This is a genomic window from Cellvibrio sp. (genome assembly GCF_039207905.1).
Taxonomy (GTDB): Bacteria; Pseudomonadota; Gammaproteobacteria; order Pseudomonadales; family Cellvibrionaceae; genus Cellvibrio.
This window is the reverse complement of sequence record NZ_JBCECX010000009.1, coordinates 57,672-115,342: the sequence shown is the minus strand read 5'-3', so window position 1 is coordinate 115,342 and position 57,671 is coordinate 57,672. Positions and strand designations below refer to the sequence as shown.

41 protein-coding genes (2 of these 41 cut by a window edge) are annotated in these 57,671 nt (G+C 44.5%); 10 read left to right on the top strand and 31 right to left on the bottom strand.

The annotated features are described in order from the left end of the window. The 10 genes from AAGC78_RS07340 to AAGC78_RS07295 form a co-directional block, all read right to left on the bottom strand. On the bottom strand, window positions 1-455 hold the 5' portion of the coding sequence (locus tag AAGC78_RS07340; protein WP_435783410.1) for a cysteine hydrolase family protein. The gene continues 250 nt to the left of window position 1, outside the view; the window shows 455 of its 705 coding nt (coding positions 1-455); the start codon lies at window positions 453-455; the stop codon falls past the left edge of the window. Continuing rightward, on the bottom strand, window positions 452-1,510 hold the full coding sequence (locus AAGC78_RS07335) for a putative urea ABC transporter substrate-binding protein (RefSeq protein WP_435783409.1): 1,059 nt from the start codon (window positions 1,508-1,510) through the stop codon (window positions 452-454). The genes AAGC78_RS07340 and AAGC78_RS07335 overlap by 4 nt, the downstream gene beginning before the upstream one ends. A 103-nt stretch (window positions 1,511-1,613) precedes the next feature. Beyond that, window positions 1,614-2,525, bottom strand: coding sequence for a LysR family transcriptional regulator (locus AAGC78_RS07330; RefSeq protein ID WP_435783408.1), 912 nt, complete (start codon window positions 2,523-2,525; stop codon window positions 1,614-1,616). A 153-nt stretch (window positions 2,526-2,678) separates the two neighbouring features. Beyond that, entirely contained in the window at window positions 2,679-4,760 is a 2,082-nt protein-coding gene (locus tag AAGC78_RS07325; RefSeq protein ID WP_435783407.1) for a TonB-dependent siderophore receptor, read from the bottom strand. 194 nt (window positions 4,761-4,954) lie between these two features. Continuing rightward, window positions 4,955-5,860, bottom strand: a complete 906-nt coding sequence (locus AAGC78_RS07320; RefSeq protein WP_435783406.1) for an N-acetylglucosamine-6-phosphate deacetylase — start codon at window positions 5,858-5,860, stop codon at window positions 4,955-4,957. A gap of 50 nt (window positions 5,861-5,910) precedes the next feature. Further along, entirely contained in the window at window positions 5,911-7,560 is a 1,650-nt protein-coding gene (locus AAGC78_RS07315) for a family 20 glycosylhydrolase (RefSeq protein WP_435783405.1), read from the bottom strand. Between the two features lie 54 nt (window positions 7,561-7,614). After that, window positions 7,615-8,916 carry a TRAP transporter large permease gene (locus AAGC78_RS07310; RefSeq protein ID WP_435783404.1) on the bottom strand — a complete coding sequence of 434 codons (1,302 nt, stop codon included), beginning with the start codon at window positions 8,914-8,916 and terminating at the stop codon, window positions 7,615-7,617. Then, window positions 8,916-9,455 carry a TRAP transporter small permease gene (locus AAGC78_RS07305; protein ID WP_435783403.1) on the bottom strand — a complete coding sequence of 180 codons (540 nt, stop codon included), beginning with the start codon at window positions 9,453-9,455 and terminating at the stop codon, window positions 8,916-8,918. The genes AAGC78_RS07310 and AAGC78_RS07305 overlap by 1 nt, the downstream gene beginning before the upstream one ends. Further along, window positions 9,455-10,492 carry a TRAP transporter substrate-binding protein gene (locus tag AAGC78_RS07300; RefSeq protein ID WP_435783402.1) on the bottom strand — a complete coding sequence of 346 codons (1,038 nt, stop codon included), beginning with the start codon at window positions 10,490-10,492 and terminating at the stop codon, window positions 9,455-9,457. The genes AAGC78_RS07305 and AAGC78_RS07300 overlap by 1 nt, the downstream gene beginning before the upstream one ends. Before the next feature lie 46 nt (window positions 10,493-10,538). Beyond that, window positions 10,539-11,294: a glucosamine-6-phosphate deaminase gene (locus AAGC78_RS07295; RefSeq protein WP_435783401.1), complete on the bottom strand. Its 756-nt coding sequence runs from the start codon at window positions 11,292-11,294 to the stop codon at window positions 10,539-10,541. 348 nt (window positions 11,295-11,642) lie between these two features. Between AAGC78_RS07295 and AAGC78_RS07290 the strand changes: the two genes are divergently transcribed. Beyond that, window positions 11,643-12,602: a LacI family DNA-binding transcriptional regulator gene (locus AAGC78_RS07290; protein WP_435783400.1), complete on the top strand. Its 960-nt coding sequence runs from the start codon at window positions 11,643-11,645 to the stop codon at window positions 12,600-12,602. A 74-nt stretch (window positions 12,603-12,676) separates the two neighbouring features. Here AAGC78_RS07290 and AAGC78_RS07285 read toward each other — a convergent pair whose 3' ends face one another. The 7 genes from AAGC78_RS07285 to AAGC78_RS07255 form a co-directional block, all read right to left on the bottom strand. Further along, a complete protein-coding gene (locus AAGC78_RS07285) occupies window positions 12,677-13,759 on the bottom strand; it encodes an acyltransferase family protein (protein ID WP_435783399.1) in 1,083 nt (360 codons plus the stop codon). Further along, the gene (locus tag AAGC78_RS07280; RefSeq protein ID WP_435783398.1) at window positions 13,743-16,388 is read right to left on the bottom strand and encodes a family 20 glycosylhydrolase; all 2,646 of its coding nucleotides are present in this window, start codon (window positions 16,386-16,388) and stop codon (window positions 13,743-13,745) included. The genes AAGC78_RS07285 and AAGC78_RS07280 overlap by 17 nt, the downstream gene beginning before the upstream one ends. A gap of 96 nt (window positions 16,389-16,484) precedes the next feature. After that, on the bottom strand, window positions 16,485-19,523 hold the full coding sequence (locus AAGC78_RS07275) for a TonB-dependent receptor (protein ID WP_435783397.1): 3,039 nt from the start codon (window positions 19,521-19,523) through the stop codon (window positions 16,485-16,487). 107 nt (window positions 19,524-19,630) lie between these two features. Beyond that, window positions 19,631-21,349: a hypothetical protein gene (locus tag AAGC78_RS07270; RefSeq protein WP_435783396.1), complete on the bottom strand. Its 1,719-nt coding sequence runs from the start codon at window positions 21,347-21,349 to the stop codon at window positions 19,631-19,633. A gap of 484 nt (window positions 21,350-21,833) precedes the next feature. Further along, on the bottom strand, window positions 21,834-23,819 hold the full coding sequence (locus AAGC78_RS07265; protein WP_435783395.1) for a hybrid sensor histidine kinase/response regulator: 1,986 nt from the start codon (window positions 23,817-23,819) through the stop codon (window positions 21,834-21,836). A gap of 127 nt (window positions 23,820-23,946) precedes the next feature. Beyond that, window positions 23,947-24,219, bottom strand: coding sequence for a CGNR zinc finger domain-containing protein (locus AAGC78_RS07260; protein WP_435783394.1), 273 nt, complete (start codon window positions 24,217-24,219; stop codon window positions 23,947-23,949). Beyond that, complete coding sequence (locus AAGC78_RS07255) at window positions 24,203-24,544, bottom strand: ABATE domain-containing protein (protein WP_435783393.1); 342 nt, start codon at window positions 24,542-24,544, stop codon at window positions 24,203-24,205. The genes AAGC78_RS07260 and AAGC78_RS07255 overlap by 17 nt, the downstream gene beginning before the upstream one ends. Window positions 24,545-24,670: 126 nt before the next feature. Here AAGC78_RS07255 and AAGC78_RS07250 point away from each other — a divergent pair, with 126 nt between their 5' ends. Continuing rightward, a complete protein-coding gene (locus AAGC78_RS07250) occupies window positions 24,671-25,603 on the top strand; it encodes an alpha/beta fold hydrolase (RefSeq protein WP_435783392.1) in 933 nt (310 codons plus the stop codon). Between the two features lie 179 nt (window positions 25,604-25,782). Beyond that, window positions 25,783-27,837 (top strand): TonB-dependent siderophore receptor, encoded by a 2,055-nt coding sequence (locus tag AAGC78_RS07245; RefSeq protein WP_435783391.1) that lies wholly within the window; start codon window positions 25,783-25,785, stop codon window positions 27,835-27,837. Window positions 27,838-27,946: 109 nt separating this feature from the next. Here the strand turns inward: AAGC78_RS07245 and AAGC78_RS07240 are convergent, their stop codons facing one another. Together AAGC78_RS07240 and AAGC78_RS07235 are read right to left on the bottom strand one after the other, a co-directional pair. Further along, window positions 27,947-28,246 carry a hypothetical protein gene (locus AAGC78_RS07240; protein ID WP_435783390.1) on the bottom strand — a complete coding sequence of 100 codons (300 nt, stop codon included), beginning with the start codon at window positions 28,244-28,246 and terminating at the stop codon, window positions 27,947-27,949. A 38-nt stretch (window positions 28,247-28,284) separates the two neighbouring features. Then, window positions 28,285-29,037, bottom strand: coding sequence for an SDR family NAD(P)-dependent oxidoreductase (locus tag AAGC78_RS07235; protein WP_435783389.1), 753 nt, complete (start codon window positions 29,035-29,037; stop codon window positions 28,285-28,287). 86 nt (window positions 29,038-29,123) lie between these two features. Between AAGC78_RS07235 and AAGC78_RS07230 the strand changes: the two genes are divergently transcribed. Continuing rightward, the gene (locus AAGC78_RS07230; protein ID WP_435783388.1) at window positions 29,124-30,089 is read left to right on the top strand and encodes an AraC family transcriptional regulator N-terminal domain-containing protein; all 966 of its coding nucleotides are present in this window, start codon (window positions 29,124-29,126) and stop codon (window positions 30,087-30,089) included. Window positions 30,090-30,110: 21 nt separating this feature from the next. Here AAGC78_RS07230 and AAGC78_RS07225 read toward each other — a convergent pair whose 3' ends face one another. The 5 genes from AAGC78_RS07225 to AAGC78_RS07205 form a co-directional block, all read right to left on the bottom strand. Then, on the bottom strand, window positions 30,111-31,310 hold the full coding sequence (locus AAGC78_RS07225) for an acyltransferase family protein (RefSeq protein WP_435783387.1): 1,200 nt from the start codon (window positions 31,308-31,310) through the stop codon (window positions 30,111-30,113). Window positions 31,311-31,370: 60 nt separating this feature from the next. Beyond that, a complete protein-coding gene (locus AAGC78_RS07220) occupies window positions 31,371-32,027 on the bottom strand; it encodes an ABC-2 transporter permease (protein ID WP_435783386.1) in 657 nt (218 codons plus the stop codon). 74 nt (window positions 32,028-32,101) lie between these two features. Then, a complete protein-coding gene (locus tag AAGC78_RS07215; protein WP_435783385.1) occupies window positions 32,102-32,983 on the bottom strand; it encodes an ATP-binding cassette domain-containing protein in 882 nt (293 codons plus the stop codon). An 11-nt stretch (window positions 32,984-32,994) separates the two neighbouring features. Then, complete coding sequence (locus AAGC78_RS07210; protein WP_435783384.1) at window positions 32,995-33,480, bottom strand: hypothetical protein; 486 nt, start codon at window positions 33,478-33,480, stop codon at window positions 32,995-32,997. Between the two features lie 48 nt (window positions 33,481-33,528). Further along, on the bottom strand, window positions 33,529-33,906 hold the full coding sequence (locus AAGC78_RS07205) for a GntR family transcriptional regulator (RefSeq protein ID WP_435783383.1): 378 nt from the start codon (window positions 33,904-33,906) through the stop codon (window positions 33,529-33,531). A gap of 161 nt (window positions 33,907-34,067) precedes the next feature. On the opposite strand from AAGC78_RS07205, the gene AAGC78_RS07200 reads away from it, so the two are divergent. Then, window positions 34,068-34,862: a PEP-CTERM sorting domain-containing protein gene (locus AAGC78_RS07200; RefSeq protein WP_435783382.1), complete on the top strand. Its 795-nt coding sequence runs from the start codon at window positions 34,068-34,070 to the stop codon at window positions 34,860-34,862. Between the two features lie 70 nt (window positions 34,863-34,932). Then, window positions 34,933-35,142 carry a DUF2934 domain-containing protein gene (locus tag AAGC78_RS07195; protein ID WP_435783381.1) on the top strand — a complete coding sequence of 70 codons (210 nt, stop codon included), beginning with the start codon at window positions 34,933-34,935 and terminating at the stop codon, window positions 35,140-35,142. Between the two features lie 99 nt (window positions 35,143-35,241). Here the strand turns inward: AAGC78_RS07195 and AAGC78_RS07190 are convergent, their stop codons facing one another. Together AAGC78_RS07190 and AAGC78_RS07185 are read right to left on the bottom strand one after the other, a co-directional pair. Further along, entirely contained in the window at window positions 35,242-37,191 is a 1,950-nt protein-coding gene (locus tag AAGC78_RS07190; RefSeq protein WP_435783380.1) for a cellulase family glycosylhydrolase, read from the bottom strand. A gap of 135 nt (window positions 37,192-37,326) precedes the next feature. Further along, window positions 37,327-39,426 (bottom strand): glycosyl hydrolase, encoded by a 2,100-nt coding sequence (locus tag AAGC78_RS07185; protein WP_435783379.1) that lies wholly within the window; start codon window positions 39,424-39,426, stop codon window positions 37,327-37,329. Window positions 39,427-39,814: 388 nt separating this feature from the next. Between AAGC78_RS07185 and AAGC78_RS07180 the strand changes: the two genes are divergently transcribed. The 3 genes from AAGC78_RS07180 (at window position 39,815) to pelA (ending at window position 45,644) form a co-directional block, all read left to right on the top strand. After that, window positions 39,815-41,314 (top strand): alpha/beta hydrolase, encoded by a 1,500-nt coding sequence (locus AAGC78_RS07180; RefSeq protein WP_435783378.1) that lies wholly within the window; start codon window positions 39,815-39,817, stop codon window positions 41,312-41,314. A gap of 437 nt (window positions 41,315-41,751) precedes the next feature. Continuing rightward, window positions 41,752-43,617: a pectinesterase family protein gene (locus AAGC78_RS07175; protein ID WP_435783377.1), complete on the top strand. Its 1,866-nt coding sequence runs from the start codon at window positions 41,752-41,754 to the stop codon at window positions 43,615-43,617. Window positions 43,618-43,667: 50 nt separating this feature from the next. After that, a complete protein-coding gene (gene pelA / locus AAGC78_RS07170; protein ID WP_435783376.1) occupies window positions 43,668-45,644 on the top strand; it encodes a pectate lyase in 1,977 nt (658 codons plus the stop codon). Between the two features lie 72 nt (window positions 45,645-45,716). Here pelA and AAGC78_RS07165 read toward each other — a convergent pair whose 3' ends face one another. The 5 genes from AAGC78_RS07165 to AAGC78_RS07145 all read right to left on the bottom strand — a co-directional run bounded on the left by AAGC78_RS07165 (window position 45,717) and on the right by AAGC78_RS07145 (window position 54,641). After that, window positions 45,717-46,718, bottom strand: a complete 1,002-nt coding sequence (locus AAGC78_RS07165; RefSeq protein WP_435783375.1) for a DUF4380 domain-containing protein — start codon at window positions 46,716-46,718, stop codon at window positions 45,717-45,719. A gap of 128 nt (window positions 46,719-46,846) precedes the next feature. Next, entirely contained in the window at window positions 46,847-47,092 is a 246-nt protein-coding gene (locus AAGC78_RS07160) for a TIGR02647 family protein (protein ID WP_435783374.1), read from the bottom strand. A 156-nt stretch (window positions 47,093-47,248) separates the two neighbouring features. Further along, window positions 47,249-50,167, bottom strand: a complete 2,919-nt coding sequence (locus AAGC78_RS07155) for a DUF6055 domain-containing protein (protein WP_435783373.1) — start codon at window positions 50,165-50,167, stop codon at window positions 47,249-47,251. 187 nt (window positions 50,168-50,354) lie between these two features. Next, a complete protein-coding gene (locus AAGC78_RS07150) occupies window positions 50,355-52,241 on the bottom strand; it encodes an endo-1,4-beta-xylanase (RefSeq protein WP_435783372.1) in 1,887 nt (628 codons plus the stop codon). 327 nt (window positions 52,242-52,568) lie between these two features. After that, entirely contained in the window at window positions 52,569-54,641 is a 2,073-nt protein-coding gene (locus AAGC78_RS07145; RefSeq protein WP_435783371.1) for a glycoside hydrolase family 6 protein, read from the bottom strand. Between the two features lie 1,241 nt (window positions 54,642-55,882). Here AAGC78_RS07145 and AAGC78_RS07140 point away from each other — a divergent pair. Continuing rightward, window positions 55,883-57,671, top strand: the 5' portion of a protein-coding gene (locus AAGC78_RS07140; RefSeq protein WP_435783370.1) for a cellulose binding domain-containing protein. It continues 1,256 nt past the right edge of the window; the window shows 1,789 of its 3,045 coding nt (coding positions 1-1,789); it begins with the start codon at window positions 55,883-55,885; the stop codon falls past the right edge of the window.

The following is a 57,671-nucleotide window of genomic DNA, read 5'->3' as shown; positions in this document are numbered from 1 at the left end:
ATATGTTCGAGATCAGTTGCATAAAATGCGCTGTTTCCGGGCTTATCGACAACAATTTCACCTTTGGCCGGTGCGAATCCTTCAAAAAAATCGCACCCGGCTTCACCGCGAACCAATAACCGCCCCAAAGGCCCTTGGGAACCTACAGGTGATTGTTGGCGCTCGGCTTTTAAACGTTTGTTATCGTGCAGATCAACCAGTTCAGGACGATGGCTTTCACGGGTGTGGATAATCAATACATCGTGCTGCCTGATATTCGCCAGAAATTTTTTCGCAGGTTCAATGGCATTCACCAAGTGACTGGTACTCTCGCCCAGCGCGCCGAAATAACCTTGCGGATCAAGAAAATCCCGCTGCATATCGATAACAATTACGGCGGTACTTTCCAGTTGCCAATGACCTTGTAGCGGCCAAGCATAGGGTTTGGATTGCGCTAATGAATTGATAAAACTCATTGCGCAACTCCTTTTAGCCATTCTTGCGGAAAACGTAAATTTACATTTTTGCTATTTCCAATCACTGCACCATCACCCGCTTGAATACCAATATATTCAGCACTGGGTGCACTTTCGCCTAACAATCCGTGAGAAAAAGCAAACTCACTGATTTGCTGCATCTTGGTTTTAAATGCAGCAGATGTAATGTACTCAACGCCGGTTGTTGGTGTGAAAAATTCAATCGTCGATAACTGGGATTTGAGATCAGCATCCGTAGTATTCAGCTGCTCAGCCATGTATTCAATAAATTGTTTATGGTTAGCATGAGTCGGAGAAAGCATAGCAACAGTTTCAAACCAGGCTCCTGCTATTGCCTTACCAAGATTGGGTTCTTTTTTTAAAGTTGCGGTTTTTACAATTAAACCGTCAACAATTTCACCGCGAATATTGGAGGAATCAAATACTAATGAAGTATCAGGATATTGCTTGAGTATCTCACTCAATTGCGGTTTCCAAGTGGCGACGACTTGCGCCGATTTATCACTGAAGATCGCACCAATATCACTATCGGATGTGTTCACAACTTTTACATCTTTTTCGCTTAGCCCGGCAGTTTCAAGCGCGCGCACTAACATGTAATGGGAACCCGATAATTCCACCAGATTGATGGATTTACCTTTCAGGTCTGCAACTGTTTTACCTTTGCCGCGAATGATAATGCCATCGCTGCCAACCGATGTACTGAGCGGAATAACAACACTGGTATCAATACCTGAACTCGCCGGGATAGTCAGAGCATCAAGGGTAATCGCAACGGTTCCGGCAAACTGGCCTGCTGAAAATTGCGTTTGCGCCTCCATGTAATCATTCAGTTGCACGGCTTCCAGATTGATCCCGTATTTGTCGCCCCATTTTTTTAATATCCCATGATCCTGCGCGTAACCTAATGGCATGGTACCCGCGTAAATAGTCCAGGCGATTTTATAAGTTTCTTTTGCAGTGCTCTGGCCGGAATAGATCACACATGCCAGAAATAACGAAACAAGACGGGCACCTTTGGAAAATCTGAGCATATCGATACCTTCGGAAGATGGGTTTGATGAAGACTCAGCATAAGCAAGGGAAGCCATGGGAAAAATGACTATTTGAGCAAGCTCACGTGCAAAAAATGCATGTTTAAATAGCCTTGATGATCTTCAATGCGGTAGAAATAATTTTCCGGGAATTTTCTTCACCCTGTCGATGCGCAAGTTCGATAGTTGAAGCACGGCTGATTGAATCAGCCAGTATCGGCACAAGCCGACCGGAATCGACATAGCGCTGCGCGTAATGTGCGGGCAGAAAACCAACAAACTGCCCCGACAACAACATAAAAGCGATTGCCTCAAGGTTGGAGGTAAAACTTAATTCACCCAACACCTGGAAACCAGCATCCTGTATATCGGTCTCATTGAAGAAAGTTCTTGCAGCAAACTTTTGTGATTTGAGGGAATTTACTATGTCCGCCTGCGGCGCCCCCGCAGTAACTAGTTGGCCGACGGGGTTGTCGGGCGAACAATACAGAAAATCGCGCTCCTGATACAAGGAGGTGTAGAAAATGGAATCGTGCCGGTTTTCAAAGATGCCGAGAGCAATATCAATACGTTTATCCAGCAGATACTTTTCCAGATCGTAGGGATTTTTCACTATTACATCGATGTGAATCTGGCCGTGAAAATGATTGGAAATCTGGCCAATCGCGCGATCCAACGAGCAGTTAGTGTCCGTAATCAGATTATCAATAATACCGATAACCAAGCGCCCCACTCCTTTTCCGCCCATACGCTCAATGCGATGTTCAAACGTGCGGAAAGATGAAAATAATTTGATCGTTTCATCGACCAATACTTCGCCTTCCTGGGTCAAACGAAACCCTTGTCGCCCTCGCTCGCACAGCTTTAATCCGAGCCGGGTTTCCAGCGAACCAATCGCGCGGCTAATCGTCGATGCGTCTTTATTCAGTATTGCCTGGGCATTGGCAATACCGTTGGCGTCGACAACAGCGAGGAAGATTTGCAGATCTTTGATGTATGCGGCATCGAGATTCATAGGGAAATTGGCCAACCCTTAACTGTTTGATAGTAGAACTATGGTTTTGATAATAGAACCATCTTACAGAAAGTTAAGACCTGGTAAATAAAAACAAGGCACTGCAGGTTTTCCTGTCAGTGCCTTATTTATTGCGAATCAACTATCGATTAATTAATAACGCCAGGTAATCGAACCGGTGACATTGCGAGGAGCACCGTAATTGGCTTGACCCCATTGCGGGCTCAACAGATATTTCTCATCGCCAATATTATTCAGGTTCAGCGCCAGCGTCAGGTTGTTCGTCAATTCATAACGGGCGAAGAGGTCTACCAGTGCAAAACTCCCTTGCACACGGGTATCGCCGAAATAAAGTTCACTCTGCCAATTAACACCTGCGCCAACACGCAGGCCAGGCACTGATGACAGTGCATATGCACTGGCCAGCTTTAATTGGTGCTTTGGAATAAAACGACGGGTATCGTTGCCGTTATCATCTTCAACATCAACTTGAGTGTAACCAGCACTGAGATTAAGGCCGGTAAATACTTCACCTGCGAGTTCAACCTCAAAACCTTTACTGTCAAATCCAACACCGCGATAAATATTCAAACCGGATTCAGTATCGCGCGTCACCCACTCACCAAAATTTTCCTGACTGGATTCAAACGCCGACAGGGTGAGAACAGCCTTACCGGCAAAAACTTCCTGCTTAATCCCCACCTCTGAACTCTCACCGCGCACAGCGCCCAATGGCAATAAGTCGGCATCAACCCACGTCTGGGCGCTGAACACTTCGCTATAACTGGTATAGAGCACTGTGCCCGGAAGAACTTCATAGGTGATGCCGGCATAGGGAACGGTTTCTTTGTCTGATGCAGCCTGCGGTGCACCGTAACTGATACCGTCTTGTTCGATATCCACTGTGCGTGCGCCCAGCAAAAGCGAAAGTTCATCGGTGAGCTTCAAACGGGTTGATAAATAAAAAGAGTCTTGCTTCTGGTCTATGTCGGTTGACTGGGTCGCAGCATCGTAAACATCAAATTCCGGCAGCGGTGTTTTTCCATCTGCCCAAGCTGCACCGATAGGATTGTAGTTCCATTCATCGGTATAAATGGAGCGGCCGGTCAGCTTGATATCGGCGGTATTAAAACCGGCGACCAACTCATGCTCCTGTCCCCATAAGGAAAAAGATCCGCTGATAAACAAGTCAACAATGTCCTCCTGATCATCCGCTTGATAGAGACTCGCGTGCGCCCCCAACCCTTCTTCGGTAATTGGATCAGGTGCGCCCGCCAGATACAGCGAAGTCCACTCACTTTCCAAATCGTTGCGCGTGAAAATGGCTTTTGCCATCCAGTGTTCACCCAAATCCTGTTCCAATTCAACGAAGGTGCGAGTTTGCTTCACATCTTGATAAGCCCAGCCAGGTGCAGTGTTGGTAGACACATCGTAATCAGTCAATGAACCATCGCTATAAAACAACGGTAAAGCACCGGATGAATTCCCATCGCTATGGCTGTCGTTGATGCTGTGCCCCAAGGTTGCACGCGTAGAGTCGGTAATCTCGGCACTGACAATGCCGTAGAAAACAGTCAATTCCTTGCCATAACGATCCAGATAAGAATCACCATCTTGTTTAGCAACAACCAAACGCCCGCTGAGTTTGTCGGCAATAATCGGCCCGGAAATATCGCCATCCACCCGATATTGATTCCAACTACCAGCCGACGCTGCAGCTGATGCTTGCAATTCTTCGGTGGGGCGTTTGCGCAAATAGTTGATAGTCGCCGATGGATTGGCGAGACCGGTGATCAAACCGGTCGCACCTTTTACCACTTCTACTTGTTCGTAAATTGCAGTGTCGTCATGGCCTTGGGTTAAACCGTAAGAAAATGGCGCACCCACACCATCGTATTGAAAGTTCACAATATCGAAGCCGCGTGCGGTGTAATAAGTGCGGCCAGTTTCCACCTGCTCCACCGTAACGCCGGGAACATAAGCCAACAGTGAATTTATTTCCCGCAGGGAAAAATCTTCGATCTGGTCACGGGAAACCACTGACACTACCTGCGGTGTTTCCAATAATGTCAGGTTCAACTTGGTTGCGGTTTTGGTTTCATTCACCTCGCCATAAACGTAAACCGTTTCAACTTCGCTTTTACCTGTTCCAGCGGAATTTTGAGCAAAGGCATTAGTGCCAGAAATAACAGCTGCAATCGACAAAGCCAACGCACTGCGAGCTAGAGAACGCATAAAAACTCCCAAATAGTCCTTTTCCAGATCGGGATGACCCGGAAATAGAGGTGAACATCTAATTGGGCGCAATCTTAAATAATTAACAAATGGGAATCAATATCATATAAATGATCGAAGTAAGGTAGAGAAAGTTAAGCGCAGGTCATGAGGCAATATTGCAGGAGCCAGTTAAAAGTTAACCGTAAGTTCGATCAGGCATTCAAAGCTTTAAGCGGATTCGCACAAAGTATCTGATACAACTGGGACGGAGTTAAACCAAGCTCTATAGCTAAATTCATTTCACTTGATTTCATATCAATAGCAGATCCAGCAAAGTTCGGCTTCCCGGGTTCACGCACAACACGGTCTTCGGATACCTCCAATTGAATTTCACCGAGCGTATACACGCCCTCCTTCGCACCTGCCGCCGCCATTGCATCAGTGGTGATGATGACCTTCTCGGTTCCCACCAGAGCGATATAGTTTTTTAATGCCCAAAACGGGATGTGGTGACCATCGGCAATAAAACAAAGCCATAAGTCATCTTTCAAACTCAATACCCGTTGGATGATATTGTCGTGGCGATGCATCTGTTGAGGGCAACCATTACCAAGGTGCGTGAACATTGATAGGCCTGCTTTTATCGCGGCATTTAATTGCTCAAGTGATGGATTACAATGACCAGCTGAAATAACAACCTTATTATCATGCAAGTATTTTATAACTTTACATTCACTATCATTCTCCGGCGCCAAGGTAACTATTTTCAATAGCCCTTCACATGCCTCCAGCAGAAGACACATTTTTCTTAGGCTGGCTTTTAAAACGTGTTTTTTGGGGTGTGCTCCGCGGTAGCCATCTTCCGCACTAATAAAAGGTCCCTCCAAATGAATTCCTTTTACCATTTCAGCAACTATTTGGCTTTCATTTCTAAAATGAACAATATTCCTAATCCTGATAAGCATATCCGCAAAATCTGCGGTAATTAAGGTGGCTAATATTCCAGATACACCATCTGCCTTCAGCTTTTCACAAGCAAAAGCAAAATCCTCCAGACTCAAGGTGTTTTGGTTAAAATCGATTCCAGCATAACCATTAACTTGAATATCAAAATACATATTTTCACTTCTAGAATACAAATATTTTAAGCTGCCTCATCCCCCGGGACTCATTTTTCACGAGTTAGCTGCTCATACAAAATAACAACTTGTTTCGACCTTATTTTATTAAGGTTCTCTATTTCGGATTTATAAAGCTTTCCTGTAAACAACTTTTCAAAACGTTTATCAAGCTTGCGGGAATCCTTGAGTAAAGCTTCCAATTGCTTGACGACAGAAATACGATCGGCCTCACTGAAGCTTGTAGACTCAACCAAATCCTGAATTACTCGAAACCGCAAATAAAATTCACGTATATCAACCTGCATAACAAAATGGGAAAACTCTTGGACATTTTGCTTAGGACGGATGCTAGCCAGTTTTCTTTTTAGCTGAACAACCTCAGTCAAATACTGTGAAGCTTTACGCTTTTCGGAAGGTAACCCGGGCACGCCTGAAAGTGGTACAGAACCAATATCAGCCTTCAAGCCTAAAGATGCTGACTTCAAAATATTCCACAATGATTGGGATTCATCAACTGTTAAACCAAAGCGCTTTTGTGCATATTGCTGAGCAAAACTATCGGGAAGCAATTTATTACTTTGGCTAATTGCTTCAATAAATGCACTGGTATTCATCCTGAATGCATCATTAGGATAAGCATGCGGATATACCTGACGCATCGGAAAAATATCCACTACTTCGGCATGAGCAATCCATTCATAAGTATATTCCCCTGATGTAGACCACGAGGTTAACACCATACCATCAAAACCCGCTTTTTTTGCATAGGTCACATAGTCGGCCTGATTATTCATGTGCGCGGCCCAATTGGTAACGTAATAATCGTCAGGCCATGACCGGATTGCAGATGCCCCCCAAAAGGTTAGCCCATACTTTTTAATGAGTGTTGATGGTTCTTCACCAAAATGATTAAACGCCCATCCGTAATTCCAGTCGATATAAATAACATTCTTGGGCATTTGGGCAATCGCATCTGGATACGCCAAAATCATGTCCGCCCACATGATGGGGGTTTTGCCTTGTGCAGTTACAATCTCCGCAATCATTTTCATATATTCTACATAAAGCTTGGACTTGCCTATTTTTTCTCCATCTTTTCCCCAAGCTTCCTGACAGCGTTTACAGTTGAGAATACGGGTTTCATCACCACCAATATGTACGTATTTGGATTTATGGGTGGATAAAATATCGCCGAATAATTCAGTAAATAATGCTTTGGCTTCTTTCAATCGTGTGGGATCAATCTGGGAGAGATCTTTTTTATCTGCTCTTAAGTAAGCATACCGCTCGTAGCGCAAAAGATATTCAAGATGACCAAGAGTTTGTTGCAGCGGAATAACATCCAACCCAAGACTTTCAGAATATTTCACAAACTCAGCAATTTCTTCACGGCTGTATGCATAGCGATTGGGGATAAGGCGGTGCTGCTCATAAGGATAAGTTGCTTCCCATTCCATGATGAGCGTATTGAACCCGTGAGATGCAATTTCCTTCGCCATCAATTTTAAAGCCTTGATGGGCATCACTTGTACCCGCAAGTCCACATGGTAAGCAACAACATTAAACTTTTTATGTTCGTCAGTGCTGACTGCTTCGGCAACACAGACCAGTGACCATAGATTCAGGAAAAAAAACAAGAATAAAAATCTAAAATATGAGTAACCATTTTTCTTTGAACAGTCATATTTGATGTTCATTTTCCTAAATCCTCTCTCAGTTTTGTATCTGGCAATATGTTGTATCTGAAACGTCTATAACTGATTGCTTGATAAATTAGGTAAATACAGGCTAATACTGGGCACAAAGGTGACGAGCATTAATACTATTAGCATCACTATATAAAATGGGACCATCTCTTTTAGGGTCGTACCCATAGATACTTTCCCAATAGCACATCCCAGAAGCAAAGAACTACCTGATGGTGGAGTACAAAGCCCAATACCGAGGTTCACCATCATAATCATGCCAAAGTGAATTGGATCAAGCCCTAACTTAACAGCAATTGGTAGCAGTATGGGCGTAAGCAACAATACCAATATACCGACATCCATCAGCATCCCTAAAATAAGCATCAGCAAATTAATTGCCAACAAAGCAATAATCACATTTCCAGAAAGGGATAAAATTAAATCTGCCAAAGCGCTCGGCACGTTTAAAACACCCAACAAAAAAGCAAATGCAGATGAAGTCATTAGAATTGCAATGACCATTGCTAATGTTTTCACCGACATATTGAGAATGGAAACAAATTTGCACAGCGTCATTGTCCGGTAAATAAATACCGTGATAAGAAGAGCATAGATTGAGGCAACCGCTGCTGATTCGGTTGCCGTAAACATACCTAGCAATATTCCGCCAACAATAATAACAACAGTGAAAAGACCTATACCGGCATCCAATCCAATTTTTACCGATTCCTTGATCGTGTATCTCTCACCTTTAGGGTGGCCTTGTTTAATTGCCAATATCCAGCAGAGCACCATCAGTGAACCACCTAATAGTAGTGCTGGAAAATAACCTGCTAAAAAAAGACTTTCTACCGATATACCACCAGCCGCCAATGAAAAATAAATCATGTTCTGACTGGGTGGAATCAAAATACTTTGGATGGAAGATGAAATGGTGACTGAAACTGAATAGCCAGGCCGATAACCACGCTGCGACATGGATTTAATTAGCACAGAACCTATAGAAGCAACATCAGCCACTGCTGATCCGGAAATACTGCCAAACATTGAACTGGATGCAATATTTGCTTGCGCCAATCCACCGCGCACCCGCCCTACCAATACATCCGCAAACCGAATTAATCTATCGGAGATACCACCCTCGCCCATCAAATGCCCAGCCAAAATAAAACAGGGCACAGCCAAAAAAGTAAAACTGTTGAGGCTATTAATCATCCGGTGCACCAACACAACCGTCGGTATATCCAGGTACACGATAGTTGCTAACGATGACATCCCCAAAGCAAACGCAATAGGAACGCGCAAAAACATGAGCAGTAAAAATCCACCCAATAAAATAATAGTACCTAAGGTTTGCTGTTCCATTATTTTTCAGTTCCGCTCAAAGCATCCAATGCTGGCGATTGGTTATCATCATGCTTTTTTGGATCGGCATTCCATAAGATGTTAGCAATCGCATTAATAACCATTAGAGCTCCGGCAACCAATGGTGCAAGATATAAATACGAGCGAAGAATTCCGGAGGCTGGCAATATTTCTGAACCCACCAAGCTCATCAGCAATGTAGAGTTCAGCATGATGTTAAGCGCAAAAATCAGAATTAGCACTTGCACCAAAGTAGCCAAAAAATACTGACCTTTTTTTGATAATCGATCTGAAATAACACTGATAGAAATATGTTCGTGTCGATAAACCGCAGTTGCAACGGATAACATACCAAACCAAATCAACATGAATATTGCGACTTCCTCAGACCAGCTAATGGGTGTGCCGAGCAGATAGCGAAAGATAACCTGAAAAACCACAAGGAAAATCATCAAAACCAACAAGAAACTACACAGTATTTCTATCGCTTTATTGATGTATTCGACACCGCGAACAAGATACCCAAGATATGTAATCATCACTTAACACCATTAATTCGGTCTATGTATTCAGCGTACTCAGGAAATTCCTGGTATAAAGGCATCATTGCATTACGAAATGGCTCCCTATCAATAGTGGTAATAGATACCCTTTTATCCAACAACATCTGTTTTGCATCAATGTTTGCTTGATTCATCATTTCACGTTCTAAAAATGCCGCCTCTCTCGCCGCATCGGAAATCGCTTTTTGAAAAGACGGCGGCAAAGATGAAAACTTGTGCGCATTCATCAGCAGAACAGCTGGAGGACTAAGATGCTCATCCTCAACGTAGTTTTTTGCTACCTCAAAGTGAGCAGAAGAGGCATAGCTAACAAAATCATTTTCCGCACCATCAACCACGCCTGTTTGGATCGCCGAATAGACATCACCATAATTTAACGGCGTTGGAACTGCCCCAAGAAGCTCAATCATTCGTATCATAATCGGCGCAGGCTGAACGCGGATTTTTAAGCCTTGCATATCTGCAAGGCTCTTAATAGGTCGATCTGAACGTGTGTAAAAGGATCTCGGACCAGCCTCTAAAAAATCAAATCCGACTAGTCCAACATCATGCAGCTTATCTTTCACATCCTCACCAATTTCACCATCAAGAACCTGATATTTATGATCCTGATCTTTGAAGATAAAAGGTAAGGTAAATACCCCCATGCTTGGGCTTACGTTAGTAAGTACGATTGCATTGGCTCGCGTGAAATCAATGATACCTAAACGTGTCTGTTCGATTGTTTCAATTTCTTCACCAAGCTGCCCACCAGAATAAACTTTTACAAGTACCTTTCCATTGGTCTTCTGATTAACCAACTTGGCAAAAATGTGCATGGATTTTGTAACAGGATTATCTTCTGTCAATGCCTCAGCAAGTCTTAAAATAATTACACTATCAGATTGGCTCGCAGCTGATGATGCACCAAAGAAGCCGCTTTTAGTGGCCAATATAGAGCCAACAATAATCACTATGATTAACAGAATCTTTATTGGCAGATGTTTTATTTGTACATCATGTGCTTGGGGCATTTTTTATAGGCCAGCAAAAGGAATAGAAAATACTATTTTGTATGGGCTACCTATTGAGCACCGTAGTATTCAGAAGGCTTGCCGCAGGCTTATCCAAAAACATTTCGCAATCTGGATGGTTTTGCAAAATAGATGCGGGGAACTCTGGTGAAACTTTTTGAGTAACAGTATTTTTTACTGCTATCGCTTTTCGCTCCTCTAAAACCGATAGGATAATTTTTTTGCTTTTCATAATTTGATTAATACTCATACTAATGGCCTTGCTGGGCACAGTATCAATCGATTCAAACCATCCCTCATTGCATTGCTGCTGGCGGCACCCTTGATCCAAATCGACAACAATATAGGGCTCGGTTGTATCAAAATTTGCTGGCGGATCATTAAATGCCAAATGACCGTTTTCTCCAATTCCAGCCAAACATACATCAATCTCTTCATTCGCAATCAACGAATTCAATCGGGCTACTTCGACTGGGATATCTTTAGAATTCGCATTAATGAGCGTCATTTTTTTAAGATCAGGTATTTGGCTGACGAAACGCTCGTTTAAATATTTTCTGAAACTAGCAGGATGTGTAGCAGATATACCAATGTATTCATCAAGATGAAACGCTTGCACTTTTTCCCATGGCATATTTTCCTGCTCAACCAAGTGTTTCAACATGCTAAATTGGCTTGATCCAGTGGCCACAACGATAGTAACTACATCCTTAACCTGGGCGGCTTGGCGAATAGTAGCTGCTGCCAACTCAGCTGCAGCTTTACCTAACAATTCTTCACTTTCAAATACATTAAACTTCATTTCAATACTGCCTTGGTAAATATGAAATCTTGAAAACATTCACTCCAAAAATCGGTAGCCTTAATGATATCCAAGGCAGCCAAAAATTTGAAAAATCAAATACTCAAACGTTTGAGCGAGGCTATATACAAGACCATACACTGTCAATACAAAGTTGGTAAATTCGCTCTAAAAAGCACACACAAAAACATATACCTCCCGTATCGCATAAGATAGATACGCGGATAAGCGTCTTATCCGGGATTTTTCTAATGCCCGACGAACAGTGACTTACAATAAGATAAGTCCTTGCGATAAGATGAGCTCCTAACCACATGTAACTCCTGAAACCTAGAATTACGGATCATTATGGCAACCCAAAAAAGTATTGCAGATACACTTGGAATATCGATCAGTCTTGTTTCACGTGTGTTATCAGGAAAGGCGCGGGAGATTGGCGTTGCGGAAGACACCATTGAAAAAGTTTTGTCTGAAGCAAAAAGAGTCAATTACATACCGAATTCCGCAGCACTATCACTTAGAGGCGAAAAAACGCATACCCTGGGTGTAATCACCTATGACTTTGAAGACCCTTACTTTGGGATCATCCTCGGAGAACTGCACAAAATTGCAAAGCAGCGGAAATTCTCACTTATATTGGCAGGCTCTTATCAGCGAGATATGGACACATTGGATATCTCTGCATTCTCCAAGCACAGTATTGAGGGTTTAATCATTGTAGGCAGTGATAGAAAAAAAGAGTGGTATGAGAACTTTGCACAGAAATCTATTCCAGTAGTCCAGATAGGATTCACCAAAGAAAGTATTGGCCCCACCATTTGCCTGGACGAAAAAATCAGCACCGAGTTAGTCGCACAGTACTTGCATAAGCAGAATATCAAGAACGTGGCGCTACTGTTTAATCAGAGTCTCTCTCACGAGACATTCAAAGATCAATACATTAAAGCCCTTGATAGCCAAAAGATAAATATTGTGGACAACATTGCATTTGACGAAACAACAGACTCACTAAAAGAGCGCCTGCTGCAGCTAAAAAAACTGCCCGAGGTGATCATCGCCGGAGACGACATACTGGCCACAAAGATTATCCGCTCATTACATGAATTGAACATACAGGTACCCAAGGATGTAAAAGTAGTCGGTTTCGATAATATTTCTTTAGCACAAGATTTTATTCCTGCACTAACCACCCTGAACCCTCCCATCAAAGAAATGGTCAAAACCGCTTTTGATTTAGTATCCATACCTAAATCCGGCAAAAAGACCTATCGCTTCGAGCCAGAGCTGATTTGCCGCGAATCCGCATAAACGAGTAAGCCACCCGTCTGTAACAAATAAAAAAGAGCCATTTTATATGGCTCTTTTTTATAGGCTGAAAATATCTACAACTTGATAAATATCTTGCGCTTATAAAGCCAAGCCGATATCACATAGAATATTGCCACAATCATTAGTGCGTACAATAAAGACGCATTAATGGGTGATAGAAACTGATTAAATGCAGTGTAAATCGCTTTCTGTAAACTCACCGTTTGTCCCGCATCATTTGTCCATGTGATAAGCGATAAGGTTTTGGAAAATATCCTGGATAGCGCATAAATAAATAATGGATTTGAACCGTAAACCACCATCCAGTGCATACCCTTTGATACTTTCTTGACATCACAGAGATAAACAATGATTGCCAAAAAGAACCAGGCAAATGCAGTTGTTATTAATACATAGGTACTGCTCCATAATGGTTTATTAATGGGGAATACTATTTGCCATAATAAGGCAACAATAAAAGCACCTACTCCCCACATTAATAAGCTCTTAATCTTCGCTTCTGGTGTGGGTTTTTCTGCAAGCATTTCACTTGTAAAGTAACCAGCCAATATCGATACCACGCCTGGTAAGGTACTTAATATTCCCTCCGGTTCAAAAGGCACACCATAACCCTGGTATAAATGGCTAGCGCCCAGTAGCGCAAGATCCCATTGCTGGACCAAATTTCCTTCGAGTGAATACGGATTTTCAACCAACAACAGTATTAGCCAATAACCGATAAGTATTACCGCACTTAGCAGCAGCAAATGGCTCCTATTCAGTACACAAATTAAAACCGCTGCAATGCCATAACACAACGCAATACGTTGTAGTACACCCAGCACTCGCCATTCCGACAATGGATCGGTAAAGGGAAACTCATTTAATGCAACGCCTATGGCAAATAACAATACTGTTCGTTTGGCAATTTTCGCCCACGGGATAGTACCTGCCGGTACATTTTTCATGGAGTGAAATAATGCAGCTCCGACAATAAACATAAAAAATGGAAATATCAGATCCGTCGGAGTTAAGCCATGCCATTCAGCATGAAGTAATGGCGGATATACAGCCGACCATGAACCGGGGTTATTAACTAACAACATAGCGGCCAATGTCAGGCCACGGAAAATATCCAAACTAATTTGACGCTGCATTTTTATGTTCACCTCTGTCAATGGTAACAACTCGACCTGTGCGGGATAACCCCTCAAGGCGCGACCGCAGTTCTATTTGGTTATACTCTTTCAACTGCACAGGGTTTTTATATACCTTCCACTCGCCAATTTTTTTACCTGTTAGCAAACGATATTCAATATACAAATCTTCATACATGCTATTGGCATAGAGTGTATTACCTTCTATTTTCGCCCCTGGGACTGGCAATCGGAAAAACATGTCGTCGCGTACTAAATTAGGTAAAACTTTATTCACCAAGGTATGGCTGAACTGCGCCCAATCTTGTAGCTGCTGTTGCTTCATCTTCTCACTGAATTGCTGACTGGTTGGCGAGTAAGCTCGCCCTGAAATATAAGGAACCTCCCACTCCGGCTTGTGCCAGGCGCGCTCTGCAAATGCAATTAACCGTGGAAAATACATATAGCCTGCGACATCAGAAGTACGTGTAGTTTCCGTCCACAATTGCGCTTGTATACCGGTTATGTAATGCCCTTTATTGAGGGTGACCTTCTCTTTAGTGGAATATTGATTACCCATTAAATCGGGCCATATTTCTGCATGGGCTGGCAGATTGTCCGGCATAAACTGAAACACTTTAAACGTATCTACGCTGCGCGATCCCCAAGGGTTGCCTTGTTCATTAGGGTCAGCTTGATAGGGAAAGTCGAAATATAAAACGTCGGGCACGGACAGAATTGTATCGAAACCCAAATTAACAAAGTTATGCGTCTGATTATGAATTTGGTCCGGCAATAACCCCCATACATTTACCTGCATGTTATCCGGTAGATTATCTTTGTTTGCATGATCCAGCCCATCTCCCCAAACCGCTGGGACAATTCCTTTCGCACTAACCTTCTGCGCAATTTGCTCAATAAAATGGCCAGTAAGCTCCTTCATATCGTGAATATTTTTATTGTCTTTTACTAACCGATTACAAGCTGGTGAATCACGCCATGCACCCGCTGTTTCATCTGCGCCTATGTGATAACGTTTTAGCGGAACACCTGCACGCTGGTGCATATCAATGATTTCCGATAACACCTTATCGACAAAACGGTATGTTGAGGGAATACATGGATTGAGTGTGTTGTCAGTGTAGTGCTGAATGGACCGATAAATACTTTTATCTTCCTGCTCCGTCAGCAGGTATTCATTTGCCTTTTCAGGCAATTTTTCCGCCATATAAAATTTATAACGGGCCTCCATTGCTTTCACTGCTGCACGCGAATGCCCAGGCATATCTAACGCCGGAATTACATCAATATGCCGCGCGGCTGCATATTGGATAACGTCAATATAATCATCCACCGAAAGATAACCGTTAACATCGGTATCGATTGAGGGTCCACTGGCCAATTGGGGAGACAAACACTTTTGTTCAGAGGGATCATAACAACGGTATGCACCAACGTTGGTTAACTCTGGCAAACCCGGAATCTCCAAACGCCAACCTTCATCATCCGCCAAATGCAGATGAAATTTATTCAGTTTAAGTAACGCCATCTGGTCTAATAATTTCAGCATAAATGCTTTGCTATGGAAGTTGCGCGACACATCCAGCTGTACCCCACGAAAACTATAACGAGGAACATCGCTCACCTTGCCTACAGATAAACCAAGATTATCGTCAATTAATTGTGACAGCGTATATAAACCATAGAATAAACCTGCATTGGTTTTTGCACTGATATCTATGCTTTTTAAGCCAATATTTATTGCATAGGCCTCTGCGTTAATATCCGCCTTTTTATCCAATTTCAAAGAGAGCTTGATAGCTTTACTTTTATCGGCAGTAGAAAGAACCACACCTTTTTTTTCCAGCATAGAAAATGCTACCGAAAGTTCACTGTTTTCCAAGTCTTTCTCACTCACAGACAAAGCAGAAACCACCACAACACGCTTACTAGTAAAGCTAGCATGGCTTACCTTGGGAACAGTACGATTCTCATCAATTATTGCACTTTTAGTAAATGCATTAATACGTTCATGATATTTATATAAAAATTCTGGCGTAGCGAGAGGAGAATAATCAACCGAGGATCTGTTGACCTGATTGATTGTTTTAAATGGTTTAACAAAAGGGAGCGAAGCAAGCTTGGTTTCTGGGTCAATTTTTGGTTCGGTTGATTTAATTATCCTTGCTGATAAGGATTGCGAAGTGGGAGCGATAAAATAGTTTGGCAACACTTGTAGCTCTGCATTGATATAACCTTTTCCTGTAAATGGAATAACATAGGCTTTACCCGCGACTATTTTATCCCCCACAAAAGAAATGGTATGAACATCGCCACTTACGTGTTTAATATCAAAATCGTTGCTCGAATCCTGGAATATAGTTCGACGCGATCCAAAGTAAATAAGCCAATCATTATTAGGGAGCGACGCAGGAAAAATGAGTGATATTTCACCGCTATAGCACGCATTATCTCCAATAATTTTTTGGCAAATAGCTGCATCATTTATATTACTGACAATCTCATAGCTAACAACAAGCTCATTACCTACACGATCCAAATCGTGCTGAGCAAGACCTGCTGCTGATACAATCGCACTTTGCCAAAACCCAAACATTATGAGCCAACACGAAACAAACAATGCTCTCATCTGATAACCTCTTTTTGTATTACCTACCTAAAATAAAACCGTTGATAGCCATCAGATGATGGCTATCAACTTAAACATCAGCCGCTTTTACGATAATTAAAACGAGTAAGAAGCGCTAATACTGAAACGCCGATCCGTTTTAAAGTAGTTGCCTGGTGTCATCTTTCCATCCTGGTCATACATCAACTCGGTCTTGATGACCTCATCGAGCAGGTTGGATGCCTCCAGGCCAATTTTGAAGTTATCAGTTACTCGATAACGAATGGAACCATCCAGCTGGCCAGTTGCTTTGGCAAAGACCGGGGCATAGAAACCGGAATCACGTGCAGTCAGTAAATAATCCGAGCGCCAGTTATAGGCCAACCTGCCAGCTATTTTGTCTTTGTCGTATAGCAAAGCAAAATTGACAACATCAGTTGAGTAGCCGGGAAGATCCAGGTTTTTGAATGCACGGAAACTATTTCTACCACCCTCTCCTGTACTACCCTCACCAAATGCCTTCTCGTCATTCAGATCTGTTTGCGCAATAAAGGTGTAGTTAGCAGATAATCCCAAGCCACCCCAATATCCAGGTAAAGAGTCATAAAATTGTGTATAGGAGATTTCATAACCGCTAATAGTGCCACTGCCCTCATTGGTATCAGTTTGGAAATCTACCGATTGAACATTGTCGCCGCCGTTATAGGGAACAGGGTTGAGCGTATTTTCTGTATACAAACGTTTACGAATAATATTTTTCAAGTCTTTGCGGAATAAACTGAAGTTTAAAGAACTAGTATCAGAGATGTACCATTCCAAACTTACATCCGCTCCCGCCGCTTCTTCTGGTTTGATGTGAGGATTTCCTGTTTGGCCTGAAAAGTTAATGGACGTCACCGATAGCTCACCGGGCTGAGCATTAAAATCATAGACTCTACTACTTGCCAATTTTTTATAATTTTGGAAATTGGAGAAGGTTGGGAAAAACACATTTTTCGATGCTGCAAAGCGCACGATTAAATCGTCATGCACCGATACACTCAGGTTAAAGCTTGGCAATACCTTACTGTACTTATCACCTTTGACCGTTGTTCTCACTCCTTGCGCACCATTTGCAAATGCAAATGCCTCAGGATAATGCTGCTTAATCATTTCCGCAGTACCTTGCTCATCCCAGGCAAAATTCTTTGGAAATAATACACCGCCCTCAGATTCAACTTGCCACTCAATGTAACGCAAACCAATATTGCCTTTGACTGGATGATCCAAATCCAGGAATTCGTAATTTGCACGAACATAAGCTTCCAATCGATCTTCACTGGTTTCAGTTAGCTCGGATGGAAGATAGCCGTTAACTGCTCCCGGACGTTGATTCAAGTTAGGTTGTTTGGCAGAAATACTTTCAATTGATTCACCAAACTCGTTGAAATTACGTACATCCTCATAACGTGGAAACAGGAAACTCTGATCGCCATTCAAGTGGCCGCCGCCAAAAAATGTATTTGCTTTAAAGGTAACTTTTTCAAAAAGCTCAGGGCGATTTAGATAACTGGTTGCAAACCTATTGGACCATGGACCACCCACCTCTCCCCAGTTATAGGCAGAATTGTGCGACTCTTGTTCCTTCTTGGACCAATAGGCTCCCGCTTGCGCAGATGACACCCAACCATCTTCAAGCTGATATTTCAAATCAAATGCAAACGCATCCAGACTGGCTTCGTTATCTTCCGTATGATCCATCTTGGAGCGCATAAAACTTTGTTCGTTAAAGACGGGATTAGATGGATCTCCAGTAAAGTTAATACCTTTTGGAGTATCGCCACGCAAATCAAACTGAACGCCGGTATTGTTTATTGGTTTTGCAGGACGATTAGTAACACCATCATTTTTATACCAGGATGCCATGGTTGGGTTCATGGCTGCAGTGTAAGTAAAATCCTTCACATAATTGGTGGAGTTCACATGCTGATAGTCAAAATCCAACTCCAAACTATCTGAAGGGGAAACTTTGATGTGCAAACTGGAATCATTAATTTCTGTTCCGGAATCAGCATGACGCGAGGCGTTATTGAGCCAGTTAGTATTTATTTCACCAGCCTGCAGAAAACCTTCGCTATCGAACTCGCCCTGCACCAAGCCGATATTTTTTGGGTTAATCAAATAACCTTCTTCACCATAACTAACAACCCGCTCATCCCACACGCGGGAAGAATCAGAAAAAATATGTTCCAGAGTCACTTCCCATGTTTCATCCGGATTGCGCCACTGCGCGGATGTTACTAAACCAGAGCGTTCGCGATCAGCATCAGACGTACGAATGGCAATACCCGCTGGTGTAAAAAGAGTTTCATTTTCTCTTCCGGGAATGGCAGTTCCGGTTTCACCAAACCACTCAGTTTCCATAGCCGTGCTGCTACGCTCATAATAATTGGCAACACCTATACCATCGCCACGATCTTTGTATTCCGATTGTGTACCGCCAATAAGAAAACCAATATCACCTATGCCGGTATTCCACACATTACTGAACGCAAGGGTCGCTACCGGCGTTAACTCTTCGCGATAATCGCCGTAGGTTCCTTCGATCTGGCCGAAAATGACCATCTTTTTTGAGTCCAGTGGTTTACGAGTTACCAAATTAACAGTACCAGCAACTCCGCCCGCAATAAGATCAGCGGTGGTATTTTTTACTACTTCAACACGACCCAATAACTCGCCGGGGATATCGGCGTAACTCAAACCGCCGCCGGTAGAGTTAGAGCTGAACCCTTCTCTGCCGTTGATTTCGCTGCGTACGCGTTTTAAGCCACGCACAACAACACCTGAACCTTCCGATGAAAAATGATTAGGGTCAGTGGAAGATTCAAAACGCTCGATGGTGACGCCAGGCACACGCTGTAAAACTTCAGTGACACTTTTATCGGGCAAGGCCCCCATATCCTCAGCGGTAATAACATCTTTTACCGTATCAGACTCGCGTTTGATTTCCTGCGCACTTGCAACACTGGCACGAATGCCAGTAACAACAAGTTCTTCAGGTGCTTTCTCTTCCGGTTGCAAGGTTTTTTCCTGTGCAACCGCAGTACCGGATACCGCCCATGCAGAAGCACTGCATACTGCGATTGCAATCAGTTTTTTTTGAAAATGCGAAGCCATTTGCTAATACCTTTCAGTAGCAATAAGTGAGTGAGAAAAAGTTTTAGAAAAAGCGCACATCCATGTGCAAGAGGTTGGTTACAACGTTAAACGATGAGCAAACCGGATTAGTTGGTAATGGTGATAGGTGTAGAAATTATATTGGTATCATTTCCAGCAGCCGCAGTGCTTTTAACGGTTGCCTTCAATGTGTATAAACCATTGGCAAAAGCAGTTGTATTAAGGTACCAGTCGTAAGTTGACTGACTTTCCAGACGCGATGAAACGAGCGTAGAACCTTTGTATAACTCAAACAGAATGCTTTGAATACCAGATCCATTTTGCGTTCCCACAGTTGGATCACTGGCAAAAACTCCCACATGAATTTCACCGGACACAACCGGATTATTAGTCACCGGGCTAATGAAGTAAGTATTCACTGAACCGTTTACTGTGAGGTTTCTTGACCCTGAACTTCCCGCAATAAAATTCCAGTTGCTGTCGTAAAACTCATACTTGAGCACTTGGCTGCCGGTAGCAGATGGAAACCAGGTGTAATTGAACGGTGGGGTCAAACTTGCCACATTGGTCCACGCTTCAGATGAATACAATAAAATGCGCGCAACACTGGAATCCACGTTGAATGTAACAGGAACACCTGATGCCAGATTGTAAGTGCCATTTGCCGTCGGAGATGTCATTCCATTTTGTTGCGAAGGCTGCGCGCTGATCTCGTAAATAACAGCCTCAAGCGGTTGCAGAATGTCAGCTAGCGCACCCGAAGAGGATACACTCAGGATTTGCCCCGTTCTTGTACTACCCGCACTGGAAAGCCCACCAATTTTTGCCGTTGCATTTCCAAATCCATTCAGTGTGAACGTAATACTTTGCGCAGTAGCGGCTTTGTTCACTGCGATCAGATAGGATTTTCCGTTGTAGTTTTTCAAAATCGCATCAATGTGACTTGAGCTATACGAAAGGTTGTTATTCTTCGCCCCAAGAAACACCGGAGAGAAGTTTTTCAACTCGGTGATGAGATTCTTCATGAACGGAATATCACCATCCTTCTTAATATGGTACTCACCACCAGCATCTACTACGTCATAGGAGTAGAAAACCATACCGGTTGCACCCAATGCGATCGACAAATAGGTTTCCGCGCGGATCTGGGCATTGGTAGGCATACCAAACTGACTACCCGTTTGAATAATCAACCATACCGGCTTGGGTGCCACCTGATTACGCATGTTTACAACTTTCGTCTTGATGTCATACATCGGACTCAAATTGTTATTGAACGGGTACTGATCGTTCAAAAATATGTCGGCAGAATTCTTATATACACTGATATCACTCGCATATTCAGTGAGGAACACCGGGCGGGTTGGATCTGCCGCCTTAATAACATCGTAAGCCCACTTGGTATCTGCAGCACTCAACCCTGTCGCCGACTTAGGTTCATCGGGCAGCCCGTATCCGAACAGATAATTCGCGCCTTTAACCTGGTTAACACTTGCAGTGAAAGGACTTGCATTCCGACTTTTTATGGCAGCAGCATTTTCGTAATCGCAACCGGGACCAGCCGTGTAATGAAGATAAAGACCATTGCTCTGCGCACTAGCGAAATTACTTGCGTTAACACAAAACGGACGTGAAACCGTATTCACACCAAGCGCCTTTACCCCAGCCCAATCTGACTGCATATACACGCTGATTGGAAAAACTTTTGAACCGTTGATAGACACAGTTTGGTCAGAATTAACCGTCACAGTGTTCTGCGCAAAAGCAGTGGGAAAAGATAAAAGCGATAAAATAAGACCGATATGACTAATGACATTTTTTTTCATTTATTCGCACCCATGTTTATTTAGAGGAAACTTTTAAACAACAAAAAGGCAGTCGCTGTCATGCAGATACATCTTCAAAATTCTGCATGCGATGGATGCTACTCTACGGTTTTTTTAGCGTCAACAACTATTTCAAACGTTTGAGTAAGGTGTTTTTTAGTGCTTTTGGCATTTTTAGGGCACAAAAATGAGGCACACTCTTGATTCCTAATAAGATTTTCAGAAAGGGCTTTACAAAGGATAAGAGGAGTGCAGATGTGGATTCTCTAATCAAGAATCAGAAAACTTGAAATGGTTCTCTTTCAAAAACCAAGGGAGAAGAAGGAACAAATAGAACCTTGTGCGGAAAATTATTTATCAAATAAAAGAAAAAATAATCTAACGTAAAATTAGCTATCAGACTGTTTTAATACAGTTTTTCGGATGTATAACACAGATGCGGAAGACCATGAGAATGCCCTGCAAGACGAAGATTGCAGAGCTATCATTTAGCGCCACCCGCCGGTGATAATGATGCCAACAGTGTCATGAGTTCCGCTAAATCAACCGGCTTTACAAAGTGACTATCAAACCCGGCCTCAGCAGATTTACGACGATCTTCATCTTGCCCCCAACCCGTGGTAGCGATGATGAGCGTTTTTTCTGCCCAAGATTTTGCGCGGATGCGACGGCAAGCATCAAAGCCATTTAACTTGGGCATACCTATGTCCAGCAGTATCACATCGGGGCGATAGGTTTCTGCCGCATCGACGGCAGCCTCACCATCGTGAGCGACGAAGGTTTCATTTCCGCTGAGCCTAAACACTTCAGCCAAGCTCTCTGCACCATCAAGATTGTCATCAACAATAAGAATCCGATGACTGATGCTTTGTTGACCTGCACGCTTCACTGCTTCTAACGGCGGCGCCTGATCTGCAGTGATCGGTAGGCGAACGACCAACTCACTGCCCTTCCCCAACCCTTCACTACGCGCTTCGATAGAGCCATCGTGCAACTCAACCAATCGCTTTGCCAAGGTTAGGCCGATGCCCAAACCACTTTGTGATCGCTCCAGCGATTGATCAACTTGCGCAAACATCTCAAAGATGGAACCAAGCATCGCGGAAGGAATTCCAATACCGTTATCTTTCACCGCAATCACCACATCGGCTCCCGCCGTAACAACGCTCAGGTTTATCACTCCACCCTGCCCTGCAAACTTGCACGCGTTGTTAAGCAAATTACTCACCACCTGCGATAGCCGAACTGAATCAGCATCCAGATAAATTGGCTGTGGCGGTATAGTCACAATGATTTTCTGATTGGCGGATTCCGCCATCGGGCTACAAGTTTCTATCGCCTGATAAATAACAGCGGCCAGCTCAATGCGTTCGCGACGCAATTCTAATTTGCCGCGACTAATGCGGCTTAAATCAAGCAGATCATCAATTAACCGCACCATATGCGTGAGCTGTCGCTCAATCATATTCGTTGCACGCACTGATATCTCGCGATCACCGTGCGCAAGTTTTAACATTGATGTGGCGTTACTAATTGGTGCCAGCGGATTGCGCAACTCATGCGCAAGTGTTGCAAGAAATTCATCTTTGCGGCGATCAGCTTCCCGCTCACGCTGTTCACGCCGACGCAATGCAAGCAACGCATTCCACATGAGCGCAACAACACCGAGTATTAACATCGCAGCGCCCAGTGCGCGACTCGTACCTATATCAAATAATCCAAGCTCGTGGCCTTTGGTGCGTAGCCAGATAAACAATGGAATCATCACGATCAAAATTGGCAAGACAGTGCGCGCCATACTGCCGGCGCTGGAGCGTTCACATAACAACAGCATTGGATGATGTTGCGGTACACTCATAATCAAACTTACCGCTAACGCCAGCAACATTGTTGCGCTCGGCAATGCAATTGCAGAGAGCCAAGGAATCGCATAAAAATCGTGTGCACCAAATAAATATCCCAGAAGCGAGAACATTGTGAGTAGCACAACAATAAGGGCAAGCACAGGAACTAAACGGCGGGAGGAATTATCACGCGCACCCAACAACATAAGCGCGATACCAATAAAAACAAATGAGATAGACGCTGGCGGACCAAAACGTCCAGGCGCCATAGTGCCGCCGTAACCCCACTCGCGCCCAAAAAGAAGCAAATGATTAAAACCTAAATCGATATCAAATGCGTACTGTAATAAATTTAATCCCCCACCAAGCGCAACAAATCCACCCAATACCAATGCGCACCTTTTGCACCCATATTGCAAAAGTAAAACTGCCGCACCGGCAACCATAATTAACACTGTGGTGTTTGGTTGAATCGAAAGCCCGTCATTGAGCCAATCAGTGAGACGCTGGCAATCAAATACCCAACCGCTAAACGAAATTGCGCCAGCAATAAGCGTACAAAGCCCAAGTAATGACGTCAGCCTTCGGAGCCATCGCGGATCGACGATGGATAACTGGGTTAACATGCCTTGTCCTCGCGGGGTGAATTATGGCAATTAAAGTTTGTCGGAATGCTCTCACAAAATCCGTTATGTTGCTGTTTTTAAGTTCGCTTTACTCTGAATAAAAACATTCGGTTTGTTTCGAGTGCACCTAAACTGATTCCCCACTACTTCTCTTCCTGAACTGCGCTGCTTTATAGCGGTTGCCACACAACGCCATGCTGCACCAACGGCGTTTATGCGCTTTTGTGCGGTCGTAAAACCACAGAATGCAATCGGGATGTTCGCATTGTTTTACGAGCTCGAAATTCCCCTCTACCAATAATTGTGCAACGGCTTCTGCAACGGGTCCGAGCAACGCTTTTGCGGTTTCGCCGTTTGCAGTACGAACCAAATTCCAATTGCCTTCAGCATCTTGTTTCAAAATGAGGGGCACTCAAGTAACTGTGTAGATACTCGTTCAATTCGCCAATATCACCATCGTCCCCATCCTTGTGCTGAATGATTAACTGGCGCGCCAGTGCTCGTAATGCCTTGCCTTGCGCCAACAAATCCGCTGGAGCTGTCTTGGGTGAAGGATCAGTAGCAAATCGCTTGAGCCATGTAAGCACATCCTGATTGCTATTCCAAAAATCAACCGGGTTGCCATCGCTAAGGGCTTCGGTATTCAGCATATCCAGCGCCAGATGATCGCCCACCATCGGAGCCTCACCGAGGCTAGCCAAAGCTTGTACTTGATCACCACCCATAAAATAACCCCTAAAAAACAATTTGACAGGTTACTTAATTTGAGCCAAGCTAAAAATAAGTAACCACTTAACGCAAAGTATAGAGGTTACATCATCTTCATACCAGAGCTAATTACAGGAGCAATCATGAGTATCAAATCCACCTTATTTGCAGCCGCAGCGCTGGCTACCGCCCTAACTGTTAATGCTGCGGAGCCAACACAAGTTCATTACCAAACGCTAGAAGTTAAGGGAGTTAATGTCTTTTACCGCGAAGCTGGCTCACCGCGAGCCCCGACTGTCCTGTTATTACATGGGTTTGGAGCTTCTTCGCATATGTTCCGCGAGCTGATCCCCCAGCTGGCGCAGAAATATCATGTGATCGCACCGGACTTACCCGGCTTCGGCCAAACCACTGTGCTTCCAAAGACCAAATTCAGCTACACCTTCGATAACCTGGCCTCGGTAATTGAGGCTTTCACAGTAGCCAAGAAATTGGATCGCTATGCCATCTATGTATTTGATTACGGCGCTCCAGTCGGCTGGCGCTTGGCAGTGAAAAACCCGCAAAAAATCACCGCAGTCGTAAGCCAAAATGGTAATGCTTATGAGGAAGGCCTAAGTGCAGGCTGGGCAGATATGCGCAAGGCATGGGCCGAACCTAGTGCGGAGAATCGCGAATCACTGCGTAAGTTCAATACTTCAGACATGATTCAGTGGCAATACGTTGAAGGTGTTAAAGATACTTCGCTGATTGCACCGGAAAGCTACCAATTGGCTTATGCCGCCATCGAACGTATTGGTGTTGAGGTGCAGATGGATTTGTTGCTCGACTACGGCCAAAACATCAAACAATACGCGCAGCTGCATAAATTTTTCCGCCAATACCAACCGCCGACATTGGCGATTTGGGGAAAGAATGATCCATTCTTCATCCCCGCCGGTGCTGAAGCATTTAAGCGTGATAATCCAAACGCGCAGGTAAGCTTCCTCGATACTGGCCACTTTGCGCTGGAAACCCACGGTAAGGAAATCGCAACGGTCATGTTGGAGTTTTTAAACCGCAGCATCAAACCCTAAGCAATCTAGTGCGGCGAGCTTGGCTGGTAAATCGGTCGAGGCTCGCGTTCACGACATAAGAAGAGCTCAACATATCCGTACAAATGATATTGATTATCAAAAACAACTCCAGATAAGATGCCACTCACTTTTATCCCTTCCCATCGATTCATCTCCATCGACGAAATCCAAGGACTGCCATGAAATCTGTTAACACGATCTTGATAGCCGGTGTTACGGCTTGTTTATCGCCCTGTCTGGTTGCTGAACCGCTAAATAAAAACACAGAGATTGAAGAAATTAGTGTGTATGGACGTATGCCCGGCGACGAAGTAAAAGATATTCCGCAAAGCGTCGCCGTCATAAATGAAGAGTTGATCTCAATATCACCTGTTGAAACTGTTGGCGATGTCATCCGCTTTATTCCCACCGCAATGCGCAATGGCTCCACGCTCAATTCGTTTGGCGACACTTATTTAATTCGCGGCTTCGGCACTAGCCAAACCATTAACGGATTAGGATTTAATCGCGTAAGTCACGCGCGCGATATCGCCAACGTAGAACGCGTTGAAGTATTAAAAGGCCCCTCTGCCGTACTCTACGGGCAGATGGAACCAGGTGCCGTTATTAATATTGTTACCAAACAACCGCTTGATACATTCAACGCAAAAATCGGCGCCGATTTTGGCAGCTATGACAGCCAGCGTTACACCGCCGATATCACCGGCCCTTTCTCGGAATCAGTGCGCGGAAGAATTAACGTCGCTTATCAGGACAGTAATTCCTTTATGGACTTCTGGGATTTGGAAAAAAAATTCATCGCACCCAATCTCACCTTCGATCTTGGCGAAAAAACCGAACTGGTTATTGAAGGCACCTACTCAAAAAATCACTGGGGATCATTTCAAAATGGCAGACCAGCTGAAGGCGCTTTTCTACCAAATCCAAATGGAAAATATCCTGAATCATTTAACCCTGATGAAGAAGATATAGGTTTTACCCGCAGAGATTCTGCCGATATCAATGTGCGCCTGACCCATGAAATTAGTAGTGACTTGCTCGTCCGTGCAAGCTATACCAAAACACGTAACGAAGCCGATTTTAAAGAAGTTTTTGTTGCAGGACTAAGTGATGATTACCGTGTGGTTGAGCGCGCTTATTTTGTCGGTAAAGACACTTACGAAAACGACAATACTTTTCTCATTGATTTAACCGGAAATATTTCCACCGGTAGCATTTTGCATAAATTTGTTGCAGGCATAAATTATCGGGATTTTGATTCAGCGAGACCCGCACGATTTATTTTCAGTACACCCATTGATATGTACGACCCAATCTACGGCCTTGCTCCAGCGATTGATCCTGCATTGCCGCAATCCTATCAAGACTTCAAAGCCATTGAATTTTTTATTCAGGATAGAATCGAAATAACAGAAAAATTTAATTTGTTAGCCGGATTTCGTTACACCGATGCCGAACAGGTAGCTGAATTCATCAGCATTAGCAATGATGCATCAGTAGATACACTCAATGAAACCAATTGGACAACACAGCTGGGATTTCTTTATGAAGTGACTGAAGGATTTTCCCTATACGGAAATCGCAGCGAATCTTTTGTTCCGCAATTTGGCACCTCATCAGGAGGAAAGCCATTCCCGGCTGAAGAAAGTGAACAATACGAAATTGGTACGCGCTATGACCTCGGCGATTCAGGGCTGCAATTAAATGCAGCGGTGTTCACTATTACCAAAGATAATCTCGTCACCTCCGACCCTGAAAATCCCGGTTTTAATGCAACCTTGGGAGAGGTTAAATCCCAAGGTTTTGAAGCATCAATTGGAGGTTACATTACATCGGGCTGGCTACTAAATTCTGCGTATGGTTATACCGATACTGAAATCATGCGCAATTTTGATGGATTAGAAGGCAATCTATTACGGAACATTCCCAAAAATACCTTCTCCATTCAATCACGCTTCGATTTTTCTTCAGGAACCCTTGCAGGGCTGGGGCTTGGTGGTACCGTCGAATATGTTGAAGATCGCTATGGCGATAACGAAAACTCATTTAAATTGCCAGGCTACACACGCTTGGATCTTGGAGCCTATTATTCTCTCAATGATCAAACGCAAATTGATGTGCTATTCAACAACGTCACTGACGAGCAAATTTTTGTTGAAGGTTACACCACACTAAGAGTCATCCAAGAACCCGGCCGAACACTTCTGGTAAGGCTAAATTACAATTTTAATTAACTGATCCTGCTTGCGATCAACCATACTCGAAAAACCGATATGGTTGATCGCGTCAACTATAAACTTGTCTGGTAGTGCCTTGTTATAGTTTCTAAATTCTCAGCATCTATCACGAAAACACCGGGGTAACACACCAGTTCACCGTACGCTGATTTATCATTGATTGAACAGATGCATCAGAAAACTCTGCCATTAGTTTTTCCATTGATTTAATACCCTGTACTTCTTTATCCCAAAATACCAAATCGTAAATCCTTCCCGAATCATCCTGAAATGTGTGGCGCCGTCTAAACCCGGCGCGCTTGCTAAGCCACAACTGGATATCCTGGGTAGCAGCAATAAAATCAGCAAGCGTCTTATTTTTAACCAACATAAAACTGGTTAGCTCAACAGCACCGTCTGCGGTCATCTGATCATCCCCTTTTACAAATTAATAAAGCTAAGCAATTAGATATAAAAACCACCAGCGACTTCGATTCGTTGCGCGTTGATCCAGTTATTGTCATCCGATAATAAAGATGCAATCACCTTACCTACATCATCCGCCTCACCTACCCGACCAAATGCAGTTTCATTCGCGATAGCTTGCGCAAACTCCGGATTTTTATCCAACGCACTATCTGCCAATTCAGTACGGATAGCACCGGGAGAAATACTGTTGACCTGAATTCCCCGCGCGCCGAATTCTTTAGCAAGGCAGCGAGTAATAATATCCATCGCACCTTTACAGGCGGCATAAGGGGAAGTGCCAGCATAAGCTACCCGTGTAGTTGCACTGGTTGTATTAATGATTTTGCTGTTATCGGCAAGTAACGGCAACAAGATTTGTGTAAGGAAGAATGGCCCTTTGAAATGCACATTCACCATTTGGTCAAAATAGGTTTCGGTAACATCGGCAATCAAACTAAAGCCACCTATACCTGCATTATTAACGAGATAGTCAAATGTCTCTCGCTGCCATTTCCGCTGTAAAATTGATTTAAAATTCTGCGCGAATAAATCAAAGCTTTTTACCTTACTAACATCCAACTGCAACGCTGCCGCACTACCACCAGTTGCCTCAATTTGTGCGACTAATGAATCAGCCTGATCTTTACCGCGCACATAAGTAACCACAACTGCAACATCGCGTGCAGCAAGTTGCAAGGCCGCACTGCGACCAATACCCCGGCTCGCGCCGGTAACTAAAGCAATTTTCATATAAACCTCTACATAATATTTAATGTGAATCGAAAAATGGATATGCCTGTCGGCCTGGCACAAATCGCACATCGCGAATGAGGTTTATGATATTTTTACGGCAGGAATGGCGGTATCGCAATACCACCGGACTCTTGCCTAATCCTGCCTGCAGCACTATTTATGAGCATGAAATGACTATTAGCACCTTGGAACAATTGTGCCGTTTGGTAAATCGCGCAGAACCACGCCGAACCGAAACCGGCATCCCGCGCCTCGCGATGGTGAAAGGAGAAATCCCCGCACATAAGCTCTCCGCCGTGTACGAACCGATGATTAACCTTGTTGTTCAGGGCAGCAAAATCCTGACGATTGGAGAGCAAGTCCTGCACTACAATCCAGCGAGTTATTTTGTAATGTCAGTTGATTTACCCGCGACCGGCAAAGTGGTCGCTGCCACCCCCGACAAGCCTTATATGGCAGTCAGCCTGACAATCAGTGCCGCTGCAGTGGCAGAAGTGATGACGACTACCCCGATAATTTCTATCCCCGATAACGCGCGCGGCTTTTCGGTATGCGAGATGAATGACCGCTTGATGGATGCCTGGTATCGCTTGCTGCGATTAATGGATACGCCGCAAGATATTCCCACCCTCGCGCCGCTGTACGAGCGCGAGTTGTTGTATCTGGTATTGCAAGGGCCGCAGGGTTGGCTATTGCAAGAAATAGCGAGCGCAGGCAGTGCGCTGACGAAAATCCATAAAGCAATCCAGTGGATTCGCCAGCATTATCAGCAGACATTATTGGTTGAACAATTGGCGGATATCGCGAGCATGAGCTCATCCGCATTTCATCGTCATTTTAAAAACATCACCGACCTGAGCCCGTTGCAATATCAAAAACAAATGCGCTTACTTGAAGCTCGCAGAATATTATTGGAAAGCCAACAAGGCGCTGCCGATATTGCTTATCAAGTCGGCTACGAAAGCCCATCGCAATTCAGCCGTGAATACGCACGCTTTTTCGGGCTTCCACCAATGCAGGATGTGGTACGGCTGAGAGCAATAAGTTAATACAATCAAATGTATTGATAACTATGAAGTTACCAGCACTGCATCTTTTTTAGCTGCTGATTTTTTACGCCCATTTAGCATCCAGCCAATGGGCGTCCAGCGAACAAACAACAAATAGCTCACAATACAAAGCACCAATGTGACACCTACAGATGCACTGTATTTCGCTAGTAAACTCCAATCTTTATCCATTAACTGATATTGCACTGCAAAGAGCAGCGGCAAATGGGCGATGTAGATCCAATAAGAGCTATCGGATAAAAAACGCATTACACGATTGTGTGGGTTTAAATAGCGCTTTCCCGCCACCAAACAGGCCAGCGTCATCCACACAGAAATGTAAGCTTCGCATAATTTCAATAATGCATTTAAAGGGTACTCTATAGGTGCGGGCGGAAATGCTAATTGTTTGGGCATCAAATAATAATAGACTGCGTAAAACACAAGGCTGCCAATAAATAATGCCAATGCATAAGGATTAAATCGCTCAATGAATTGCGGAGTTCGGAATATCCAATAACCAAGCACAAAGAATAATCCGAAGAAACCGAACGACCACAGCTGGGGTAGCATTTGATCTGGTGCTGGCAAAGGTGATGATATTGAAAGCAATGCGGGCAGCACCAACAGCGGAAAGCCAAAAATAAAATAGAGTGGCTTGATAGTGCTAAAAATATTGAATATGCGCGACCAGTTAATGTAGCTAAGCACCCAGGTCAGAATACAAAAGAATACTAAATTATATAAAAACCAAAGATGCAGCGTAGTAACAGGAGGTGGCGGAGCTGTTCCCGGATTTGCCATTGCATAAGCGATAAAATTCATAACCGGTGATTTATTTTCCACAGAAGCAACAGCAGACATTAGTGTTGCAATCACAGCCCATAAACACAAAGGTAAGAAAATAACCAAGGGCAATAAAATTCGCTTGGCGCGGTTAACCAACATCCCACGCATTCCACGCTTACCCACCAAATAAGCAACAAAAAATCCGGCAATAACAAAAAACACTGGCATGCGGAATAGATGTGTGAACCAGCTGAAGATATCAATCACTTGGGATTGCTCCTTGTCCGCTGTAAGCCACAAATTATGCAACTGCGGACTATAGGCAAGTGCAGCATGGAAAAACACGCCACCAATCATCGCCAACGCGCGCAAATTATCCAGATAATGCAACCTTTCACTTTCATAAGGACGAATTAATTCTGTGGAGCTCATAATGACCACCATTAGGAAGAGTTTGGAGTTCCCTGCGTTAAGCAGGAGAGAGAATCATGCCTAGAAAAAAACTTTCTTTCGCGATCGAAAATACAGCGTGCCGAACAGCAGCAGGAGAATGGCAATAATTTCACATGCCAAAATAATCGTTGCAGTACTTGTCCAGACAAAAATATCACCTCGAGTAAAACCGCCGATCTCGGGTGAGCTTGCCAAAGCGTACAACGCAGGATTTAACAAACAGTTAAGGCCGATCATAACAATCAAAAAAGAGCCTTCCGTTTCAGTACACATAGTAACAGCCCAACAAATACAATGATTTACTGCAACCAACACACAGACAAGCAATGCAAAAGCTAACAAACCGTCCGGCAATGAAGTGAGTAATATTACCAGCGCTGTTATAGTGACCAAAAACGACCAGGGAATAAAAAACAACACCATATTCGAGAGAAATTTAGCCATCGCGTAGTCTGCTGGTGAAACAGGTAAACTCATTACAAATGCCAGCGTTTGCTCTTTTCGTTCATTAATCATGGTAGTGGATAACTGGTGATTCCCCAGCGCAACCAACATAGTGATGAATATGATGGAGCCCATAAAGAACTGCCATTGCCCCAAACTAAGAATACTCAGTGCAAAAATTCCCCCACCAATATAAATTGCCAATAACTTTCGGTTTAAATACCAATCTTTATAAATCAATTGCTTGATCACTGGCATATTCAGCGATGGACGATTAGCTGGCGAGTCAATCCCTACCTCATCTTGCAAACTATCAATTCCAGAATTCATTTTCTCGCTACCTCTCTCACACTTGCGATAAAAATTTGCTCTAATGTCATGCGCTCAACCTGGGATACAGCCAAACCTGATGCCCCCAGCTTCGCAAGCACGGAATCATCAAAATCCCTGACTTTAATTTCATGCAAAGAACCATTGCTTTTTAGCTCAGCGATACCGGGAATATCCAACGGATTCACGAGCGAACCCGAACACAAAATTCGTCGCCAACTACCGATGTAAGTTTCTTTATCCTGACAAGCCAATGTTTTCCCTTTGTGTAGAAACGTAATCGAATCAGAAAGCTGTTCTACGTCCTGTGTACTGTGCGAGGAAAATAACACGCTGCGATTTTCGTCGCGCAGGATTTCCGCCAATTCAGCCAGCACTTCATAGCGTGAAACCGGATCAAGACCCGTGGTAGGTTCATCCAGAATCACTAAGCGCGGGCGCCGCGCCAACAATAAAATCAAACTCGCTTTTACCCGCTGTCCATGTGAGTAACCAGAGGTTTTTTGCTCAGCATTCATGTCAAAACGCTTTAACAAATGCTCGGCGTAAAGAGGGTCCCAACTCGGGAAAATCGATTGAATAAACTGCATATGCCAGCGCAGGTTTTCATTGCGATAAAGACGCATGTCCTCAGCTGCATAACCAATGTTCTCTTTCGCCAATACTTGGTTTTCAGGCAAGCGATACCCCAACACATCTACACTGCCAGCATCTGGCTGAATCAATCCCAGAATCAAACGTAATGCGGTGGACTTCCCTGCTCCATTTACGCCAACCAATCCCATCACTTGCCCGACAGGCAACTTCAAATCAAGATGATCCAGGAAAAAATCCGGGTAGCGCTTACAGACCTGATTAAATTCGATGGCGTTTTGCATTATCTTTTCTCTTATTCAGGCAACTGGTAGTCGAATTGTTGAGTGCAAGGAAATTCGCCCTTTTTGTCAGTATTGGCGCAAGCGACCGGACCATTGCCGCTAATGCCCTTAAATTTACCTGTACCGCCAATGATATCGTTCTCTCCACTGAACTCACCTTTTGCATTGCTCTTGCCAGAATATTGCACAAAAATACTATCGCCATCCTTGTCTTCAAAGTTGCAAAAGCCGATTACCTTATTAATATCCTTACGAGTCAAACTTGAGATAGAGCATGCAGATTTTCCCAAATGCAAAGGCCCGCTACCTTTTTCATTAAAGGTCACGCCTGTAGCAGTATTGTGGGTGTAATCATCATTGAATTTTACGGGCGCATAAGCCTTAGAGATTGACTGAATATTGAAGCTGCCTGATTTTGGTAAATCTTCGGCTAAAGCATTCACGCACAAACTGGTAAGCAATAAACCAATAGCCTGTATCACTATTATTTTTTTCATACATCCTCCTAAATAATTTTTCCTGTACAAGCCTGATCCTCGCTGGATCTACTTGTCTGCCAATGTTTTTTTTACCAACGCTACTATCTCTGCGTCGCCTAACCCCAACCTGCGTACACTGGTGATAAAACTATCCAGCGTTTTATCCAGCTCAACCTGCACCAACTCTTGCGGCAGATCGACGGCCTCGGCTACAAAAGAACCTCGCCCCGCCTGCGTCACTATCACTCCTTCTGCCTCAAGCTCGGTATAGGCTCGCTTGACGGTAATAACGCTTACCTGAGTATTCACACTCAATTCACGGATCGACGGCAGCGGATGTCCCGCAGGCCAATCGCCCGCGCGCACCTTTTGTTTTATCTGCTCCATGATCTGCTGATACATGGGCCGACTGTCGTTCTGCGAAAGAAACAATACTTCGGTCACACAAACACCATCTGTATATATACGATATGCACAGTATACACAGATATACACAGTGCGCAAGCAATGTGTATATCGCGCCAACACCGTTCGTCGGGTGACTGGCGATTAAGGCGCCATGCCCCAAGTTGTGTGTCTAACTGCACATTCATAATCTAGTGCCCATGTTTGAATTACCCGCCTTATTTATAAGTTGTAATAAGCTCCCTCCCTCAACTGAAAGGAATTATTCAATGAAAACGTTTCATTTTTTTCAAAGTTGCGTTGCAATTCTTGGCTCCTTTTTTATCGCACAAACATCCTCCGCATATTTGCAATACACCTACTCAAGCGATGCGCTTGAGTGGCAAACGTCAATTTTAAATGGCGAGGATTATGGACTGGAATTAAGTACTGATGCAGATGGGAAAATTGCTTTCGGCTTTTCTTTTAATATTGACGAGACACTTCTATCAGACACAGCACCAACATCTTTTATTATCAAAGATGCAGAGATTGTTACTGATACTACCGTTGGCAACGAATACCTGACGCCGGATTTCCATTCATTATTTTATGGAAAGATTGTGATCAATCCGGACAAAACAATTAAATTCTGGAATTTCGTTACTGCGATAGAAGTCCGTGATCTCGCCGACAGCCGCTATCGGAATCACTTACGTGATCATGACATCCGCTTTATCAGCGCAGGCGGTGTGACCACATGCAATTGTGATCGTTTTTGGGAAGACATTAATATCACCATCCCTCGCCCACAAAACACTTGGATAATTGCTGCAACCTTAGAAAACCAATATCGCAGCGCAAGTGATTTTAATAACTGGACGATTACTGAAATCACCGCCCCCATGGCAGCCGCAGTGTCAGTACCGGAATCCAGCTCACTCTCCTTATTCGGAATTGGCTTGGTAGGATGTATGTTGATGCGCAGACGAGAAAAACTCAAAATCCAATTATGAGGCACACCACACCGACACACGATTTAGGTTATTGATATATACCAATTTTATTTATGTAATGAGGCACTTTATGAAAAGCAACGAAGAGCGCATACGTGAATTGGCATATCAAATGTGGGAAGCAGATGGAAAACCGGAAGGACTCTCAAAAGCTCATTGGCAGCATGCTACCGAGGTTGTTGAAGAAGCCAATAGAACCGACCAACGATCTCCGAAAAAGTCGATTGATCCTTCTGAAAAGAGAGGCTCAATAGAGCCTGAGCAGCCAGATCAGACTTAAACCTTGATTGGCAAGCTTCAATAGATTGCTATTGTTAAACAATATTTAAATAACCTCCCCCACCTAAGGGAGGTTATTTTTATTACAGCATCATCAAAATCAATCATCCGCCTTTACAATCGCCTGAATCAGCGCTGGATATAGTTGTGTCCCAGAAGCACGATCAAACAAAGCCATGCCGCCGTTACCGCCGTATCCATTATCCCAATATACTGGAACCAATCCACGTGTATACGCTGACTTGGTAATATACTCGTTCCAATAATTACGATAGGTTTCATGACCAGCAATATTGGTTCGCGATACCACGCCATATTCACCCAAAATCACACCAATGCCCTTATCCACAAAATTCACTTTCATCTTTTGGAATTGAGCATCGGTATAGGATTCATTAGCCCAGGTTTCAGTCGCGCTTGGGTTGGTGGCGATTGAACCCCATTGGGTGATATTACTGCTGGTGTTAAGCGTGAAGTTGTAAGGATCGTAATAATGCACTTCCATCATCAAACGGTTACTTACTGTATCAGTTGGGATTTTTGCAAAGTTTACGGTGTGGTCAATATTCGTGTTGAAGCCCTGCACCACCAAATGACGCGTTGCATTTTTCCCGCCAGTCGCACGCACAGTGGTTACAAATGTTTGGTTAAAACTGTTTTGCACTGTGTAGTATTCCGCTGTCGGGGTGCCGTAATCACCATCCACCATTACCTCGTTGGTACCCGCAAACAATAAGCGATCATCATAGTTAGCAAAACGTGTGGCGATTTGAGTCCACATGATTTTCAAACGGTTATTCACATAAGCTTGTTGCGCATTGGTGGGTTGCATCCAACCGTTATCCCAGTGGATATTCATTACCACATACATATCAGCATTGAGTGCGTAATTCACCACTTGTTCAACGCGATCCATCCAAGCGCTTTGGATAGTAAAGTTTGCTTCGTTAGAAAATTTACTCCAGGCAACTGGCAACCGAATGGTTTTAAAACCCGCTGCTTTTACCGAATTAATCAATTGCTGGGTAATTAATGGATTCCCCCAATTGGTTTCTCCACCAATTGCATCCAATGAATTACCAACATTCCAACCAATTCCCATACGCTTGGTTAATTCAACACTGGTCAAACCAACAGAACTTGCCGAGCCAACTGAACTGGAAGAACGTGAACTCGCACTGGAAGAACTTCTGGGGCAAAGAGATGGGCCAAGTTGAGCACAATATGCATCGCTCCATGTCGTCCACGGGCAATCAGGCCAACTATTACCCTGTGGGCAATACAACGAAGATGACGAGCGTGAGGAACTGGATGGTGCACGACTGCTCGAACTCAAACTAATTGCAGAGCTTGATACCGGGCAAGCAGTGCCACCTACTACGCCATAAGGAGATGGCTGCGAAGTACAGGTTGCAACTGAAATACAACTTTTATTGTTCTCATAACCCCAACCACTTTGTGTGCTGATGCAAACAGGATAAAGCGTACCGTACCAATTACATTGCGCACCGCTGTTATTGCACGCTTGCGAAGAGCTGGAGGGAACCACACTGCTTGATGAGGGCACTAGACTCGATGAAGATGAGCGGCTTGAAGGAATAGCTGAAGACGAAGTAGAGGTGCTAGTCGTTACAGAAGAAGTACTGGTGTAACTATTCGTGCAAATAGATCCATATACAGTCGGCGCCTCAATAGCACCGTTACCATTAACCTGTACACCAATTGATACTGTTTGGCCAGGTTGGATATTAGCATTCCAACTCAGGTTAGTAGCAGTGTATGGATTACTGCCAGTAACGGTTGCGTTCCAGCTGCCGGTAATACGGTTATTGACATAACTCCAATTTACACTCCAACCACTGATTACAGTTGATCTTATATTGGTGATTTCAACACTGGCAGTTGCGCCACTCCCCCAGGAGTTATTCACTACATATTTACAGTTAGCGATTGGCGCAATTGAACTTAGCGCCAGCGAACCTTGCGAGACAAACAAGCCAGCACCAAACAGCGCAGCCGTCGCAAGGTTTTTGATCTTCGAAATATTCATCAGGTATTTCTCCTATCGTTATTGTGAATTTTCAGAGCAAAAATTTGCAGACTCTGAAAGGTGAAAAACGCGAGCCTCGCAAGAGGCTCGCGTATAAGGGTGAATACAACTACTGATCCTTTAATTAAGGCTTAATTAAAAATTCGGTAATTCATCCAAAGTGATAACGCGCTCGTGGTTATACACATGGCGTTTGTGTGCATTAGTGTTGTAGTACTCGCCGGTCCAGAAGTTGCTAGAGCTGGATACACCCTCAGCAGTATCAGTGTCATTCCAGACTACAAAATATAACCACCATGCATTGTCTTGCTGCATTAAATCCGGATCAGGAATATTGCTGTTTTCACTCAGCGCAACCATTTTGCTTTCTTGCGAATAAGCTTTTGCCATATTGAAAACTGATGCTTGCGATTCGTAATTACGGCTGCCATCGTAAATATCATGACTAACGATATCGACATAAGCATCACCCGGATACCAGGCAGCGCTTTGACCATTCCACACCCAAATTAGATTATTCAAACCGTAGAAATTAGTCAGACGATCGTAGAGATAACGCCACAACACAACTTGCGCATAAGCAGCAGGAATTCCGTCGGTGCGATCAGCACGCCCCCACCAGAACCAACCACCAGATGCTTCGTGGAGCGGGCGCCATAAAACAGTTACACCAGCGTTCTCCAACTTTTGTAATTCAGCGGCGATTAATGCAACATCCGCCTGGATGTTTGCGAAACTTGGACTGGATGTATCAAGCTGGCCATTTGCAATTGGAATCGAGAAATTAGTATCTGCGGTGTAGAACGCACCGATAGAGTTGTTGCTCGCATTAGGATCGCGCCAGTGCCATGCAAACGTCACAAGACCACCGCGATTCCAATGAGCAATTCCCTCTTCCGTTTGTGCAAGCCCGGGGTTACCCGCCCACATACCGTAATTCATAAAGTCATAACCCATAATCGCCGGCGCACGACCGGTATCATTAATGACGCGCTGGTATTGGTCGATATTGTCTTGCCAAGTCAAATCTTGCTGGCCAGACAGCATGTGATTTCCCCAAATCGATTTCAGATAAGTGAAAACGTTTTTGGTTGTAGCATCTGCGCTTGCATTAACAGGTGCAGCACGCGCAGGCGCTTGTGTTGCACTACCCATTCCCGGACACATGCTTTTTGATAAACACACAGCGCCACTTTGGTATCCCCAACTGCCGCTATCGGTTGAGCACAAATTTAATTTTGATGAACCAATCATGCAGTAAGAGAAATTTCCCGCACCGCCATCAGGAGCAGATCCATAAACGATACAAGAGTAAGCATTCTCCCAGCCCCATCCATCGCCATCCGGATCTGAATCCGCTGAACGGCAATACGGCCAGCCACTTGCAGTCGCATTCGGGATAATGCCGCTTGCACTACTGCTGGATGAACTCACACTGCTTGATGAGCGAATCGATGAACTACTGGAAGAAACAATAACACTGCTCGATGAACTGGAGCTAATCGAGCTTGAACTTAGCGATGAACTTGATAACGCACATCCGCCTACCACACCGAATGGCGACGGCTGGCTTGTGCAAGTCGAGGTAGAAATACAGCTCTTATTATTTTCGTATCCCCAGCCACTTTGGGTGGAAACACAAACCGGATAAAGCGTACCGTACCAATTACATTGCGCCGCTGCTGCACAAACTGAACTCACACTTGATGAGAGTGATGATCTGCTTGATGAACTCAAAGACGATGAAGAAGGTAGCAAGGAAGAAGACGATGAGCGTGATGAAGGAGCAACAGATGAAGGAGCAACGGAAGACGGTGCACTCGAAGAACGAATACTGGAAGCGACCGATGAGGCAGCACCACAAATTGCACCTGTCACAACCGGCGTTTCTACTGCGCCATTGGTATTCACTTGGAATCCAAATGAAACTGTCTGCCCCGGTGGGACGCTACCATTCCAGCTTAGGTTGGACGCACTGTAGGGATTTGTTCCTGCAAGCGTGGCATTCCAACTACCGGTAATTCGATTGTTTACATAAGCCCAATTCACGCTCCAACTATTTAACGCTGTTGAACCGGTATTGGTAATTTCGATACTGGCAGTTGCACCAGCACCCCAGCTATTGGTCACTACATATTTACAAGTGGCGCTTTGCGCTAACGAGGCTTGGGCAGAAAGTATTCCTGCAGCCAATAGCGCAACAGAGCCCAATTTTTTGAGCTGTGAAATATTCATCAGGTAGTTCTCCTGTTGTTATTCGTTATTAACCCGACACAGGGAAAACCTACCCATGTGCGGGAGGATCTGCCGTGGACTAGATACAGCTATCGCTATAAAAACTTGCGGGAAATTGCGAGGGGAAAAACGCGATGAAAATAGTCAACAGGACTACATATTACCGATTTGATAATAAATAAGACTTATATTATTGTGACGAAGGTAGATAAAAGCGACAGAAGATGTAATTTGCGATGAAATTCACAAATGGAATTTTCATCATATATAAAAAATAAAACCGCTTTTATTTAGCGGATAAAAAGCTCCCAAATTAATAATTTACTTTCGCCTTATCCCCTATCGTTTACACTGCTGTTTGATTTTTTACCTTCACTAAGGATGTGCCATGTTTAAAAAAATAATGCTCTTTGTTTGCCTTTTTACGATTTATAGCTGTTCACAAGTAAATGAAAAAAATTCCGGACTTACACCAGAATCACTAAATGGAATGACACTCGATGTAGAAATAACGAGTATTGAACAAGCAGTGATACCGGAAAAATTTCAGCGCTCCGAAGGAACATCGAGCACCTACTTTTCCGCGAGTGAATTATTCTACGATGGCACCAATCATGATGGTTCACATTTTGTAACCCAGTACACCATCAATAAAGTCGACCACCATTCGCTAATTATTAATGCACAAACACCAGCCAGTCCGATGAATCCCAAACAATACAATGTCAAACAAACATTGGTATTTGATAGCCCGGAAAAAGGAAAAACACGAATAGAAGTTTTTGAAGGTGAGTTATTGCTTATTTCCTATAAGGGAAGTTTCACACTATCCAATAGGCCTTTTGTTCTGCTAAAAAATGGCATGATCAATAGGATCTACACCTTCAACCTAACCAATGCTAATGACACCGCAACGCATAATGGACTTAAACAAGGTGAAAAAATTGAAGCTCACTTTGCTAGTGACAATTCGATAACCTTTACGCTTAACGGGAAAAAGTTTCTGAGTAAAACCAACACCATAAATGAATCAGGTCTATCTAAATCCACTATAAGCGGCACCATCGATCAAACCAACACACCCTATAAAATTGACCTGAATTACATTGACTATCGCGCCGGCAGTTTTGTCGTCGAGCTAGATAATGGAAAAAGTAAGGCCAGTGGAAACTTTACGTCCATGCGCTACACCGACGTCCCGTTGATCACCTTAAAAGGTTCACTAATACAAGGTAAAACCTTTAGCTCAGCCATAACAGGAATCACCTACCCTTATGAAATTTACTTGCCTCCAGGTTACGAAAAATCAAAAAAGAAATACCCGGTCGTTTACTCAACTGACGGTCAATGGCAAAAGGGATTTGCCCATGTTCTTGAGGCGCATAACAAAGAGGTAATTTACATCAGCATTGAGCAAGGCCCTACTGATCGTCGTATGGTGGATTACATACTCCCCGGCGCAACTACTTACAGTAAATTCCTCAAGGCAGAGTTTATTCCTTTTATTGAAGCCAACTATCGCACCAATGGAGTTCGCACTTATACCGGCCAATCTGCAGGTGGTACCTTGGGTGCAGTGCTGATCAGCGAGGAAAGCGGGCACAAGCCTTACTTCAAAAATTACATTCTTGCTGACGGTGCATTTTGGGCCTTAAGTCCTGAAATCCTTGCAGCAGAAGAAGCTCATTATCAACAAAATAAAAAGCTGCCAATCAACATTTTATTGAGTGGAACCTGGCAAGGTAATGGTTTATTAGTACGCGAGTATGAGCAGCGCTTTCGCGCAAGAAATTACGAGGGGCTGACAATTATTAATAAAACCTACCCGTTGACCCATGAGGAAATGTCCCCACCCACGTTTACCGACTACGTTGATTACGTAGAATAAGAAAAACAATTACTGATGAGGCAAGGATGCTTTCATCTGTAAAATTTCGACGATGTAATACCTGCCAACTTCCCGCGAAATTAAACCTGCCGCACAAATAATTCAAAATTGTCATACAAGTCTTCAATTTCACCAACCAACTCACTTTTATACTTAATTAGTGGCGAGTAAACTACAAAAAATAGTCACATAGACTATTTATAAGCTCGCTCAAGAGCTATTAATAATAAGCGTTAATCCTCGGCAAAAAATTTGGTGTCTATGTCATTGCTTTAGCACTACCAACAGTGCGGGCAGCTGCAGATACAGCCCAATCTTCTCGCATTACTTACCGTTGTGATCCTGTGGATCTGGTATTTGGTCAACTCTATTGCTCAATGCTTTTGCATTGGGTCAAGAACTCCTACGCCTTAAAAAAACCTACAGCGGGAACTGCTATGAAAAATATAATGAGTGCACCAAAGCTACAGCTAATTAAACGCTCCTTACTAGCTACCGGAATTTTGCTATCGATGACTCCATCCGCATGGGCGGCTTGCAGTTATAGCGTCACCAATAATTGGGGCGCAGGTTTTACCGGTGAGATCAAAGTAACCAACGATACTGCACAGACAATCAATAGCTGGTCGGTATCCTGGCAAGAAACCAATGTGTCTGTTACCAGCGCATGGAATGCAACACTGAGCGGATCAAATCCATATACAGCAACAGGGTTAGGATGGAATTCAACACTCGCGCCCGGCGCGTCAGCCAGTTTTGGATTTCAAGCCAATGGCACTGCCGGTGCGCCAAAAGTAAACGGCAGTTTGTGTGGCGCTACAACCTCATCTACAGCAACTTCAAGCACTAAATCCAGCACACCGATTATCAGTTCAAGCTCCAGCGTAAAAAGCAGCGTTGCGATTAGCTCCAGTAAAAGTTCTTCATCCGCTGCATCATCCGTCGCAGCAGAAAGCAGTTGGCTATTTGAAGAAAGTGCGGTGGGATTTTGTAGCAACTCCGGCGTAATTGATAACAAACACGCTGGTTATACCGGCACAGGATTTATCGATACTGAAAATGCCGTTGGTGCATCCATTGTATGGAGCCTTAGTGCGGCCAGCGCAAAAACCTATACTGCGCAAATTCGTTTTGGTAACGGCGGCACAAGCGCAAGGCGTGCAACAGTAGTGGTGAATGATAACCAGATTAAAACGCTGGATTTCCCCACCAACAGTAATTGGACCCAATGGCAAACGGTAAATGTTGATATACCGCTAAAAGCCGGCACTAACAGCATTAAATTGGTTGCCGAGACTGCAGATGGTTTAGCCAATATTGATAGCATTCGCGTAACCGGCAATGGCATCACTCCCGCTGCTTGCCCTACTCCACCTGCATCAACTGATTGCAACAGCATCACCAATCAACCAATCCTGCGCGTAGCAGCAGATGGTTCCGGTCAATACCGAACCCTTCAAGCTGCACTGAATACGTTATCCAATTCCAACACAACGCCCACGCAGATTCGTATCAAACCGGGAACCTATCGCGAAAAATTATCGGTAACAAAACCATTCGTGACGTTTTGTGGCGAAACTGGAAAAACATCATCAACCATCCTGACGTATAACGATGGTGCAAGCACATCCAACGGTAACGGCGGCACTATTGGTACCTCAGGAAGTGCGAGTGTCACCATCAAAGCAAATGATGTGTCGATGGAAAATATCACTATCGAAAATTCATTTGGTGTCGGCTCACAAGCAGTGGCATTGCTCGCGCAAGGACAACGTTTGCAATTCCGCAATTGTCGCCTGCTCGGCAATCAGGACACGCTCTATACGCACAGTGGCACCCAGTATTATCGCAATTGCCATATCCAGGGCACGGTAGATTTTATTTTCGGCGCAGCTACAGCTGTGTTTGATAACAACACTATCCACAGTGTTGGTGGCGGCTCTGCATTAACGGCGCCGAGCACTGAACAAAATGTACCTTTTGGTTTGGTGTTCCTTGGAGGAAAAGTTACTGCTGCATCCAACGTTAGCAAAGGCTCTGTTGCATTGGGTCGCAACTGGAGACCTTACGGTGCAGCAGCATATATACGTACCGAGCTCGGCCAACATATCTCTGCTGTCGGCTGGGTGAAAATGAGTGAAAACACCTTGGATACTGCACGCTTCTCTGAATATCTCACCACTGGTGCTGGCGCAAATACCTCTGCTCGTGCACCGCAATCCAAACAATTAACAGCAGCGCAAGCGGCAACTTATACCATCAGCAATATTTTTGGCTTCTGGACACCAAGCTACAGCAAGTAAAAAATCGATGTAACCACTACACAATAGTTAATAACTTTCTCGAGGACACTATGAATAACTCAACAAAAAAAATGATTCGGCCGCTCAAGGCATCTTTTGCCTTGGGCGCTCTCGCACTGGCAATTGCATCACCCTCATGGGCGGCTTGCTCTTACACCGTAACCAATAATTGGGGCTCTGGCTTTACCGGAGAAATTAAAGTAACCAACGATACAACATCGACTGTAAATAACTGGTCTGTGTCTTGGCAGGAATCAGGTGTGACTGTGACTAACGCATGGAATGCAACCCTGAGCGGATCAAATCCCTACACCGCAATATCACTCGGGTGGAACGGAACTCTCGCACCAAAAGCTTCGGCAAGTTTTGGTTTTCAAGCAAATGGAACAGCGGGTGCACCGAAAGTAAATGGAACCTTGTGTGGTGCCAGCACCTCTTCAACAGGTACCTCCTCAGTTGCACCTTCATCCGTAGCGAGTAGCGTTGCTGTATCAAGCAGTAAATCATCAAGCTCTGTTGCAACCATCAGTAGCTCTAAATCCAGCAGCAGTGTGCCGACAGTTTCATCATTCACTATTCAGGAAGAGCAAGCTGGTTTCTGCCGTGTAGATGGCATTGCAACTGAAAGCACTAACACTGGCTATACAGGTAATGGCTACACTAACACCACTAATGCGCAAGGCGCTGCAATTGAATGGGCAATTAATGCTCCCAACAGCAGTCGTTACACCCTCACCTTCCGTTACGCCAATGCTGGTACTGCCAATCGCAATGGCTCATTGTTAATTAACGGCGGCAGCAATGGTAATTACACGGTGCAATTACCAAGCACCGGCGCATGGGCAACTTGGCAAACCGTCAGTGTTGAAGTGGATTTGGTGCAAGGCAATAATATTTTGAAACTCGCTTCGCTTACTGCTGATGGCCTTGCGAATATAGATTCATTAAAAATTGAAGGCGCACAAGCCAAAGCTGGTGCATGCAGCACTACGGTAAGTAGCAGCTCTTCATCAATTAAATCAAGCTCAAGTTCTTCATCGTCCAGCTCAACTGCAGCAGTAAAAACATTAACACTGGATGGCAATCCTGCTGCCAACTGGTTTAATAAATCCAGAACAAAATGGAATGCCAGCAGAGCTGACATCGTACTTTCGTATCAACAATCCAATGGTGGTTGGCCAAAAAATCTGGACTACAACTCGGTAGGCTCAGGTAATGGTGGCAGCGACAGCGGTACCATTGATAATGGCGCAACCATAACCGAAATGGTGTATCTCGCTGAAGTGTATAAAAATGGTGGGAATACTAAATACCGCGATGCCGTGCGCAGAGCAGCGAATTTTATTGTGAGTTCGCAATACAGCACTGGTGCGCTACCGCAATTTTATCCGCTGAAAGGTGGCTATGCCGATCACGCTACCTTTAATGATAACGGTATGGCTTACGCGTTAACTGTTCTGGATTTCGCGGTAAATAAACGCGCGCCGTTTGATAACGATCTGTTCTCTGACTCCGATCGCAGCAAATTTAAAACTGCTGTTACCAAAGGTGTGGATTACATATTAAAAGCACAATGGAAACAGAATGGAAAATTAACTGTATGGTGCGCCCAACACGGTGCTACTGACTATCAACCGAAAAAAGCACGCGCCTATGAATTGGAATCACTAAGTGGAAGTGAATCTGTCGGTGTACTCGCTTTCTTGATGACTCAGCCACAAACCACGCAAATTGAAGCAGCTGTGCGTGCAGGTGTGGCCTGGTTTAATAGCCCAAGCACCTACTTGAATAATTACACTTACGATTCTTCAAAAGCTTCGACCAATCCAATCGTGCCAAAATCCGGAAGCAAAATGTGGTATCGCTTTTATGACTTAAATACCAACAGAGGTTTCTTCAGTGATCGTGACGGCAGCAAGTTCTATGACATCACCCAAATGTCAGAAGAACGTCGCACCGGTTACAGCTGGGGCGGTGATTACGGCAGCTCGATAATCTCTTTTGCGCAAAAAGTGGGATATCTTTAATACATAGAGTTACTTGGGCAATAAAAACCCCTCTCAGATATTAATCTGAGAGGGGTTTCTTTTTTTGGGGAGTTACATTTTTATGAGTTTGCTAGCGGCTAGCTCACGTAAAAATGCATTATGCGCGGCTGGAGTTTGTTCACCGGAATAAGGCAGAATCGTCCAGGTTTCTGTTGCGCTCATGGATTCGCGTGGTTTGAGCGTTTTATAAGGTGCGTGAACTTCTAACTCCAATAAACCTTCATTGAGGCTTGAATTTAAAAATTCCTGATAGAGTTCAATTTGCCCCTGCTCAGGATGAATCGCGCTTTTGGGTTGCAGATTGAATTGAATAATCAACAACTGATCATTGTTAAAGGCTGCCATCCAACCTTGCTTTGGTTGGATAAAGACTTTTCCTTTGCGCCCTTGGTGTGTCGTGGGCGACTGATTTTTCAGTGCAAAGATTCCATCATTAAAACTATGTTCTAACGGACCGTAGGTTGCATCGGTAAAGTGTTCGATGCGCACTTCATCCATACTGGCAACGGGCACATACACATAAGCGTTGTGAGGAACACGAGAATTAAACCAAATATCCCATGCGATATTTGAATCGCGAATATTTTTTGCACTTACGTCCAATCGGATTTGGTTAGGATTATCATCAACTAATGAAAATGTTTTTTGCATTGCCAAGCCTGATACGGGACTATTCGGGCTTTGCAATACTATTTTTTGTGGTGTTTTTTCTTGTACGGTATTTTTAGCAAGAATTAAAAAAGGATCAGGGGGCCAAACAGCTTTGGCTTTACGGCGCTCGTCATTTAATAGTTGGTGCAACCACCATTGGCTTTGCGGCCCAACCCAGGTTTCATGCCCAAAGTAGCTGATGTTATTGGAAGCGGGCGTGACATCCGGATGAGGATCACTCACCACCTCGGCACCAATACGCAAAAAATTAGGCTTGCCGACGAGGCCGGCAGATAAAATCCGGCCGCCGATATCAGGTGTAACCTCAAGCGCAACCGTGCCATTGTCTAACGGAATGCGCGTTACCTCTGCCTGCACAGACAAAGAAGACGATAAAAACATAAGCAAAAAAATCCTTCGAAAAAAGATACAGGTCGTGGGCATGTTGTGCTCTCTCACAGAATTTTTTTTAGATTTTTTTTGCAGTGTGCTGCGCTACCTGCGTTGGGTAAAGCATGCACAAGGTTGATTTATAGCAGCGGTTTGGAATTCAATATCTGCAGCAATTGTTGCAAATGCACAGAAGACTCATAACCCAGCGGGGTTAAATAACCACCATCGACTTGAGTTATTAATTGTTTTTCATAAAGCCGGCGAGTGGCTGAAATAACATCCGCCGATGCATCTGAATGAACCTTTAAGCCGGATTGGCTGGTACTGGTGTCAAACATACGCAGGACTTGCATTTCAGTCACTAATTCAGGGGATAGAGGCATGATAGATCTCCGTTATTATTAGGTAAGCCTGTTATAAATAGCATAGGCCGTGTCTATCGCCAAACTTTTATCTTAAAAAGCAGCGAATTACCCTAAATTTGATAACTCGCTGCCAGATCAAAAAACATCCCTGTTTGCATTACTTAACTCAGACTATCACGGGCGCCACACATAAGGTGGAGCCACAGTCACTTCGGTTGCACTGGATACACCGTTCCAGTCATTAGCGACAAAACCGTAGAAAGTGTTGCTCGATTTTCCACTCGCAACAAATTCCAGGTCGCCCATCAAGGTCGCCGTACCTGATGCAGATTGGTTAGAACCAAACCAACCCATCGGATAAAAGGTGCTGAGCACTTTTGCCGAGCCGCTGACATTGAAGCTGCTCGCCCCATGATGAGGATGACTTGCCACACCTATCAAGCTAAGCGCTCCAACAGTGCCGCCAGAGACGGTGCCATTGACAACGGTTGCCTGATTTTCTATCCGCGCATTACCACTGACATTACCCCCGACAATTTTTGCGTAGGGCCCGACATACACTGTTGATGGTGTACCACTCGGTGCACAACCACCACCGTTGCTGTGACGCACAGTGCCCGAGGGGCAAGCATCGCGCACGCCATTTTTAAATCCTTGCGGCCATGCGCCCTGCACTTCCACCATGTAGGGATAACGATAAATCGAAGGATAGGCTTTACCGTCGGATGGATTATCCCAGGTAATTTTTTGGTATGCGGTTGGCGTTGCAGTGACAACAAGGAATACATTTTCGCCGGGTGTTACACACAAATTTAATTCGCCATCGCTACCACGTTGCAATTCGGTGTAGCGCGCTTGCGTCATATTGCTATTGGTAGATACCAATCCCCAACGCCAGCCGGAATTTGCACCATTCTGCACAACTCCGCGGAAACTGACTTTAATGCTGGTAGCACCCGCTTCCGGGAATAATTGCACGGCGTTATAACCCCAGCGCTGCGGCGCCCAATAGTAAGGTGAAACAAAACGGCGATTTTGTGCGAAGTTCGCATCGAGCGACTCCAACTGCGTCAAACGCAAACGACGAGCGGTGTAGTTACCTGCATCAGCATTAATGTTGCCGTAATTCTGGCGATACACTGCACCTTGGTCTGAACCATCGGGATTTTTATAATCCCAAGTGATGTTGTGCATCGCCCATTCACCAAAGCGATCGTTTAATTGCTCGATACTCCAGTTTTGACTAAGCATTAATTTTTGCCAAGGATCACGCTGCCCTGCGGGGGCGTTGTAAGTCCACATATTATTGATCGCACTGTGACAATATTTATCTTTTACGAACTCGAAGAATTGCCAATTGCAGTAACGATTGCGCGTGTTGCCGTAATATAAATGTGGTGCGTTCACCAACATCTCTGAGCAATGCACATTGTTATCAAACAATTGGTGCGGCATCCAGTTCGCATGGGATTCATAAATCCAGCAACCTACTCCACCACAATCGCCAAAACCTTGCGTCATCGCTTGCACACCGTGCATAAATTCATGAGCCAAGCCCCAAGGATCATTCGCTGCACCAGGCCCAACCCACATGCCCATATAGTTCACGCCATTGCGTGACCAACCACCGCCCCACAACGGAAATTCATTATCAAAGTGGATAGCGGCTTTGTATTTTTGTGCAGAGTTACAATAAGGCTGCGGAAAATAAATGGGTGCACCAAAATAAGATTCCCAAATACCTTCCAATGTTGTTAATGCTGTCTGCGCATTTGCGGTAGTGATATTGGTTCCATCTTTCCAATAAACAGCAAAGTGTTCGGATTCCAAACGCAACGGCGCACCATTTTCCCCACCATCTTTTGGTGCAACCCAATTACCGGCAACACAATTATTCGCTGGAGGCGTTGAACAAGTTGAGCCAGCCCAGACGTTGTCTGCTTTGGGCGCGACGCACGCTTGCGGTACAACACTGGAGCTGGACGAGCTGCGCACAGAACTACTTGATACAGAAGAAGCAGCAATTGAAGACGGCACCAGCGATGATGCAATCGAGGAGCGGGAGCTGGAAATCACGGCGCTACTAATTGAAGAGCGACTGCTCGAAACCAATGCGCTACTAGCTGTAGAATTTATGCTCGATGCTTGGCTTGAAACGGTTCCGTTTTGATTCGCACCCAATACACGCCACTCTAAAATACCAGTGGATTGTTGCGTGTTAATCATGCGAACGCGCACACGATTGGTGGTTACACTAGGCACTGTTAGCGTATTAAAGCGATTAATCACCACTGGCACATTGCCAATCGCTATCCAACTCGAACCATTAAAATATTCCAGTACTGCTGTTGTTGGTGTAAGTACACCACCGGCATCATCAAACCAATAAATTTCAGATGATGAAATAGTGACCGGATTATTCCATTGGTACTCCACCCACTGGTAGCTGTTGGGATTATTCCAATTACCGTAAGCGCCCTTGGATTTATCGTTAGAATTTGCTGGCGTTGAATTATCATTGACTGCAGCCAATGTTTCCCACGAAGAAACGTAAGAAGTCGATGCTGTTGCTAGCAAAGCCAAATTAACAATTGAATTAGTGGCACTGGATAAGCTGCTGGCAACAAGTGAACTGCTTCTACTACTTATTACCTGAGCACTTGTTGTCGCATTACTTGATACTGCCACAACACTACTAGTAGTAGATGCGTTACAAATTGCACCATTAATAGTTGGTTTCTCTGCGCTACCGCCGTTTTTATCAACCTGAACACCAAAGCTGATAGATTGCCCAGGCTGAATACTGCCATTCCACGCCAGATTCATAGCAGCGTAGGGATTAGAGCCAGTTACATTTGCATTCCAACTACTGGTAACGCGGTTAGCAGAATATTGCCAGTTAACTGACCAACCATTAATGGCAACGTTACTCGTATTGGTAATAGTAATACTGCCGGTTAAACCATTATTCCATTCATTAGTGACCGAATAAGCACAGCTCGCGGATTGTGCACTTGCCTGCTGAAAAGCAGAGAGCACAAATACACCCATGCAGAATGCCATCCGGAAACGATTGAGTTTCGGAAGTTCCATAAAATTCTCCAGAGAAAAAGCGCTGTTGTAGTGTTAAATATTGACCGTATGCCATGCTTTTCGATGACGTTATTTTTATAACTGCTATTTTATTTACACATAAAATTTTTATCGTGGAATAACTTCTGGTTTTACGAAATTAAGGCAAAAAAAATCCCGCATAAACATGCGGGATTTTTTTAACTATTTACTGGCCAGTTAAACCATTGGCAAATCCTTGCAATGCTGGTTTAGGTTGGAAATTATTATCGAACAATAACGGCCAATCAGGATCAGATGCAAACCAGCTCTGGGCATCCCACGTTCCCCACACGGTAATACCACCGCGTTGAGCTGCAGGAACTGCACGCAAATACGCCGCAACAATTTGGCGATAGCGCTCAGCTTGTGCTGCCGCTGCTGCAGTAGTCAAGCTGGTATATACCGGTGCGGATGAGTTGTATTTGTTATTTACGCGCACATCAAGCTCGGTAATTTTTACTTTCAAACCACGTTGGGCAACTGCACGGAATGACGCTTCAATATTGGCGATGCTTGGCCAATCCGGCAATACGTGCATTTGGAATCCCACACCATCGATAGGCACACCGCGCGCTTTTAATCCATCGACTAAATTAAGCATACGCGTGGTTTTGGCATCATTGGTTTCAGTGTTGAAATCGTTGTAGTAAAGATCGGCAACTGGATCAGCCTCATTGGCCCAAATAAAGGCTTGGTCAATAAAGTTAACGCCCATTTTTTGATAGAACACTGAATTGCGGAAACCGTTAACCGCATTGCCATCGCTATTTTCTGCAATCGCTTCGTTCACCACATCCCAACTGGCAACTTTGCCAGAGAAATGTGCCGCAATGGTTTGCACATGGGTTTTCAACATTGCAGGGAAATCACCGGAATAACTTTTCATGAAATTCGGCACCTGGTAATCCTCATGCCAAATTAATGCATGTGCGTGAACGCTTAATCCGTTTTGACGGGCGAAATCAACAAGCGCATCTGCATTCGCAAAACTGAAGGTCGTTTCACTCGGATGCATATAGCTCATTTTCATAATGTTCTCAGCCGTTAGCTGATCAAAATGCTGGAACAAAACTGATTGTTGCTGACTGCTACCCAACACACTATTAGCTTCCGAACCGGCGCGCACGGCAACCCCAATCGGGAAATCAGCAAGCGCTTTTAAACTCAAGCTCGCTGCACTGCTTGCCACACTGGATGACGAGCGAATACTTGAACTACTCGGCGCAATACTTGAGGCAACACTCGATCCAATGCTCGACCCAATACTCGAACTGGATGGTGCAACACTCGACGGCGCGCTCGAACTTGATAGCGCGATACTGGAAGCAACACTCGAACCGCCACCCACTACACCGTAAGGTGCTGGTTGACTGGTACAAGTCGTACGCGAAATACAACTTTTGTTATTTTCATAACCCCAACCACTTTGGGTTGTGACACACAATGGATAAAGCGTGCCGTACCAATTACATTGCTGCCCACTTGCCGGACTTGATGCAATCGAACTGGAAGCAACTGACCTGCTACTAGCGCTACTGCTCAATGCAATTGGCGAAGATGAACTTCTTGCACTGCTAGCTGGTGCGGAAGACGATGCCGGTGTCGATGAAACACTGCCCCCACAAATACTGCCAGTTACTGTTGGACGTTCGGCACTGCCGCCGCGCTTATCAACTTGGAAACCAAATGAAACACTTTGCCCGGGTTGAATAGTTCCATTCCAGGCAAGATTAGTCGCAGCGTAAGGATTACTGCCGCTGACAGTTGCATTCCAGGAACTTGAAAGACGATTCGTCGTGTACTGCCAACCAATATTCCAACCATTTATCGCAGTTGTACTGGTATTCGTGATTGTTATTGCACCGGTTGCACCGGTATTCCATTCATTGCTAATGCTGTAACTACAATTTGCTGATTGTGCGAAAGAATGCTGCGCGAGAAAACTTGCCGCCAACATAGTCGCCATACCCAGCGTTTTTTTTATCAACGCAGATTGCATGGTGGTATCCCCTGCTGTGGTAGTGAAAGATGAATTATTGTTATGGCGATTCACTCCATGAATCCTGCAGTCCTGAGTGTTGACCTACATAAATAATGATTCGATTCTGAAATTATTTTTGGCGATCCACCAAGCAGAAATAAACCGGCAAAAATAATCTAAGAAAAAAGGCGAGACCGATGAAAAATCCGGCCTATCACGCGGAACAGGCCGGAAAAATCACAGTTGTTTCAGGGATAACACTTGGAATCTGGCAAGCAGTCGGGAGCTGTCATTAAACCGTCCCGCCCGCCTGAATCCATTGGGGAAAAAATCGTCCTTGATCGGGGCATCTCTCCAAATGCCTGTCCATGCACACTCTCACTCAATGTGCCGACCCAATTACTGCAGCGGTGGGTAAGCGTTGTTCAACAATACTTGCAAACCTTCTTTGAACCAACGACCAGCAACTGGTGCATTTGGCAAGGCACCGGTGTCGACGTTAGAGCCGCTGCCAGGATTGTAGTTGTAAGTTGGATCACACATACGATCGAAACCTTTTGCTGGATCTTGTGGGTCGTAAGACAACGCAAGAGACGCAGCACCATCAGATTCACCCGGCGGTTTCACCCAAACATAAGCATCAACACCAGCAACCGGCGCTACACGTGGACGCTCACCGATACCACCACTTTGGTTACACCAGTTGCCACGATGGGTACGACGATCAAGACGTGATTGATCAACAAAGGTATCCAATACCGTGCTGGTTGATTGCGCCGCTGGACGGTTTGGACCACCCCAACCGTTACGGCCAGTATCGATCAACATACCAATGGTGCTTGGGAAACCAGCAGAGATCATTGCGTTACGCCATGCTTGCACGAAAGTTACTTCGCTGAAGTGCGGGTTCCACTCGTAGAATTTCGCTTGTCGAGTTTGGGTACCACCGCCGCTGCCAGGGAATGCGCTGTTAGCGAGAGAATCGAGGAATGGCTCGTACAATGGAGTGTAACCAGATGTGTTAGAAACGAATCCTGCAACAGTATTAACACCACCGGTTGCACCTTTGATTGCATCACCGATCAAAGTTACTGCTTTACCGAAGTTATCAGTCCAACCCAACCAGCCAGAGTGGCCGATATCAACGTATGAATATACGTTTGGAATGGTGTAGAGCTTGCTCAAGGTGTAACGAGTGTTAGCTACGTAACCGTGAGTTGCATCGGTAGCTTGTTGACACTCTGGATCGCTCAGGTTGGTCACAAGGTTCGGCAATGAATCTGGCTCGATGATGGCAATAATGCGCAAGTTTCTGTATTTGCTATCACCAAAAATTGCAGCGATTGCATCAACATATTCAGTGCGATAACGAGCAGTACCCTCAGCACCTTGTTTCAATTCACCGTTTGATGCCAACGCATGGCAATCGCGATTCGGTAGATCGTAAACAACGATTTGAATTACGTTTGCATTTTGAGCCAAGGCTGCATCCAAATGATCACGCAAACCGTAGCTACCATCGGTCGGTGCGATAGCGCCGATACGGTCCATCCACACCGCAGTGTTGTAACCTGCGATTTTTGAACCATTAGTTTCACCTTGCGCTTTGGCAGACCAGATTGGATCTATGTACCAACGCGCATCAACAAATGGGTTATCCAAACGCTCACCTGGCGTTACGCTAGACACTGATGAACTTGAGCGAGAACTAGGTGCAACAGAAGAGCTACTTGGAGCCGAACTTGAGGTTGTTGGAACACTTGAGCTGCTCGGTGCACTTGAGCTTGTTGTCGTCACAGAGGAGCTGCTTGGAGTAGTTGGCACGCTACTCGATGATGGAGCTACGCTACTGGATGAACCACCCACTACATTCAAACAAGTTGAACGAGCGATACAGCTCTTGTTGTTTTCCCAGCCCCAACCGCTTTGCGTAGTCACGCACAATGGGTAGAGAGTGCCGTACCAGTTACATTGCTGGCCGCCATTATTGATCACGCTTGAACTTGAACTACTAACCACAGGAGTTATAGGGCTGCTTGAGCGAGAAGAGCTGGTATTTGGCACGCTAGAGGGTGCTACAGAACTGACCGAAGTACCCGAACAAATGCTGCCCGTCAGACTCGGAACTTCTGCTGTGCCGCCACGTTTATCAACCTGAAAACCAAAGCTGGTGCTCTGGCCTGGTTGAAGCGTGCCATTCCATCCAAGATTCGATGCAGTGTATGGATTGCTACCACTTAAATTTGCATTCCATGAGCTGGTAAGGCGGTTAGTTGCATATTGCCACCCCACAGTCCAACCGCTTACAGCAGTAGTGCTGCTGTTGGTAATCACGATCTCACCGGTGAGGCCGGTGTTCCACTCATTGCTGATTTTGTAAACACAGCTGGCCGCTGCACCTTGGCTGGCTGCGGCCAACCCAAGGCTTAGCAAAGCAGCCAAGCCATAGGTTTTTCTTATGGGAGTTGTCATTCAGGTTCTCCTGGGTTCCAGTGAGTAAGGCAAAAGCCTCGTTATTATTTTGCATCCATTATTGCGGACGCTGATTTATCCCTACATTCCGGTAAGGTCGCCGCGAAATCATCTGCGGCATTATCGATCCATCAATAGATTTGTTAGCGCAATCTTTTAAATTGAAAAGCAAGGCAAGGCCAAAAACATCATTAAGCGTATTGAAATTAAATTTTCAGGATGAAAAACCTAACGATTACTGCTCTTCACTAAAGCGAGATAAAATTACAAAGGGTTTGATAAATCAAAGATAACAACAACTATTTTTAATTTTTATTAGTAAATTTTGTGTATGAAATAAATTCATTAGCTAACTGAAACTCTAAATTCATTAAAATTTATTAGCATAATTATTATTTTTATTTATCCAATGATCTGCGAATAAACTCTCACTGCGCACTTGTATACCACAAAAATATTCAATACAAGATTGCGCTATCATTTAGGCGACAAATTTTGATTAGGGAGAAGCAAAGAGGTGAAAAGCTACCCTTGACCACTCTCAAATCTAAAAAAACATAAATTATTTTTTAAAACTGCCGACTTAGTGAAAATCCCATTACCAATTAGGCAATGCTCACAAGGTTGAATTTGATTTTTATAATTTTTAGGTATTCAGAGGGACTCTTTTTCAAGAACTTTTCAGTCCCGATCAAGAAGATGTTCTGCTCAAAACTTACGCCGAGCATCAATTTTCGACACGTTAGTGTAAAAGTTTTCCAATAGCAAGCAGGACAATAAAATTTATATGACTTACCTGCTTTAACGATAAACCTGTGAACCAGCTCACCAATTCATCAGTAAACTTAATGTTAAATTTAAAAAAGAGCGCAATGAAAACCCGATTTTTTACGCGGGGCTTTGCGAAAAAAATAATAAAAGCAAGCTGTAGTTTTTTAATTGCATACCTCATCAACCAAAAATCGCAAGAATTATTTTCGGTTCGACAATTTAGTAAGTTAACCAGTATTTGGCAAAGATACTTCATTAACTTGCACACAATCCTCTTTAGGAAATGTGCGTTTTTGTCTTTGTTTTCAGCAATGAAAATAAAAGGCACGAAGGAAAAGCGCATCAAAAACAAAGAGAATTTATATTTCATTAATTTCAACTCTGCCACACCACACTTAAGTTTTTATTGATAAAAACTTAAGTTCAATAATCATTGTGTCGCAGAAACGATGATAATAACGGAGAAAAAAATGAAAAAAATCCAAAAAAAATACCGCCATGCTGCCCTTCCTTTTTTTATTAGCAGCATGTTGGGGTGTGCGTTTTTCGCTGCGAATCCGACGCTGGCAGCACCATCCGAATCCTATAACTGGAACAACGTGCGCATTGATGGGGGCGGGTTTGTACCGGGAATTATCTTTAACCAGAAAGAAGCAAACTTAATTTATGCCCGCACCGATATCGGCGGCGCCTATCGCTGGGATGCATCCACCAAGAGCTGGGTTCCCCTTCTCGATTGGGTCGGCTGGGACAACTGGAACTGGAATGGCGTACTGAGTTTGGCAACTGACCCGGTAGATACTAATCGCGTTTATGCCGCAGTAGGCATGTACACCAACACTTGGGACCCTAACAACGGAGCGATCCTGCGCTCAAGTGATAAAGGTAAAACCTGGCAAGCGACTGAGCTGCCGTTCAAAGTCGGTGGGAATATGCCCGGGCGTGGCATGGGCGAGCGCATGGCGATTGACCCGAATAAAAATAACATCATTTATTTTGGTGCCGAAGGTGGCAACGGTCTCTGGCGCTCCACCGACTACGGTGTAACTTGGGCAAAAGTAAGTAACTTCACTAACGTCGGTAATTACGCGCAGGATCCAAACGACATCAATGATTACCTGAATAAAAACCAGGGTGTTATCTGGGTTACTTTCGACCCAACGTCCAGCCAATCAGGCACCGCCTCCAACGTCATTTATGTTGGTGTTGCTGACAAAGAAAACTCGGTTTATAGAACCACAAACGGCGGTGCTAGCTGGGAACGAATTCCGGGACAACCTGTTGGATTCCTGCCACACAGAGGTGTCTACGATCACGCCAACGGCATCCTTTATATTTCCACCAGTGATACCGGCGGCCCTTATGACGGTGGCAAGGGTGATGTGTGGAAATTCACCCCCAGTACCGGAACCTGGACTAATATCAGCCCTATTCCCTCTAGCAGCAGTGACCTTTATTTTGGCTATTCAGGGCTGACTATTGATCGTAAAAATCCAAAGACGTTAATGGTTGCGACGCAAGTTTCCTGGTGGCCTGACGCCATCTTCTTCCGCACCACTGACGGCGGTGTGACCTGGACGCGCATTTGGGATTGGACGAGTTACCCAAGCCGCAGCCTGCGCTATTTAATTGATATCGCCGAAGTGCCCTGGTTGAACTTCGGTATCACCAGCTCTTCAGATCCAGCGGTACCAACCGTGAAACTCGGCTGGATGAATGAATCGGTCGAAATCGATCCGCACAATTCCAATCGCCTCATGTACGGCACAGGCGCGACTATCTACGGCACAGAAAATCTAACCACTTGGGATACCGGTGGACAGATACTTATTAAGCCCATGGTTAAAGGTCTCGAAGAAACCGCAATTTTAGATGTGGTCAGCCCACCAGTTGGCGCACCGGTTTATTCCGCGATGTACGACATTGGCGGTTTCAAACACGATGACCTGACCAAAGTGCCCACCAGCATGTACACCAATCCAAACTTTGGCGGCAACAGCAGCATCGATTTCGCTGAGTTGAAACCTGCCACTATGGTTCGCGTCGGTTTTGCTACCAATACCACTGGCGGTATCGCGATTACCACAAATGCCGGCAGCAGTTGGTGGCAAGGGCAAACACCGGGCGGAGCAACCTCGGGCGGCAATGTCGCAGTATCGGCTGACGGCACCAGCATTGTCTGGGCACCGGGCGGCGCAACAGGTGTTTTTGTATCGACAACCTTCGGTAGCAATTGGACAGCGATTCCCGGATTACCTG

What these genes read in the sequence shown, in the direction of transcription:
- AAGC78_RS07335 (WP_435783409.1), bottom strand. Translation starts at nt 1,510, where the DNA reads ATGCTCAGATTTTCCAAAGGTGCCCGTCTTGTTTCGTTATTTCTGGCA.
- AAGC78_RS07330 (WP_435783408.1), bottom strand. Translation starts at nt 2,525, where the DNA reads ATGAATCTCGATGCCGCATACATCAAAGATCTGCAAATCTTCCTCGCT.
- AAGC78_RS07325 (WP_435783407.1), bottom strand. Translation starts at nt 4,760, where the DNA reads ATGCGTTCTCTAGCTCGCAGTGCGTTGGCTTTGTCGATTGCAGCTGTT.
- AAGC78_RS07320 (WP_435783406.1), bottom strand. Translation starts at nt 5,860, where the DNA reads ATGTATTTTGATATTCAAGTTAATGGTTATGCTGGAATCGATTTTAAC.
- AAGC78_RS07315 (WP_435783405.1), bottom strand. Translation starts at nt 7,560, where the DNA reads ATGAACATCAAATATGACTGTTCAAAGAAAAATGGTTACTCATATTTT.
- AAGC78_RS07310 (WP_435783404.1), bottom strand. Translation starts at nt 8,916, where the DNA reads ATGGAACAGCAAACCTTAGGTACTATTATTTTATTGGGTGGATTTTTA.
- AAGC78_RS07305 (WP_435783403.1), bottom strand. Translation starts at nt 9,455, where the DNA reads ATGATTACATATCTTGGGTATCTTGTTCGCGGTGTCGAATACATCAAT.
- AAGC78_RS07300 (WP_435783402.1), bottom strand. Translation starts at nt 10,492, where the DNA reads ATGCCCCAAGCACATGATGTACAAATAAAACATCTGCCAATAAAGATT.
- AAGC78_RS07295 (WP_435783401.1), bottom strand. Translation starts at nt 11,294, where the DNA reads ATGAAGTTTAATGTATTTGAAAGTGAAGAATTGTTAGGTAAAGCTGCA.
- AAGC78_RS07290 (WP_435783400.1), top strand. Translation starts at nt 11,643, where the DNA reads ATGGCAACCCAAAAAAGTATTGCAGATACACTTGGAATATCGATCAGT.
- AAGC78_RS07285 (WP_435783399.1), bottom strand. Translation starts at nt 13,759, where the DNA reads ATGCAGCGTCAAATTAGTTTGGATATTTTCCGTGGCCTGACATTGGCC.
- AAGC78_RS07280 (WP_435783398.1), bottom strand. Translation starts at nt 16,388, where the DNA reads ATGAGAGCATTGTTTGTTTCGTGTTGGCTCATAATGTTTGGGTTTTGG.
- AAGC78_RS07275 (WP_435783397.1), bottom strand. Translation starts at nt 19,523, where the DNA reads ATGGCTTCGCATTTTCAAAAAAAACTGATTGCAATCGCAGTATGCAGT.
- AAGC78_RS07270 (WP_435783396.1), bottom strand. Translation starts at nt 21,349, where the DNA reads ATGAAAAAAAATGTCATTAGTCATATCGGTCTTATTTTATCGCTTTTA.
- AAGC78_RS07265 (WP_435783395.1), bottom strand. Translation starts at nt 23,819, where the DNA reads ATGTTAACCCAGTTATCCATCGTCGATCCGCGATGGCTCCGAAGGCTG.
- AAGC78_RS07255 (WP_435783393.1), bottom strand. Translation starts at nt 24,544, where the DNA reads ATGGGTGGTGATCAAGTACAAGCTTTGGCTAGCCTCGGTGAGGCTCCG.
- AAGC78_RS07250 (WP_435783392.1), top strand. Translation starts at nt 24,671, where the DNA reads ATGAGTATCAAATCCACCTTATTTGCAGCCGCAGCGCTGGCTACCGCC.
- AAGC78_RS07245 (WP_435783391.1), top strand. Translation starts at nt 25,783, where the DNA reads ATGAAATCTGTTAACACGATCTTGATAGCCGGTGTTACGGCTTGTTTA.
- AAGC78_RS07240 (WP_435783390.1), bottom strand. Translation starts at nt 28,246, where the DNA reads ATGACCGCAGACGGTGCTGTTGAGCTAACCAGTTTTATGTTGGTTAAA.
- AAGC78_RS07235 (WP_435783389.1), bottom strand. Translation starts at nt 29,037, where the DNA reads ATGAAAATTGCTTTAGTTACCGGCGCGAGCCGGGGTATTGGTCGCAGT.
- AAGC78_RS07230 (WP_435783388.1), top strand. Translation starts at nt 29,124, where the DNA reads ATGATATTTTTACGGCAGGAATGGCGGTATCGCAATACCACCGGACTC.
- AAGC78_RS07225 (WP_435783387.1), bottom strand. Translation starts at nt 31,310, where the DNA reads ATGAGCTCCACAGAATTAATTCGTCCTTATGAAAGTGAAAGGTTGCAT.
- AAGC78_RS07215 (WP_435783385.1), bottom strand. Translation starts at nt 32,983, where the DNA reads ATGCAAAACGCCATCGAATTTAATCAGGTCTGTAAGCGCTACCCGGAT.
- AAGC78_RS07210 (WP_435783384.1), bottom strand. Translation starts at nt 33,480, where the DNA reads ATGAAAAAAATAATAGTGATACAGGCTATTGGTTTATTGCTTACCAGT.
- AAGC78_RS07200 (WP_435783382.1), top strand. Translation starts at nt 34,068, where the DNA reads ATGTTTGAATTACCCGCCTTATTTATAAGTTGTAATAAGCTCCCTCCC.
- AAGC78_RS07195 (WP_435783381.1), top strand. Translation starts at nt 34,933, where the DNA reads ATGAAAAGCAACGAAGAGCGCATACGTGAATTGGCATATCAAATGTGG.
- AAGC78_RS07190 (WP_435783380.1), bottom strand. Translation starts at nt 37,191, where the DNA reads ATGAATATTTCGAAGATCAAAAACCTTGCGACGGCTGCGCTGTTTGGT.
- AAGC78_RS07185 (WP_435783379.1), bottom strand. Translation starts at nt 39,426, where the DNA reads ATGAATATTTCACAGCTCAAAAAATTGGGCTCTGTTGCGCTATTGGCT.
- AAGC78_RS07180 (WP_435783378.1), top strand. Translation starts at nt 39,815, where the DNA reads ATGTTTAAAAAAATAATGCTCTTTGTTTGCCTTTTTACGATTTATAGC.
- AAGC78_RS07175 (WP_435783377.1), top strand. Translation starts at nt 41,752, where the DNA reads ATGAAAAATATAATGAGTGCACCAAAGCTACAGCTAATTAAACGCTCC.
- pelA (WP_435783376.1), top strand. Translation starts at nt 43,668, where the DNA reads ATGAATAACTCAACAAAAAAAATGATTCGGCCGCTCAAGGCATCTTTT.
- AAGC78_RS07165 (WP_435783375.1), bottom strand. Translation starts at nt 46,718, where the DNA reads ATGTTTTTATCGTCTTCTTTGTCTGTGCAGGCAGAGGTAACGCGCATT.
- AAGC78_RS07160 (WP_435783374.1), bottom strand. Translation starts at nt 47,092, where the DNA reads ATGCCTCTATCCCCTGAATTAGTGACTGAAATGCAAGTCCTGCGTATG.
- AAGC78_RS07155 (WP_435783373.1), bottom strand. Translation starts at nt 50,167, where the DNA reads ATGGAACTTCCGAAACTCAATCGTTTCCGGATGGCATTCTGCATGGGT.
- AAGC78_RS07145 (WP_435783371.1), bottom strand. Translation starts at nt 54,641, where the DNA reads ATGACAACTCCCATAAGAAAAACCTATGGCTTGGCTGCTTTGCTAAGC.